The organism is Dactylosporangium sp. NPDC005572 (assembly GCF_040605515.1).
In the GTDB taxonomy this organism is placed as follows: Bacteria; Actinomycetota; Actinomycetes; order Mycobacteriales; family Micromonosporaceae; genus Dactylosporangium.
Window position 1 is genome coordinate 25,702 of the sequence record NZ_JBEXCY010000023.1, and the last position, 56,454, is coordinate 82,155.

General features: G+C 71.4%; 55 protein-coding genes and 2 pseudogenes (1 of these 57 only partly in view). 25 read left to right on the forward strand and 32 right to left on the reverse strand.

Annotation, left to right across the window (positions count from 1 at the left end; genetic code table 11):
- Positions 1-980: pseudogene (locus tag ABZS66_RS14520) on the reverse strand (hypothetical protein); the annotation flags it as partial.
- A 240-nt stretch (positions 981-1,220) separates the two neighbouring features.
- On the reverse strand, positions 1,221-4,577 hold the full coding sequence (locus tag ABZS66_RS14525) for a cyclic nucleotide-binding protein (protein ID WP_354757600.1): 3,357 nt from the start codon (positions 4,575-4,577) through the stop codon (positions 1,221-1,223).
- Between the two features lie 105 nt (positions 4,578-4,682).
- Between ABZS66_RS14525 and glpK the strand changes: the two genes are divergently transcribed.
- Both glpK and ABZS66_RS14535 read left to right on the forward strand, forming a co-directional pair.
- Complete coding sequence (gene glpK / locus ABZS66_RS14530) at positions 4,683-6,158, forward strand: glycerol kinase GlpK (protein WP_354757601.1); 1,476 nt, start codon at positions 4,683-4,685, stop codon at positions 6,156-6,158.
- A 55-nt stretch (positions 6,159-6,213) separates the two neighbouring features.
- Complete coding sequence (locus ABZS66_RS14535; RefSeq protein WP_354757602.1) at positions 6,214-7,320, forward strand: serine hydrolase domain-containing protein; 1,107 nt, start codon at positions 6,214-6,216, stop codon at positions 7,318-7,320.
- Positions 7,321-7,403: 83 nt separating this feature from the next.
- Here the strand turns inward: ABZS66_RS14535 and ABZS66_RS14540 are convergent.
- The 7 genes and pseudogenes from ABZS66_RS14540 to ABZS66_RS14570 all read right to left on the reverse strand — a co-directional run.
- Positions 7,404-7,991, reverse strand: a pseudogene (locus ABZS66_RS14540) (trypsin-like peptidase domain-containing protein); the annotation flags it as partial.
- 332 nt (positions 7,992-8,323) lie between these two features.
- Complete coding sequence (locus tag ABZS66_RS14545) at positions 8,324-9,796, reverse strand: HAMP domain-containing sensor histidine kinase (protein WP_354757603.1); 1,473 nt, start codon at positions 9,794-9,796, stop codon at positions 8,324-8,326.
- Positions 9,797-9,805: 9 nt separating this feature from the next.
- The gene (locus ABZS66_RS14550) at positions 9,806-10,495 is read right to left on the reverse strand and encodes a response regulator transcription factor (RefSeq protein WP_238016827.1); all 690 of its coding nucleotides are present in this window, start codon (positions 10,493-10,495) and stop codon (positions 9,806-9,808) included.
- A gap of 134 nt (positions 10,496-10,629) precedes the next feature.
- Complete coding sequence (locus ABZS66_RS14555; RefSeq protein ID WP_354757604.1) at positions 10,630-11,259, reverse strand: PadR family transcriptional regulator; 630 nt, start codon at positions 11,257-11,259, stop codon at positions 10,630-10,632.
- Positions 11,256-12,089, reverse strand: coding sequence for a DUF4097 family beta strand repeat-containing protein (locus tag ABZS66_RS14560; RefSeq protein WP_354757605.1), 834 nt, complete (start codon positions 12,087-12,089; stop codon positions 11,256-11,258). The genes ABZS66_RS14555 and ABZS66_RS14560 overlap by 4 nt, the downstream gene beginning before the upstream one ends.
- 727 nt (positions 12,090-12,816) lie before the next feature.
- Entirely contained in the window at positions 12,817-13,614 is a 798-nt protein-coding gene (locus tag ABZS66_RS14565) for a lysophospholipid acyltransferase family protein (protein WP_354757606.1), read from the reverse strand.
- Positions 13,615-13,627: 13 nt separating this feature from the next.
- Positions 13,628-14,392 carry a GNAT family N-acyltransferase gene (locus tag ABZS66_RS14570; RefSeq protein ID WP_354757607.1) on the reverse strand — a complete coding sequence of 255 codons (765 nt, stop codon included), beginning with the start codon at positions 14,390-14,392 and terminating at the stop codon, positions 13,628-13,630.
- Positions 14,393-14,484: 92 nt separating this feature from the next.
- On the opposite strand from ABZS66_RS14570, the gene ABZS66_RS14575 reads away from it, so the two are divergent.
- The 7 genes from ABZS66_RS14575 to ABZS66_RS14605 all read left to right on the forward strand — a co-directional run bounded on the left by ABZS66_RS14575 (position 14,485) and on the right by ABZS66_RS14605 (position 23,864).
- Positions 14,485-14,886 carry a DUF3052 domain-containing protein gene (locus ABZS66_RS14575; protein WP_354757608.1) on the forward strand — a complete coding sequence of 134 codons (402 nt, stop codon included), beginning with the start codon at positions 14,485-14,487 and terminating at the stop codon, positions 14,884-14,886.
- Between the two features lie 81 nt (positions 14,887-14,967).
- Positions 14,968-15,882, forward strand: a complete 915-nt coding sequence (locus ABZS66_RS14580) for an ABC transporter ATP-binding protein (protein WP_354757609.1) — start codon at positions 14,968-14,970, stop codon at positions 15,880-15,882.
- Positions 15,879-16,784: an ABC transporter permease subunit gene (locus tag ABZS66_RS14585; protein ID WP_354757610.1), complete on the forward strand. Its 906-nt coding sequence runs from the start codon at positions 15,879-15,881 to the stop codon at positions 16,782-16,784. The genes ABZS66_RS14580 and ABZS66_RS14585 overlap by 4 nt, the downstream gene beginning before the upstream one ends.
- 192 nt (positions 16,785-16,976) lie before the next feature.
- Complete coding sequence (locus tag ABZS66_RS14590) at positions 16,977-20,663, forward strand: multifunctional oxoglutarate decarboxylase/oxoglutarate dehydrogenase thiamine pyrophosphate-binding subunit/dihydrolipoyllysine-residue succinyltransferase subunit (RefSeq protein ID WP_354757611.1); 3,687 nt, start codon at positions 16,977-16,979, stop codon at positions 20,661-20,663.
- A 72-nt stretch (positions 20,664-20,735) separates the two neighbouring features.
- Positions 20,736-20,915 (forward strand): DUF6104 family protein, encoded by a 180-nt coding sequence (locus tag ABZS66_RS14595; protein ID WP_238016836.1) that lies wholly within the window; start codon positions 20,736-20,738, stop codon positions 20,913-20,915.
- Between the two features lie 262 nt (positions 20,916-21,177).
- The gene (locus tag ABZS66_RS14600; protein WP_354757612.1) at positions 21,178-22,191 is read left to right on the forward strand and encodes an alpha/beta hydrolase; all 1,014 of its coding nucleotides are present in this window, start codon (positions 21,178-21,180) and stop codon (positions 22,189-22,191) included.
- A gap of 134 nt (positions 22,192-22,325) precedes the next feature.
- On the forward strand, positions 22,326-23,864 hold the full coding sequence (locus tag ABZS66_RS14605) for an FAD-binding oxidoreductase (RefSeq protein ID WP_354757613.1): 1,539 nt from the start codon (positions 22,326-22,328) through the stop codon (positions 23,862-23,864).
- Here ABZS66_RS14605 and ABZS66_RS14610 read toward each other — a convergent pair.
- Positions 23,820-24,443 (reverse strand): Pr6Pr family membrane protein, encoded by a 624-nt coding sequence (locus ABZS66_RS14610; protein ID WP_354757614.1) that lies wholly within the window; start codon positions 24,441-24,443, stop codon positions 23,820-23,822. The genes ABZS66_RS14605 and ABZS66_RS14610 overlap by 45 nt on opposite strands.
- 72 nt (positions 24,444-24,515) lie before the next feature.
- Here ABZS66_RS14610 and ABZS66_RS14615 point away from each other — a divergent pair, with 72 nt between their 5' ends.
- A complete protein-coding gene (locus ABZS66_RS14615) occupies positions 24,516-25,409 on the forward strand; it encodes a chlorophyllase (RefSeq protein ID WP_354757615.1) in 894 nt (297 codons plus the stop codon).
- A gap of 6 nt (positions 25,410-25,415) precedes the next feature.
- Here the strand turns inward: ABZS66_RS14615 and ABZS66_RS14620 are convergent, their stop codons facing one another.
- From ABZS66_RS14620 to ABZS66_RS14630, 3 genes are all read right to left on the reverse strand, one after another.
- Positions 25,416-26,360 carry a zinc-binding dehydrogenase gene (locus ABZS66_RS14620; protein ID WP_354757616.1) on the reverse strand — a complete coding sequence of 315 codons (945 nt, stop codon included), beginning with the start codon at positions 26,358-26,360 and terminating at the stop codon, positions 25,416-25,418.
- Positions 26,361-26,370: 10 nt separating this feature from the next.
- Positions 26,371-27,546: an NADP-dependent malic enzyme gene (locus ABZS66_RS14625; protein WP_354757617.1), complete on the reverse strand. Its 1,176-nt coding sequence runs from the start codon at positions 27,544-27,546 to the stop codon at positions 26,371-26,373.
- A 111-nt stretch (positions 27,547-27,657) separates the two neighbouring features.
- On the reverse strand, positions 27,658-27,972 hold the full coding sequence (locus ABZS66_RS14630; RefSeq protein ID WP_354757700.1) for a S24 family peptidase: 315 nt from the start codon (positions 27,970-27,972) through the stop codon (positions 27,658-27,660).
- A gap of 69 nt (positions 27,973-28,041) precedes the next feature.
- On the opposite strand from ABZS66_RS14630, the gene sodN reads away from it, so the two are divergent.
- Genes sodN through ABZS66_RS14645 form a run of 3 tightly spaced genes read left to right on the forward strand, consistent with a single transcriptional unit; the run spans position 28,042 to position 29,468 of the window.
- Positions 28,042-28,446 (forward strand): superoxide dismutase, Ni, encoded by a 405-nt coding sequence (gene sodN, locus ABZS66_RS14635; RefSeq protein WP_354757618.1) that lies wholly within the window; start codon positions 28,042-28,044, stop codon positions 28,444-28,446.
- Positions 28,447-28,485: 39 nt separating this feature from the next.
- Positions 28,486-29,010: a GNAT family N-acetyltransferase gene (locus tag ABZS66_RS14640; RefSeq protein WP_354757619.1), complete on the forward strand. Its 525-nt coding sequence runs from the start codon at positions 28,486-28,488 to the stop codon at positions 29,008-29,010.
- A 38-nt stretch (positions 29,011-29,048) separates the two neighbouring features.
- Positions 29,049-29,468 (forward strand): ATP-binding protein, encoded by a 420-nt coding sequence (locus tag ABZS66_RS14645; protein WP_354757620.1) that lies wholly within the window; start codon positions 29,049-29,051, stop codon positions 29,466-29,468.
- On the opposite strand, the gene ABZS66_RS14650 is transcribed toward ABZS66_RS14645, so the two are convergent.
- Both ABZS66_RS14650 and ABZS66_RS14655 read right to left on the reverse strand, forming a co-directional pair.
- Positions 29,465-30,190: an FCD domain-containing protein gene (locus ABZS66_RS14650; RefSeq protein WP_354757621.1), complete on the reverse strand. Its 726-nt coding sequence runs from the start codon at positions 30,188-30,190 to the stop codon at positions 29,465-29,467. The genes ABZS66_RS14645 and ABZS66_RS14650 overlap by 4 nt on opposite strands.
- 37 nt (positions 30,191-30,227) lie before the next feature.
- Positions 30,228-30,611 carry a hypothetical protein gene (locus ABZS66_RS14655; RefSeq protein ID WP_354757622.1) on the reverse strand — a complete coding sequence of 128 codons (384 nt, stop codon included), beginning with the start codon at positions 30,609-30,611 and terminating at the stop codon, positions 30,228-30,230.
- Positions 30,612-30,686: 75 nt separating this feature from the next.
- On the opposite strand from ABZS66_RS14655, the gene ABZS66_RS14660 reads away from it, so the two are divergent.
- Positions 30,687-31,625 (forward strand): diacylglycerol kinase family protein, encoded by a 939-nt coding sequence (locus tag ABZS66_RS14660; protein WP_354757623.1) that lies wholly within the window; start codon positions 30,687-30,689, stop codon positions 31,623-31,625.
- A 382-nt stretch (positions 31,626-32,007) separates the two neighbouring features.
- Positions 32,008-32,265: a WhiB family transcriptional regulator gene (locus ABZS66_RS14665; RefSeq protein WP_190257048.1), complete on the forward strand. Its 258-nt coding sequence runs from the start codon at positions 32,008-32,010 to the stop codon at positions 32,263-32,265.
- Positions 32,266-32,804: 539 nt separating this feature from the next.
- On the opposite strand, the gene ABZS66_RS14670 is transcribed toward ABZS66_RS14665, so the two are convergent.
- From ABZS66_RS14670 to ABZS66_RS14695, 6 genes are all read right to left on the reverse strand, one after another.
- Positions 32,805-33,122 carry a zf-TFIIB domain-containing protein gene (locus ABZS66_RS14670; RefSeq protein ID WP_354757625.1) on the reverse strand — a complete coding sequence of 106 codons (318 nt, stop codon included), beginning with the start codon at positions 33,120-33,122 and terminating at the stop codon, positions 32,805-32,807.
- Between the two features lie 36 nt (positions 33,123-33,158).
- Positions 33,159-33,896: a CbiX/SirB N-terminal domain-containing protein gene (locus tag ABZS66_RS14675; protein ID WP_354757627.1), complete on the reverse strand. Its 738-nt coding sequence runs from the start codon at positions 33,894-33,896 to the stop codon at positions 33,159-33,161.
- The gene (locus ABZS66_RS14680; protein WP_354757629.1) at positions 33,893-34,612 is read right to left on the reverse strand and encodes a phosphoadenylyl-sulfate reductase; all 720 of its coding nucleotides are present in this window, start codon (positions 34,610-34,612) and stop codon (positions 33,893-33,895) included. Before ABZS66_RS14680 ends, ABZS66_RS14675 begins: the two co-directional genes overlap by 4 nt.
- Positions 34,609-34,770 carry a hypothetical protein gene (locus ABZS66_RS14685; protein WP_354757631.1) on the reverse strand — a complete coding sequence of 54 codons (162 nt, stop codon included), beginning with the start codon at positions 34,768-34,770 and terminating at the stop codon, positions 34,609-34,611. The genes ABZS66_RS14680 and ABZS66_RS14685 overlap by 4 nt, the downstream gene beginning before the upstream one ends.
- Positions 34,767-36,494, reverse strand: coding sequence for a nitrite/sulfite reductase (locus ABZS66_RS14690; protein WP_354757633.1), 1,728 nt, complete (start codon positions 36,492-36,494; stop codon positions 34,767-34,769). Before ABZS66_RS14690 ends, ABZS66_RS14685 begins: the two co-directional genes overlap by 4 nt.
- Positions 36,495-36,885: 391 nt before the next feature.
- The gene (locus ABZS66_RS14695; RefSeq protein WP_354757635.1) at positions 36,886-38,382 is read right to left on the reverse strand and encodes a histidine kinase N-terminal domain-containing protein; all 1,497 of its coding nucleotides are present in this window, start codon (positions 38,380-38,382) and stop codon (positions 36,886-36,888) included.
- Positions 38,383-38,405: 23 nt separating this feature from the next.
- Here ABZS66_RS14695 and ABZS66_RS14700 point away from each other — a divergent pair, with 23 nt between their 5' ends.
- A complete protein-coding gene (locus ABZS66_RS14700; protein ID WP_354757637.1) occupies positions 38,406-38,837 on the forward strand; it encodes a hypothetical protein in 432 nt (143 codons plus the stop codon).
- Here the strand turns inward: ABZS66_RS14700 and ABZS66_RS14705 are convergent.
- Entirely contained in the window at positions 38,821-39,855 is a 1,035-nt protein-coding gene (locus tag ABZS66_RS14705) for an SIS domain-containing protein (protein WP_354757702.1), read from the reverse strand. The two genes, ABZS66_RS14700 and ABZS66_RS14705, sit on opposite strands and share 17 nt — an antisense overlap.
- Before the next feature lie 128 nt (positions 39,856-39,983).
- Positions 39,984-41,507: an MDR family MFS transporter gene (locus ABZS66_RS14710; protein WP_354757639.1), complete on the reverse strand. Its 1,524-nt coding sequence runs from the start codon at positions 41,505-41,507 to the stop codon at positions 39,984-39,986.
- A gap of 91 nt (positions 41,508-41,598) precedes the next feature.
- Here ABZS66_RS14710 and ABZS66_RS14715 point away from each other — a divergent pair, with 91 nt between their 5' ends.
- Positions 41,599-42,300, forward strand: a complete 702-nt coding sequence (locus ABZS66_RS14715; RefSeq protein ID WP_354757641.1) for a helix-turn-helix domain-containing protein — start codon at positions 41,599-41,601, stop codon at positions 42,298-42,300.
- On the opposite strand, the gene ABZS66_RS14720 is transcribed toward ABZS66_RS14715, so the two are convergent.
- From ABZS66_RS14720 to ABZS66_RS14750, 7 genes are all read right to left on the reverse strand, one after another.
- The gene (locus tag ABZS66_RS14720) at positions 42,238-42,759 is read right to left on the reverse strand and encodes a GNAT family N-acetyltransferase (RefSeq protein ID WP_354757643.1); all 522 of its coding nucleotides are present in this window, start codon (positions 42,757-42,759) and stop codon (positions 42,238-42,240) included. The genes ABZS66_RS14715 and ABZS66_RS14720 overlap by 63 nt on opposite strands.
- Positions 42,756-42,977 (reverse strand): biotin/lipoyl-binding carrier protein, encoded by a 222-nt coding sequence (locus ABZS66_RS14725; protein ID WP_354757704.1) that lies wholly within the window; start codon positions 42,975-42,977, stop codon positions 42,756-42,758. The genes ABZS66_RS14720 and ABZS66_RS14725 overlap by 4 nt, the downstream gene beginning before the upstream one ends.
- A 53-nt stretch (positions 42,978-43,030) precedes the next feature.
- Positions 43,031-43,315 carry a mycothiol system anti-sigma-R factor gene (rsrA, locus tag ABZS66_RS14730; protein ID WP_354757645.1) on the reverse strand — a complete coding sequence of 95 codons (285 nt, stop codon included), beginning with the start codon at positions 43,313-43,315 and terminating at the stop codon, positions 43,031-43,033.
- 4 nt (positions 43,316-43,319) lie between these two features.
- Positions 43,320-44,081, reverse strand: a complete 762-nt coding sequence (locus tag ABZS66_RS14735; RefSeq protein ID WP_354757706.1) for a sigma-70 family RNA polymerase sigma factor — start codon at positions 44,079-44,081, stop codon at positions 43,320-43,322.
- 192 nt (positions 44,082-44,273) lie between these two features.
- Complete coding sequence (locus ABZS66_RS14740; RefSeq protein WP_354757708.1) at positions 44,274-44,906, reverse strand: alpha/beta family hydrolase; 633 nt, start codon at positions 44,904-44,906, stop codon at positions 44,274-44,276.
- A gap of 119 nt (positions 44,907-45,025) precedes the next feature.
- On the reverse strand, positions 45,026-45,451 hold the full coding sequence (locus ABZS66_RS14745; RefSeq protein WP_354757647.1) for a WhiB family transcriptional regulator: 426 nt from the start codon (positions 45,449-45,451) through the stop codon (positions 45,026-45,028).
- 168 nt (positions 45,452-45,619) lie between these two features.
- Entirely contained in the window at positions 45,620-46,336 is a 717-nt protein-coding gene (locus tag ABZS66_RS14750) for an SOS response-associated peptidase (RefSeq protein WP_354757649.1), read from the reverse strand.
- Between the two features lie 99 nt (positions 46,337-46,435).
- On the opposite strand from ABZS66_RS14750, the gene aroA reads away from it, so the two are divergent.
- Both aroA and rsgA read left to right on the forward strand, forming a co-directional pair.
- Complete coding sequence (gene aroA / locus ABZS66_RS14755; RefSeq protein ID WP_354757651.1) at positions 46,436-47,731, forward strand: 3-phosphoshikimate 1-carboxyvinyltransferase; 1,296 nt, start codon at positions 46,436-46,438, stop codon at positions 47,729-47,731.
- Entirely contained in the window at positions 47,680-48,750 is a 1,071-nt protein-coding gene (rsgA, locus tag ABZS66_RS14760) for a ribosome small subunit-dependent GTPase A (RefSeq protein WP_354757653.1), read from the forward strand. Before aroA ends, rsgA begins: the two co-directional genes overlap by 52 nt.
- On the opposite strand, the gene ABZS66_RS14765 is transcribed toward rsgA, so the two are convergent.
- Entirely contained in the window at positions 48,727-49,269 is a 543-nt protein-coding gene (locus ABZS66_RS14765) for a DUF2087 domain-containing protein (RefSeq protein ID WP_354757655.1), read from the reverse strand. The genes rsgA and ABZS66_RS14765 overlap by 24 nt on opposite strands.
- 52 nt (positions 49,270-49,321) lie before the next feature.
- Between ABZS66_RS14765 and hisN the strand changes: the two genes are divergently transcribed.
- The 6 genes from hisN (at position 49,322) to fabG (ending at position 54,472) form a co-directional block, all read left to right on the forward strand.
- Positions 49,322-50,140 (forward strand): histidinol-phosphatase, encoded by an 819-nt coding sequence (gene hisN / locus ABZS66_RS14770; RefSeq protein WP_354757657.1) that lies wholly within the window; start codon positions 49,322-49,324, stop codon positions 50,138-50,140.
- A gap of 82 nt (positions 50,141-50,222) precedes the next feature.
- Complete coding sequence (locus ABZS66_RS14775) at positions 50,223-51,101, forward strand: hypothetical protein (protein ID WP_354757710.1); 879 nt, start codon at positions 50,223-50,225, stop codon at positions 51,099-51,101.
- A gap of 156 nt (positions 51,102-51,257) precedes the next feature.
- Positions 51,258-51,437 (forward strand): hypothetical protein, encoded by a 180-nt coding sequence (locus ABZS66_RS14780; protein ID WP_354757659.1) that lies wholly within the window; start codon positions 51,258-51,260, stop codon positions 51,435-51,437.
- Positions 51,434-51,817 carry a nuclear transport factor 2 family protein gene (locus ABZS66_RS14785; RefSeq protein ID WP_354757661.1) on the forward strand — a complete coding sequence of 128 codons (384 nt, stop codon included), beginning with the start codon at positions 51,434-51,436 and terminating at the stop codon, positions 51,815-51,817. The genes ABZS66_RS14780 and ABZS66_RS14785 overlap by 4 nt, the downstream gene beginning before the upstream one ends.
- Before the next feature lie 751 nt (positions 51,818-52,568).
- The gene (locus ABZS66_RS14790) at positions 52,569-53,735 is read left to right on the forward strand and encodes a thiolase family protein (protein ID WP_354757663.1); all 1,167 of its coding nucleotides are present in this window, start codon (positions 52,569-52,571) and stop codon (positions 53,733-53,735) included.
- A gap of 5 nt (positions 53,736-53,740) precedes the next feature.
- Positions 53,741-54,472, forward strand: a complete 732-nt coding sequence (gene fabG / locus ABZS66_RS14795; RefSeq protein ID WP_354757665.1) for a 3-oxoacyl-ACP reductase FabG — start codon at positions 53,741-53,743, stop codon at positions 54,470-54,472.
- Positions 54,473-54,495: 23 nt separating this feature from the next.
- Here the strand turns inward: fabG and ABZS66_RS14800 are convergent, their stop codons facing one another.
- Positions 54,496-56,454 carry the 3' portion of an Hsp70 family protein gene (locus ABZS66_RS14800; RefSeq protein ID WP_354757666.1) on the reverse strand. The gene runs 519 nt beyond the window's last position, so only the last 1,959 of its 2,478 coding nucleotides appear in the window; the start codon falls outside the window, past its right edge; the stop codon is at positions 54,496-54,498.

Sequence of the window (56,454 nt, forward strand, 5' to 3'; positions counted from 1 at the left end):
CCCGCACCGCCGCCGTAATACGACGGCCCACGCTCGGCCCCGGACGCCTCGGCGAGCCCGGCGGAGCCGTAGCCCTGCCCATGACCGGCCTCGGCGAACCCAGCATTGCCGTAGTCACCCCCGCCACCGCCGTAATACGACGGGCCGCGCTCCCCGCCGGATGCCTCGGCGAGCCCGGCCGACCCGTGCTCCGGCTGGCCGTACTGGTCATACTGCCCGCCCGACTGCCCGTAGCCGGCCTCGGCGAGACCCGCCGATCCGTACCCGGGATCGCCGCCGGCCGCCGCGTATCCACTGCCCGCGGCCGCATAGCCGTCGCCCGAGGAGGCATAGGCGCCGCCCGGACCGGCCTGGGCATACCCACCAGGCCCGCCCTCGACATAAGCACCGCCCGGGCCCGCCTGGGCGTAGCCGCCGGAGCCGAACTCGACGTGGGCGCCCCCTGGGCCGGCCTGGGCATACCCGCCACCGGGGCCACCATCGGCATAAGCACCACCCGGACCCGCCTGGGCATACCCGCCGCCGGGGCCGCCATCGACGTAGGCGCCGCCCGGGCCGGCCTGGGCGCGCACGTCGAAGTCGTCCACCGAGTGGCGGCCGCCGGCCGGGTCGCCGAGTGCGCCGAGGTGCCGGCCGAGCCCCGTCGAGGACCCGCCGTCGTCGTACGATGGCGCCGCGTGACGACCGCCGGCCGAGCCGATCGCGTCACCGAGGCCGTGACCGCTGCCGTGGGCGCCGGAGACCGCGTCGCCGATGCCCGAGCCCAGCTCCGAGAACAGGCCGAACATGCCGGCCTTGTTGGTGCGCTGCTCCACCCGCGACTCGCCACCCAGGTCGGCGCCGACCTGGACGCGCAGCACCTCCAGCTCGTCGGCGCTCAGGCGATACCCCGCCAGGGCCGACGCCGGGTCCGCCGCCAGCCGGGCCTTGAAGCCCGGATCGCTCAGCAGTCGCTCCAGCACCTCGTCGAAGTCGGACATGGCAAACCCCCGGAATCAGTCGAGCTCTGGCATCGGCACCGGTTGGGGCCGCGGCCGGCAGGTCCCGCACTGCACCGCGTCCTCCACGACGAGCCCCTCGGCCCGCCCGCGACGCTGCGAGCGGTGCACCTCCAGCAGGTAGGGGCCGAACCGTGCGTGGTCCTCACACAGCCCGCGGCCGCAGAACCGGCACGACCCCCGCGCCGCCTTGGCGCAGAACCAACAGAGCACAGTCTCCCCCTAGCCGATGATGTAGCAAGAATTCAAGAAGACCGATGTTGCAGCCGGTAGCGACGCGTTACCCGCCGCATCCACGACGACGACGGTCACCGATATGGAGACCTCCGGGCCCTGCCCCTCGAACGGGCCGACGGTGGCGGTCCACTTGCCGTTGCCGCCCGAGTAGCGCAGCGTCTGGGCCGCCCCGTCGCCGATCTTGTAGGTCAGCGACCGGATCGTGGAGCCGGCCATCGTCCCGTTCGGATCCGCCCCGCCGATCGAGATCGTCGACGAACTGCGCGGGTTGGCGGGCGGCGAGACGTTCCAGCAGATCTCGTTGCCCCAGGTGCGGAAGATGCTGGTCGGCGACGCGCCGATCGTGGCCCGCGGCGGCGTGGTGTCCGGGGGCGGGGGCGGCGACGTGGAGGTCGAGGGCGACGGCGAGCGGGTCGCCGACGGCGAGGCCGATGGGGACCGGGTCCGGCTCGGGGAGGCCGAGGTCGACGGGGACGGCGACAGCGAGTCGGACGGCGACTGCGAGGCCGACGGGGTGTCCGTGGCGGACGGGACCACCGACGGCGTGCCGCCAGGCTTCGGCAGTACGACGCCGTCGCCGCAGGTCAGGTCCGCCTGCGGGTCGACGTCGAGGGTCGAGCCGCCGGCGCGCACGACGCCCTTGCCGACCTCGGCCGCATCGTTGCCGGCGCTCAGCGCGAACCGGGCCGCCCCCTCGTTGGCGATGTCGCCGAGGGTCAGCCGCAGCGGCTTGAAGGCCGTCGTGGTCGACGTCGTGTCGACCAGGAGCCGGCCCGAGCGCAGCGTGAGCGCGCCGTTCGGCTGGATCGGGGGCGTGGGGTCGCTCAGCAGCTCGCCGACGTCCAGGCGGGAGCCCGCACAGAGGACCGTGACGCTGCCGCCGCGGAACGTCAGGGTCGCCGTCGACCGGTCGGGGATCGCGACCGAGTCGCCCTGCTCGACGTACAACTTGGAGTTCCGCGTCAACGTGCGCGGATGACCGTCGATCTCGACCTGCGCCGTGCCCCGCGTGACGCTGACCAGGGCGCGGTCGGTCGGCATCTCCGCCCACACGGGGCCGGAGAACAGGTTACTGCCGGTGAGGAACAGCGCGAACAACAGCAGCAGGACGAGCAGCCACCACAGCTTCTTCTCGAAGCGCCGGTCGACCGAGTTGTCGGCGGGTGGCGGAGGGCCGGGCGGCGCGGCCAGCGGCGGGTAGTTGGCGGGCGGGTGCGCGCCGGACGCCGGGCGGCGCCCGCCGGCGGCCGCGGCCATCTCCGCCTGGCGACCGAGCAGCAGCGGCAGGCCGCCGACGGCCGGCAGCAGCCAGGCCCGGACGGGGGTGCGGGCGGAGGCGACCTGGCCCGGCGAGCCGTCGCCGTACGGCCCGATCATCGACCCGCGCTGGAGCTGGATGCCCTCGGGCAGCATGAGCGCGCCGGAGGCGACGACCAGCGCGTCGTTGCCGCCGCGCAGCACCACCGGCTCACCGGGGCCGAAGTGTACCGGCCGGGCGCGGGTCAGCAGCCCGAGCCGGTCCTCGCTGCCGAGCGAGGCCAGCGCCGGGGTCTCGGCCATGAGCGTCTCGAGTTCGGCCCACTCGGCCGGCGGCGGCCCGGGCAGCTGGCCGATCGCGGCGGCGACCGTCGAGGGCGGGACGGCCAGCAGCGTGGTGCCGGCGGTCAGCCAGCCGAGCGCCGCGGGCGCGCCGGTCAGCGCGTTCGCGAGCCCGACGACGCCGCCGCGCCCGACCCGCTCGCGGACCGTTCCGCTCGGGTCGCCCGGGCGGCGGCCCTCCAGGGCGCCGTCGACGACCACGTACACCGACTGCTGCGCCGCCCCGGCGAAGACCAGCTGCTCGCCGGTGCGCGGGTGCACCCAGCGGGCCTGTTCGGCGATCTTGGCCAGTGCCGTGGGCGGCAGGTCGCTCAGGCTCGACGCGCTGAGGGCGGCCAGCCGGCGCGGCTCGTCGCGCAGCAGCTTGCGCTCGCCGAGCCGGTCGCGCAGCCTCCTCAGACGGCGCTTCAGCCAGGCGAAGAGCAGGTACACGACCGGGGCGAGCAGGCCGGCCACGATCAGCGCGAGCAGGCCGCGGGCCAGCCAGCCGGCGTTCCACAGGCCGGTGGCGACGCCGGCGATGCGATCGGTGTAGATGCGGTACATCAGGTTGGCGGCGATCGCGAGCCAGATCACGGCGAGCATGCCGTACAGGGCGACCAGGCGCCCCTCGCGGTCGAGGTCCCCGAAGCGCGGCGGGCGGCGGCGCAGCCGGGCGACGACCCAGGCCAGGCCGCGGGCCCGCAGGTTGGGCACCTCGAGCCAGTCCATGAGCAGGTAGTACCCGTCGAGCGCGAGGAACGGGTTGAGGTTGAACAGGGCGTTGAGGTACCACGCGAAGGCCAGCTTGAAGGTCCACGGCTGGAGCTCGGGGAAGAACAACCCGGCGAGCTGGCAGGCGCCGGCCAGGACCAGCCCGGTGGCCGGGCCGGCGAGGGTCGTCACGATGCGGGCGCGCCGGCCGGCCATCCAGACGTCGGTGGTGTCGACGAAGACCGAGGGGATCCCGAAGTACACCAGGAATCCCGCGACCGGCACCCGCCTCCCCGCATGCTTGGCCCCCAGGGCGTGCCCCAGCTCGTGGCACCCGAGCGCGAAGACGTTGAGGCCGAGCAGCACCAGGGCGCCGGTGAAGTACGAGTCGTCGGTCAGGAACACCGACTGGTCGGCCCGGAACCAGTTCCACACGAAGACACCGAGGCCGGCCAGGGCGACCAGCCCGGCGAGCACCGCGACGAACCGGGTGAAGAAGAGCCGCCCGCCGGCCTTGTAGAGGAACGTCACCACGGGGTCGATCCGGGCCAGCACGACCCGCTGGCCGCGGGCGGTGGCCAGCAGCGCCTTGCCGAGCCGGATCGGCCACGGCCGGCGGTGCACCCGCTGGAGCCGGTGGAAGGCGTCGACCGGCAGCTCGCCGAGCATCCGGTTGCCGGCGAGGTCGGCGACGATCCGGGTGACCTGCTCGGGGGCGAGCCGGCCGGAGATGCGGGCGAACTCGGCGACCAGCCGGGCCACCGTGCGGCTGCCGTCCATGAGCTGGGCGAGCCGCCACTCGTCGGGCGCCAGCCGCAGGTAGCAGGACTCCCCCGCGTCGGGCGAGCGGACCATGACGTAGTCGACGCCGCGCGCCGAGGTCAGGGTGACCGCCTCGATCCCCTCGCGGAGCACCGGCCGGGCCCGGGCCGGGTTGAGCCGGTCGGCCACGGCGTGCCACAGGCCGACGTCCGCAGCGCCGAGCGGCACTCCCGGGGCGCGCCCGGCGAGCGCCTCCCAGACACTGATCCGCGTCTCTACGACGGCCACGGTCACTCCTGTCGGCACGGTTCCGGCCAACGGACTTTAAGTGCGCATTTTCGTCACGGGTAGGTTCCGTCCCGAACGTGACAGCGATTCGGCGAAGATGGCACTGTGTACATCCTCGCCATCGATCAGGGGACCACCTCCTCCCGCGCGATCGTGTTCGACTCGGACGGCGCCATCGTGGCGCTCGACCAGCGCGAGCACCACCAGAGCTTCCCCCGCCCCGGCTGGGTCGAGCACGACCCGGTCGAGATCTGGCACAACGTCCAGGCGGTGTCGACCCGCGCCCTGGACCAGGCGGGACTGTCCCGAGCCGATGTGTCCGCCATCGGCATCACCAACCAGCGCGAGACGACGATCCTGTGGGACGCGGCGACCGGCGAGCCCGTCCACCCGGCGATCGTCTGGCAGGACACCCGCACCGACGGGCTGATCCGCACGCTCGCCGGCGACGCGGGCGCTGACCGCTTCCGCTCCCTCTGCGGCCTGCCGCTCGCCACCTACTTCGCCGGCCCGAAGATCGTCTGGCTCCTCGAGAACGTCCCCGGCCTGCGCGAACGGGCCGAGGCGGGTGAGATCCGGTTCGGCACGGTCGACACCTGGCTCATCGAGAAGCTGACCGGCCGGCACGTCACCGACGTGACCAACGCCAGCCGGACCATGCTCATGAACATCGAGACCCTGGACTGGGACGACGAGTTGCTCGCCGCGTTCGGCATCCCGCGGGTGATGCTCCCCGAGATCGGCTCGTCGTCGTACGTCTACGGCGAGGCCCGCACGATGCTGCACGGTGTGCCGGTCGCGAGCGCCCTCGGCGACCAGCAGGCCGCCCTGTTCGGCCAGGCCTGCTTCGCCCCGGGCGAGGCGAAGTGCACCTACGGCACCGGCTCGTTCCTGCTGCTCAACACCGGCGAGCGCCCGGTGGCCAGCGAGCGTGGCCTGCTGACCACGGTCGGCTACCGGATCGGGGACGCGCCGCCGGTGTACGCACTGGAGGGCTCGATCGCGATCACGGGCTCGCTGGTGCAGTGGCTGCGGGACAACCTGGGCCTGATCCGCTCGGCGCCGGAGATCAACGACCTGGCCGCCACCGTCTCCGACAACGGCGGCTGCTACATCGTGCCGGCGTTCTCCGGCCTGTTCGCCCCGCACTGGCGCCCCGACGCGCGCGGTGTGATCACCGGCCTGACCGGCTACGTCACCAAGGGCCACCTGGCCCGCGCCGCCCTGGAGGCGACGGCGTGGCAGGTCAAGGACGTGGTCGACGCCATGATGGCGGAGTCTGCGGTACCACTGGAGACGCTGAAGGTCGACGGTGGCATGACGGCGAGTGATCTGCTGATGGCGTTCCAGGCCGACGTCCTGGACGTCCCCGTCGTGCGCCCGACGGTGGCCGAGACGACGGCGCTGGGCGCGGCCTACGCGGCCGGCCTGGCGGTCGGCTTCTGGCCGGACACGGACGCGCTGCGCGCGAAGTGGGACGTCGACCGCCGCTGGGAACCGTCGATGGACGCGGCGACCCGGGACCGCGGGCACGCCCTCTGGCTGCGGGCGGTCGAGCGCTCGTTCGGCTGGGCCGACTAATCCGGGCCGACTAATTCGGTACGGCCACGCCGCCGGACCCCATACATTCGGCGGCGTGGTCGACGGGTTTGCTGGAGATCGATACGAACCGCTCCGGGCGGCGTTCGTGGAGAACCTGGCCGGCGGGGTCGACGTGGGCGCGGCCCTGTGCGTGACGGTCGACGGCGAGACGGTCGTCGACCTGTGGGGCGGCTTCGCCGACGCGGCGGCCGTCCGCCCGTGGCAGCGGGACACGATCGTCAACGTCTACTCCACCACCAAGACCGTGACCGCGCTGGTCGTCCTGCTGCTCGCCGACCGCGGCGAGCTGGACCTCGACGCGCCGGTGGCCCGCTACTGGCCCGAGTTCGCGGCCAACGGCAAGCAGGGCGTCAAGGTCAGCCACGTCATGAGCCACTCGGCCGGCCTGCCCGCCTGGCGCGAGCCGATGCGCACCGAGGATCTCTACGACTGGGAGAAGGCCACCGCGCTGCTGGCCGCGCAGGCCCCCGACTGGGAGCCCGGCACCGCGTGCGGGTACCACGGGCTGACCCAGGGGTACCTGATCGGTGAGGTGGTCCGCCGCATCACCGGCCGCACGCTGGGCACCGTGCTCCGCGACGAGCTCACCGGCCCGCTGGAAGCCGACTTCCACATCGGCCTGCCGGCGTCCGAGGAGTCGCGGGTCGCCGAGCTGATCGCCCCGCCGGACGGGCCGCCGCCCGAGCTCGCCGTGACCGACCTCCAGGTGCGGGTGGCCACGAACCCGGGGCCGGAGGTGTCGCAGGTCAACTCCCGCGCCTGGCGGGCCGCGGAGATCCCGGCCGCCGGCGGGACCGGCAGCGCCCGAGCGGTCGCCCGGCTGCACGCCGTCCTCGCCAACGGCGGCGTCGCCGGCGGGCGGCGGTTCATGTCCGAGGCGGGCTGCCAGCGCGCCCTCGACCCGCAGATCGCGGGGCGGGACCTGGTCCTCGGCGTGCCGCTGCGGTTCGGGATGGGCTTCGCGCTCGGCGACCAGCTAATGGCCAGCCCCGGCACCCTGTACTGGGGCGGATACGGCGGCTCGCTGACCGTCGTCGACCTCGACGCCCGCACCACGTTCTGCTACGTCATGAACAAGATGTCCGGCGCGGTCGCCGACCTGCGGGGCTTCGGCCTCGCCATGGCCGCGGGGCTGGTGTAGCAGCCAGAAAGGCGGCGCACCCCGCCAGGTGCGCCGCCTCTCTTTCTGGGAGGGGAACCAGACTCTGCGTCGCGTCAGCTGAGCAGCTGCTGCGCGACCGTCTTCGCGGTGTTGCTGGCGATCGCGAAACCGACGCCGATGTTGCCGGCCGTCTCGCCCGAGGTGGCGATCGCGGTGTTGATGCCGATGAGCTGGCCCGCGGTGTTGACCAGGGCGCCGCCCGAGTTGCCCGGGTTGATGGCGGCGTCGGTCTGGATGGCGCCCGTGATCTTGGTGCTGGCCGAGCGGCTGTTCTCCTGGCCCTCGTCGATCGTGCGGTTCAGCGCGCTCACGATGCCCGAGGTGACCGAGCTGTCCAGGCCGAGCGGGCTGCCGACGGCCAGGACCGTGTCGCCCACGTGCACCTGGTCGCTGTCGGCGAAGGCCAGCGGCGTGTACGTGCCGCCGGTCTGGAGCTTGATCACGGCCAGGTCGCTGCTCGCGTCGGTGCCGACGACCGTGGCGGTCGCGGTCTTGCCGTCCGAGAACGTCACCTGGACCGTGGTGCCGCGGGCGGTCGCGACGACGTGGTTGTTCGTCAGGATGGCGCCGTCGGCGGTGATGATGACGCCCGAGCCGACGGCCGATCCGGTGTTGATGGAGACCACGCTCGGCAGCACGCGGGCGGCCACGTCGGCGAGCGAGGTGGCCGACGGGTTCGACTGGGCCGAGTTCTGGGCGCTCACGACCGTGTCGGTGCTCTGCGGGCGCAGCTCCAGTGCCGCGTACCCACCGCCGACCGCGGAGACGGCCGACAGGCCGATCGCGGCGACGACGGCGGCGACGCGCAGGCCGACGCGGCGGCGGGGCGCAGGGGTCAGCGCCGGGGCCGTCACGTACGGTGACGGAGGGTACCACTGGGGAGGGCGTTGCATGTGTGGCACGTGCGGCGGCACCGGAGCCGCCGGCGGCACGTGCCGGTGGTGCTGATCGTCCGGCGACGTGCCCCATCCCTGCTGTTCGCTCATGATTTGAGCTTGGCGGCGGGAGCTTGCGGAGTACTGACCGCGCCCTGGGAACCGCCTGTGAGGGGCAGCCGAACCTGGAAGGTAGCTCCGCCACCCGGCGTGACGAAGACCGACACCGTGCCGTTGTGCACGGCGACCAGTGCGGTGACGATCGCCAGGCCCAGCCCGCTGCCGCTGTGCGCGCCGCCGGCCTGCCGCCGGGTGCGTGCCTTGTCGACCCGGTAGAACCGCTCGAAGACCCGCGCCGCCTGCTCGTCGGTGAGTCCCGGTCCGTGGTCCACGACCTCGATGAGGGCGTCGGTACCGTCCCGGCGCAGCCGCATCTCGACCGGCGACCCGGCCGGCGTATGGGTCAGCGCGTTCGTCACCAGGTTGCCGACCACCTGGCGCAGGCGGGCCTCGTCGCCGTTGACCTCGATGGGCTCGTCGCGCTCGATCTCCAGCGCGATCTCCCGGTCGGGCGCCACCGCCCGGGCCGCGGCGACGGCGTCGCTCGCGATGACGCGCAGGTCCATGTCGGCCAGGCTGAGCGGGCGCTCCTCGTCGAGCCGGGCCAGCATGAGGAGGTCCTCCACCAGCAGGCCCATCCGGGACGCCTCGTCCTCGATCCGGCGCAGCAGCGCACCCGTCTCGTCCGGCTGTCGTGCCGCGCCCTGGCGGTACAACTCGGCGAAACCCCTGATCGTCGTCAAGGGGGTGCGTAACTCGTGGGAGGCGTCCGCGATGAACTGCCGCATCCGTTCCTCGGACGCCTGGCGTATCTTGAACGCCCCCTCGATCTGGGCGAGCATCGTATTCAGTGCTGCGGCCAGATGGCCCATCTCCGTCTCGGGTGGGCTCTCCGGCACGCGTTTCGTCAGGTCGCCGGCGGCGATGGCGGCCGCGGTGCGCTCGATCTCGCGCAGCGGCTGCAGCGAGGTGCGCACGATCGTGACGCCGACCGCGGCCAGCACCACGAGCACGCCCGCGCCCACGAACAGCTCCGCGGCGACCAACTCGTCGACCGCGTTGTCGACCATCGACAGGCTCTCGCAGATCACCAGCAGCGTCGAGCCGCGCTGGGTGATGAGCACCCGCCAGCGCTCGTGGGTCGCCTTGGTGGTCACCGTGTAGGGCTCGCCGATGCGCGACACCAGCTCGTCGGCCGAGGCGGGCGGCGGCGGCTGGGCGGCCGGGTCGCGCGTGCCCACGTAGCCGTACGACACCTGGTTGGTCGGCAGGATCGTCGCCCACAGAATGAAGTAGTTGCTCGGCAGCACCGACTCGGAGTCGGTGCTCTGCCGCTGGAGCCGGCTGATCTCCACCGTGTCGGCCAGCGTGCGCAGCTGCTGGTCGACCTTGTCGATCATCGAGCTGCGCATGACGAGCGCGCTGGCGACGCCGATCACGAGCAGCGCCATGGTGACGAGCGTGAGCACCGCCGCGATCAGCTTGACTCGCAGCGGGACATCAGCGATGAACCGCAACATGCGGCGGGCTCAGACAGGAAGGCGCAGGACGTAGCCGACGCCGCGCAGGGTGTGGATCAGGCGCGGCTCGGCGATGTCGACCTTGCGCCGCAGGTAGGAGATATACGACTCGACGATGCTGTCGTCGCCGCGGAAGTCGTAGTTCCACACGAAGTCGAGGATCTGCGCCTTGGACAGGACCCGGCCGGCGTTCAGCATGAGGTATCGCAGCAGCTTGAACTCGGTCGGAGACAGCGCGATCGTCTGCCCGGCCCGGCTCACCTCGTGGGTCTCCTCGTCCAGCTCCAGGTCGTGGAAGACCAGCCGGTTGGGGCCCGGGTCGCCGTTGGTGCGCCGGAGCACGGCCCGGATGCGGGCGGTGAGCTCCTCCAGGCTGAACGGCTTGGTGACGTAGTCGTCGCCGCCGAGCGTCAGGCCGCGGACCTTGTCCTCGGTGCCGTCGCGGGCGGTGAGGAAGACGACCGGGAGCCGGATGCCGCCCTCGCGGAGCCGCCGGATCACCTCGAAGCCGTCGAGGTCGGGCAGCATCACGTCGAGCACGACGAGATCGGGCTTCGCCTCGCGGGCCGCGGTGACCGCCTCGGAACCGGTGGTCACCGCGTCAACCGCAAAACCGGCGAAACGCAGGCTGGCCGAGAGGAGCTCGCGGATGTTCGGATCGTCCTCGACCACGAGCAGTCTCGCCTCAGCCTGCGCCACGCCTGGCGACGATGCACCCCCGGATTGTGCGACGCCGCCTCGTACCCCCATGTGCATATCTTGCCGCCCTCCGCTGGTGTAGGGCTGGTGGTTACCTGGGAAGAACCTGAACGCCCGTTTCCCCTGTATCCACGCTATCGCAGCAAACGCCGTACCTGGTCGATCGCGCCGTCCAGCACCACCAGCGTCGCCCGCATCGTCTCCTGGCTCGCCCGGCCGGTGCGGGCCAGCCGGCGTACCTCGGCGAGCAGCTGAGCGGCCTTCTCCTCCAGCTCGGTGACCACGTCGGCCGGCGGGGTGCTCGGCCTGGCCGCGCCGGGGCGCGGCGGGTAGCCCCAGCCGAAGCCGCTCGGGCCGGGCGGCGCGCTGCGCGCCTGGCGGGTGGCCTCCCGGAGCTCCTTCTTGAGGTCGCGCACCGAGCCGCGCACGCCCTGCTCGACCTCGTCGGCCAGGGTCGAGAGGTCGGCGAGCGAGGCGTTGATGTCGGCCTCCAACGACACCAGCTCGGCCTGGCGCTGGTCGAGCTCGGCCCGGCCGGCGTCGGTGATCTCGTACACCTTCCGGCCGCCCGACGCGGTGTGCGTGATGAGGCCGTCGGCCTCCATGCGCTGGAGCCGCGGGTAGATCGTGCCGGCGGACGGCGCGTAGAGCCCGTGGAACCTGTTCTCCAGCAACCGGATCAGCTCGTAGCCGTGGCGGGGGCCCTCGGCGAGGAGCTTCAGCAGGTACAGCCGGAGCCGCCCGTGGCTGAAGACCGCAGTCATTCGCTTGCTTCCTCTTCGCTTGCTTCCTCGTCATCGACCGGCCTGCGTAACAACGAGATCGTGCCAGATGTCGCGTTGACCGCGAGCCGCCCTCCGGTGCCCGAGCCCAGCCGCCCGGTGACGCTGCTCAGCCCGATCTGGTCCAGCTCCGGGAAGGCGTTGACCACGTGCCCCGAGAGGGCGTGGACGCTCACCCGCAGGTCGCTGTCCTCGCGCACCCGCACGATGATCTCCCCCGACACCGTGTCCAGCTCGACGTTGGTGTTGTCGGGCGGGTTGTCGAGGTCGCAGGTGACGGAGCCGGAGATCGTGCGGGCCGCGACCCGGTGCGCGGTCGAGTCGGCGACGACGATCTCGCCCGACACCGTCTCCAGGTCCACCTCGCCGCCGAGCGTCAGGGCCTCGATCGAGCCGGAGATGACCTTGCCGCGCACCCCGCCGTCGATGCCGAGCAGCGTGATGCGCCCGCTGGTGACCTCCACGCTGGCCCCGTTGCGCAGCGAGGACGCGATGACGACGCCGGAGACGACCATGAGCTCGACGACCGCGCCGACCGGGACGACGATCGAGCAGTCGACCTTGTACTTCGAGCCGAACAGCCACCACAGCAGGCCCGACCAGCGCTTGGGAAACTCGTGCGCGACCGTGAGCGTGCCGTCGGCGACGGTGACGTCGACCGGGCGCTCGCCGATGCTGGTGATCTCGACCCGCGCCGGGCCCGCGTCGGCGCCGACGACGTTGAGCCGCCCGGCCACCAGACTGACGGCCAGGTGCTTGACCGGCTCCTCCAGGGTGAGCCGCTCAACCCCGGTGATCTTCCACGCCCTCATGCTGGAAAAGCGTAGCGCAAGACGCGATACATCGCGACTGTAAGTCGCGTCTTCAACCGATACCTACACGCCAGAACACGCAGTCTCAGCCTGCACGCGACGCATCCCCCGTCCGACGTCGATGCAAAACGGCTAGTTGTCGACAGGAAAAGCCAACTGGACCCGGTCGCCCATGATCAAGGGAAACGGTTGGCTGTCATAGCGACCAGAAGTTTCCCTTGATCATGGGCAGGGCGCGCCGGCCGACGTTGCGAGCCAGATCGACGGCGCCTGGAACTGCGGATCAACCGGGCAGCGGCGCCGCGGCCACGCATCAGCCTTGATGCATCAGTCCTGATGCATCAAGAATGCTGCATCGGGAGGCCCGGGCGAGCAACCCGACGACACGGCCGCGACCCACGACACGGCCGCGACCCCACGACACGGCCGCGACCCGGCCGGCGGACTCGGCGAGCGACCCGACGGCAGCCCAAGCAGCGCGGTGGGCAGGCCGGCGAGCGAGCCAGTGCAGCCAGCCGAGCACACGAGCCGAGCAACGCATCAGTCTTGATGCATCAAAACTGATGCATCAAGACTGCTGCAACGAAGAGGACCGGGCGAGCGGCAGCGCGGCGGCAGAGCTCCAGTGGGGCGGCGGCGGGCACGAAGCGGAGGGCGTCATGATCGATGGTGACTTCTGGTCGCTATGACAGCCGGATCCCGCCATCGATCATGACCGCCGAGACAGCTACGCGGCGACCATCGCAGTCGCGGCGCGGGCCAGGACGCGGCGCGGGTGGGTGCGGGAGTCGCACGGCGCCGGGTGGAGCTTCGGGTGTGCCCGCAGGCTCACCGACAGGTCCCGGGCCGCGACCACGCGCTTCAGCGACTGCAGCAGCGTCTCGTCGCCGATGAACGCGGCCACCGTCGACACCGTGCCAGCCTGGGCGAACGTCAGGCGCACCGGGACCACCGGGACGCCGGCGTCGACCGCGGCCTGGAACATCGCCGGGCGGAACGCGCCGCCCATCTTCCCGCACCACGTCGTGCCCTCGGGGAACACCGCCACGACGCCGCCGGAGGCGATGTTCGCGCGGACCTGGGCGACCGTCGCCGGCAGGCTCTTGGGCTTCGAGCGGTCGACGAAGACGGTACCGAGGGTGGCGGCCAGGCGGCCGATCAGCGGCCAGGCCCGCACCTCGCGCTTGGCCAGCAGGCGGGCCGGCGTGTGCGCGAGGATCACCACGACGTCGAGCCATGAGACGTGGTTGGCGACCAGCAGGGCGCCCCCCTGCGGGATGCGGCCGGAGGCCGAGTGGCGGATGCCCAGGCCGGCCAGGATGGCGCGGGCCAGGCCGCGCTGCGCGGCGACCAGGCCCCGCTGCGGCAGCAGGGCCAGGACGGGCACGCAGAGCGCGGCGAAGAGCAGGACCGAACCGGTGGCGACGATGCGCTTCACCATGATCGCGCGGGGGACGGTGCCGGCCGGGCGGTCGGCCAGGCAGTCCGCCCCGCACGTCGAACGGGGCAGCCAGAGGCTGTCCATGACAGCCATCGCGTTACCCCTGCCCGAGGAAGTGGCGCAGGTACCGCGGGTTCACCCGGTCCAGCGAGAGCAGCACGTAGAAGTCGGCGCAGTCGAAGTCCGGGTCGTGCGCGGGCGCGCCGCCCACCCACGAGCCGAGCCGCAGGTACCCCTTGAGCAGCGGCGGGACGTCGACCTTGGCCGGCACCTCCACGCCCTCGAAGGACCACGGGTTGCGGGGGCGCACCCGCCAGGCCGGCGGCACCAGGTGCTTGCGCTCGGCCAGGTCCCAGACCCCGGCCGCGGTGGCGCCACCGTCGAACAGCGGGACCGAGGCGCAGCCGCCCAGCCAGCGGTGGCCGTGCAGGTGCATGTACCGCGCGATGCCGGCCCACATCAGGTTGATGACCGCGCCGGAGCGGTGGTCGGGGTGCACGCAGGAGCGGCCCGTCTCGACCAGGTCGCCGCGCAGCGGGGCGAGGCCGGAGAGGTCGAACTCGGTCTCCGCATAGAGCCCGCCGGCCGCGGCGGCGCGGGCAGGTGGCAGCATGCGGTAGGTCCCGACGACCTGCCCGGTCAGTTCCTCGCGGATGATCAGGTGGTCGCAGAACTCGTCGAAGGCGTCGACGTCCAGCCCCGGTGCGGGGCTGTGCAGTGCGGCGCCGAGTTCACCGGCGAAGACGTCGTAGCGGAGCCGTTGTGCGGCCTCCACCTGGGCGCCGTCGGTGGCCACCAGCAGGGTGTACCGAGAAGTGTCGCCCAGCTCTTGCGGGCCGGCGGCGACGGCGAGAATCGTCATGCGTTCGGTGTAGAGGTCGACCCCTGCGGATGGCTGACGATGACTGGTTGCCTGCATGGCTGGCGGGTGAACTGTGGTTACCGTGATCAGCCATGGCGGGATACTCAGGCACACCGTTGCCCAAAAAGCTCGGCGTCAACGCCGGCCACCGGGTGCTCCTCGACGGCGCACCGGCGAGTTTCGAGCTGACCGAACTGCCGGCCGACGTGGTGCTGCACCGGCGCAGCAGCCCCGGCCTCTACGACGTCATCGTGTGCTTCTGCCCTGATCAGGCCCGGCTGCGCCGGCGCTGGGCGACACTGCACCGGCTCACGCCGCCGGCCGGCGCGCTCTGGATCGCCTGGCCGAAGCGTTCGTCCGGCCTGGCAACCGACCTGGACGAGAATGTCGTGCGAGAGTATGCCCTGGCCAACGGCCGGGTGGACGTCAAGGTGTGCGCGATCGACGACACGTGGTCGGGCCTGAAGCACGTCATCCGGGTGGCCGATCGATAAGTGCCAACCCAGGGCGGGGTCATCAGCGTTGCCTAGGCATGCCATATTGACGGCCTACTTCGAAGGGGAGGGAGCGGCACGTTGTCCAACAACGGGCAGATCGTCGTCTCCGGCCTGACCAAGCAGTACAAAAACGTCAGAGCCGTCGACAATTTGTCGTTCGTGGTCGAACCGGGTCGCGTCACGGGGTTCCTCGGTCCGAACGGCGCCGGCAAGACCACCACACTGCGCATGGTGCTCAACCTGGTCACGCCGACCGCCGGCACGGCCACGATCAGCGGCCACCGCTACTCGGACGTGTCCGAGCCGCTGCAGCTGGTCGGCGCGATCCTGGAGGCCTCGGCCGCGCACAAGGGCCGGACCGCGCGCAACCACCTGCGGTGCGTGGCGGCGGCGGCCGGTCTCCCGACCGCGCGCGTCGACGAGGTGCTGGAGCTGGTCGGGCTCACGCCGGCGGCCAAGCGGAAGTTCCGCGGCTACTCGCTGGGCATGAAGCAGCGGCTGGGCATCGCGCAGGCGCTGCTCGGCGACCCGCAGGTGCTGATCCTGGACGAGCCGGCCAACGGCCTCGACCCGGAGGGCATCCGCTGGATGCGCGGGCTGCTGCAGGGCCTGGCCAAGCAGGGCCGCACCGTGCTGGTGTCGAGCCATCTGCTGTCCGAGATGGAGATCCTGGCCGACGACATCGTCATCATCGCGGCCGGCAAGCTGGTCACGCAGGGCCCGGTCGAGCAGATCATCGGCGCGACGACCACCGGCCCGCAGGTCCGCGTCCGCACGCCCAACATCCAGGAACTGGTGACGGCCGTGCGCGGCGCCGGCGGGACGATCAACCCCAACGGCGGCGACGCGCACCTGATCACCGGCCTCGACGCACCGGCGGTCGGCCGGCTGGCCCTGCAGTCCGGCGTGGAGCTGCACGAGCTGGTCGCCGAGCGGCCCGACCTGGAGCACGTGTTCCTCGAGCTGACGCAGGGAAGGGCGGCCATCCGATGAGGCTCATCCGCGCCGAGCTGATCAAGCTCCGCACCACCAACATGTGGTGGATCTTCCTGCTCTGCTCGGTGGCGTTCACGGGCCTCGCGCTGTGGATCAACGCACTCCAGGCCAACTCGCAACTCGACGACTCCTACGTCTCGCAGGAGCCGCCGCCCGGCATGAGCGACGCGGACCGCGCGCAGTTCGAGGAGTACCAGCGGCAAGAGCAGGAGCGCATCGCCGCGGCCCACTCCGGGGCCGGCCTGGCCAAGATCGCCGCCAACGTCTACACGTCGGGGCAGTTCTTCGGCCTCATGCTGGTCATGCTCATGGCGATCCTGCTGATCACCAACGAGTTCTACCACCAGACGGCCACCGCCACCTTCCTCGCGACACCGAAGCGCACCAAGGTCATCGTGGCCAAGCTGGTCACCGCCGCGATCATGGGCTTCGCCTTCTGGCTGCTGACCACGGCCATCTCGGTGGCCGTCGGTGTGGCGTACTTCAGCGGCGAGGGCGTCGGCAACAGCCTCGGCCACTGGACGGCACAACAGGCGATCCTGCTCAACCTGCTCGTCTACGTGCTGTGGGCGATCTTCGGCATCGGCATCGGCGTACTCATCCGCAGCCAGCTGGGCGCCACGATCACGGCCACCGCCCTGTACACCATCGGCACCTACGCGGCGCTGATCGTGCTAGCGCTGATCCGCCAGTTCGTCATCAAGGAGGACTGGGTCTTCGAGAGCGCGGTGTACATCCCGCCACTCGCGTCCCAGCATGTGGTCGGCTCGCTGGCGTCCCAGCTCGGCGACGACACCGACCTGCCGCCGCGGTGGGCCGGCGCCGTCGTGCTCATCGCCTGGGCGGTCATTCTCGGTACCATCGGCACGCTGATCACCCGCAAGCGAGACGTGGCCTAGCAAGTTTTCCGCAAGATCTAGGACAGTTGTGGCCGCCATATGGCGGCCACAGTTGTATGGGAAGACACCGGGACTTCGTCTACATGGTCACTCCGGCGGCGTCGGCGACGAACGAACGTTAGGCAGCGCGTAGCCTTGACCCGGACATCGGAAACCCCTAGAACTCGCGTTTGGAAGAGGCGATCAAGAGCCGTGTCGACCCAAGCGACCAACTCGCAGGAGAACCCGCTGGCGGGTTTTGGCCCGAACGAGTGGATCGTCGAGGACATGTACCAGAAGTACCTCGCCGACCCGGCCAGCGTGGACTCCGCGTGGCACGACTTCTTCGCCGACTACAAGCCCAGCCCGGACGCCGCCCCCGAGGCGGCGCCCGTCGCCGCGGCTAAGCCGGCGCCCACGCAGCCCGCACCCGCCAAGGCGGAGGTCAAGGCGGAGGTCAAGGCGGAGGTCAAGACCGAGGTCAGGCCGAAGCCCGCCGCCAAGCCGGCGCCGACGAAGGTGACCCCCGCCCCCGTCGGCGGCGCCAGGACCACCCCGCTGCGCGGCGTCGCGGCTCGCATCGTGCAGAACATGGACGCCTCGCTCGAGGTCCCGACCGCGACGAGCGTGCGGGCGGTCCCGGCGAAGCTGCTGTCCGACAACCGCATCGTCATCAACAACCACCTGGCCCGCGGCCGGGGCGGCAAGGTCAGCTTCACCCACCTGATCGGCTACGCCCTGGTCCGCGCCCTCGCCGAGCACCCCGAGATGAACAACTCGTTCGCCGAGGTCGAGGGCAAGCCCAACCTGGTCCAGCCCGAGCACGTCAACCTCGGCATCGCGATCGACCTGGCCAAGCCCGACGGCACCCGCACCCTGGTCGTGCCGAGCATCAAGGCCGCCGACACCATGGACTTCCGCCAGTTCTGGTCGGCCTACGAGGACGTCGTCCGCCGCGCCCGGCGCAACGAGCTGACCATGGACGACTACGCCGGCACCACGGTCTCGCTGACCAACCCGGGCGGCATCGGCACCGTGCACTCGATGCCGCGGCTCATGACCGGGCAGGGCACGATCATCGGCGTCGGCGCCATGGAGTACCCCGCCCCGTATGCCGGCATGTCCGACGAGACGCTGGCCGACCTGGGCATTTCCAAGATCATCACGCTGACCAGCACGTACGACCACCGGATCATCCAGGGCGCGCAGTCCGGCGAGTTCCTGAAGGTCATGCACGAGCTGCTGCTCGGCGAGCACGGGTTCTACGACCAGATCTTCACCGCGCTGCGCATCCCCTACGAGCCGGTGCGCTGGGTCCGCGACGTGGCCCGCACCTCCGAGGGCCAGATCGACAAGGCGGCCCGCGTCGTCGAGCTCATCCACGCGTACCGCGTGCGCGGCCACCTGATGGCCGACACCGACCCGCTGGAGTTCCGCATCCGCCGCCACCCCGACCTCGACGTGCTCGAGCACGGGCTCACGCTGTGGGACCTCGACCGTGTCTTCCCGGTCGGCGGGTTCGCGGGCAAGCAGAAGATGAAGCTGCGCGCCGTGCTGGGCGTCCTGCGTGACTCGTACTGCCGCCGGGTCGGCGTCGAGTACATGCACATCATGGACCCCGAGGAGCGGCGCTGGATCGCCGAGCGGGTCGAGAAGCCGTACGAGAAGCCCGACACCGACGAGCAGAAGCACATCCTGAACCGGCTCAACGCCGCCGAGGCCTTCGAGACCTTCCTCCAGACCAAGTACGTCGGGCAGCGGCGCTTCTCGCTGGAGGGCGCCGAGGCGCTGATCCCGCTGCTGGACGAGATCCTGCAGGACTCGGCGGTCGGCGGCCTCGACGAGGTCGTCATCGGCATGGCCCACCGCGGCCGGCTCAACGTGCTCGCCAACATCGTCGGCAAGCCCTACGAGAAGATCTTCTCCGAGTTCGAGGGCCACCTCGACCTCAAGTCGGCGCACGGCTCCGGCGACGTCAAGTACCACCTGGGCATGACCGGGAAGTTCACCACCCCCGACGGCGAGCACGCCACGACGGTCTCCGTGGTGGCCAACCCGTCGCACCTGGAGGCGGTCAACCCGGTGCTCGAAGGCATCGTGCGGGCCAAGCAGGACAAGATCGACCTCAAGCTCGAGGGCTACACGGTCCTGCCGCTGCTCGTGCACGGCGACGCGGCCTTCGCCGGCCAGGGTGTCGTGGCGGAGACGCTGAACCTGTCACAGCTGCGCGGCTACCGCACCGGCGGCACGGTCCACGTCGTCGTCAACAACCAGGTCGGCTTCACCACCGCGCCGGAGTACTCGCGCTCGTCGCTGTACTCGACCGACGTCGCCCGGATGATCCAGGCGCCGATCTTCCACGTCAACGGCGACGACCCCGAGGCCGTCGTGCGGGTGGCGCGGCTCGCGTTCGAGTACCGCCAGGCGTTCAACAAGGACGTCGTCATCGACCTGGTCTGCTACCGCCGCCGGGGCCACAACGAGGGCGACGACCCGTCGATGACCAACCCGCTGATGTACGCGATCATCGACCAGAAGCGCTCGGTCCGGAAGATCTACACCGAGGAGCTCATCGGCCGCGGCGACATCCCGATCACCGAGGCCGAGGCGCTGCTCAAGGACTACCACGAGCAGCTGGAGACGGTCTTCAAGGCGACCCGCGACGCCTCGTCCAGCCCCGCCGCCCGGCTCACCCGGCTGCGCGAGCCGGAGCCGGAGCCGCAGATCCAGACGGCGATCGACGAGTCGGTCCTGCGGGCGATCGGCGAGGCCCACGTGAAGCTGCCCGACGGCTTCACCCCGCACAAGCGCGTCCAGCAGCTGCTCGACCGGCGGGCCAAGATGGCCGTCGAGGGCGACATCGACTGGGGCTTCAGCGAGATCATCGCGTTCGGCTCGCTGGTCGCGGAGGGCGTCACCGTGCGCCTGTCCGGCCAGGACTCCCGCCGCGGCACCTTCGTCCAGCGCCACGCCGGCATCGTCGACGCCGAGACGGGCAGCGACTACATGCCGATGTCGGCTCTGGTCGACAACGGCGGCAAGCTGTTCGTCTACGACTCGCTGCTGTCGGAGTTCGCGGCGATGGGCTTCGAGTACGGCTACTCCGTCGAGAACCCCGACGCGCTGGTCATGTGGGAGGCGCAGTTCGGCGACTTCGTCAACGGCGCCCAGTCGATCGTCGACGAGTTCATCTCCTCCGGCGAGGTCAAGTGGGGCCAGCGCAACGCCGTGACGCTGCTCCTGCCGCACTCGCACGAGGGCCAGGGCCCGGACCACACGTCCGGTCGCCTGGAGCGGTACCTGCAGCTGTGCGCCGAGGACAACATGCGGGTCGCGGTGCCGACCACCCCGGCGAACCACTTCCACCTGCTGCGCCGCCAGGCGCTGTCGACGAAGAAGAAGCCGCTGGTCGTCTTCACGCCGAAGTCGCTGCTGCGGCACCGGCTCTGCGTGTCGCCGGTGCTGGACTTCACCACCGGTACCTTCCAGGAGGTGCTCGGCGACCCGGGCATCAAGGGCACCGCGCTCGACCCGAACGCCGTGAAGCGCGTCCTGCTCTGCTCGGGCAAGGTGTTCTACGACCTGCTTCAGGCCCGCACCGACCGCGAGATCACCGACACCGCGATCATCCGGGTCGAGCAGCTGTACCCCATGCCGGTCGACGAGCTGCGCGCGGCGCTCGAGCAGTACCCGAACGCCGAGGACTTCGCCTGGGTCCAGGAGGAGCCGGCCAACCAGGGTGCCTGGAGCTTCATCGCGCTCAACCTGCTGGAGCACCTCCAGGGCGTCGGCCTGCGCCGCATCTCCCGTCCGGCCGCGGCCGCCCCGGCCGTCGGCTCGACCAAGCTCCACGACGCGGAGCAGCAGGCCCTGATCGAGGCCGCGCTGCCGAAGCGCTGACCTCAGGTTCCATCTCGAGCGGGAGGGCACGGCCGGAGCCGTGCCCTCCCCCGTTTGTTCCGGAGATGAATCGTGTACTTCACCGACCGCGGCATCGAAGAACTGGCCACCCGCCGGGGCGAGGAGGAGGTCACCATCGAGTGGCTGGCCGAGCGCCTCCGCGACTTCGTGGACCAGAACCCGGAGTTCGAGACCCCGATCGAGCGCCTGGCGGTCTACCTGGCCCGCCTGGACGACGAGGACGACGAGTGACGACGCTTCCATGATCGATGGCGCGATCCGGCCGCCATGACAGCCGGACGGCGCCATCGATCATGAAGACTGAACGACAATTTCGGATATGTCGGATATCAGCGCAGCGCTCCCTCATTCGTGTCGGCCAAATGGGTCATTCGAGCGTGAGTGCGATGTAGCCCATGAAGGCAATCGAATGTCACCACACGGGCGATAACGGAATACCGCAGGTCGCACCTACATTCCTTACGTGCCCCCGCGTCGCAACCGAACTGCAACCGTGTCGCTCCTGACCGCCGCCCTGCTCGTCGCGGGCGGCGTCTTCGTCGGGTCCGGCGCCGCGTCCAAGGCGCCCGCGACGACGGCCGTGGGGGCGGCGCAGATGGCCGCCGCGCCCGGCACGTACCCGGTCGGCCTGCGCAAGTTCAACTTCGCGCGGGGCAAGGAGCGCCCGCTGCCCACCATGGTCTGGTACCCGGCCAAGGGCCGCCGGAGCAAGGGCAAGGCCCAGAGCGACGCCACCCCGGCCGCCGGCACGTTCCCGCTGCTGCTGTGGAGCCACGGCTTCTACAGCAACCCGCAGATGCAGGAGTCGGTGACCCGCTTCCTCGCCGAGTCCGGCTACGTGGTCGTGGCGCCGGCCTACCCGTTCACCAAGAAGGACGGGCCGAAGTTCAACAAGCTCGACGTCCCCAACCAGGCCACCGACGCCTCGTACGTGATCAGCCAGATGATCGAGCCGGGCAACCCGCTGGCCGCGAGCATCGACGCCGACCGCATGGGCGCGATCGGGCACTCGGGCGGCGCCACCACCACCAACTGGCTGTTCACCGGCAAGCGCGACCCGCGGCTCAAGGTAGGCGTGATGCTGGCGGGCCGGCCCACCTCGACGTACCAGGGCGAGCCGGTGCCGCTGCTGTTCGTGCACGGCGACAAGGACCCGGTGGTCGCCTACAGCCAGGGCCGGGAGTCGTACGGCAAGGATCCGTGGCCGAAGGCGTTCCTGACCATCAGGGGCGGGGAGCACGGCGCCGGCACGGGCGACGCCGAGCTGGGCCACACCCAGGCGATGGCGACGATCCTGGACTTCCTGCTGTGGGGCCTCAACGGCGACGACGCGGCCCGGCTGCGGCTGCAGAAGGACGCCACCCTCGCGGGAGTGACGCAGTTCGAGCAGGTCGGCGTCTACAGCACGAACACGACGACGAGCACCACGACCAGCAGCGCCGCGGCGGCGGCGACGGCGAGCGCGACCGGTAAGGCCTTGGAGCGGGCGGGCTCTGCCGCCGGTTGATTGTCGACCCACGCCTGGAAGGCCTGGGTGTTCTGACTCGGATCGACGCGGTCATCAGACATGGCCGACAGAATACCGAGGTCGCGACTGCCGACTGTGGCCGAACAGTGTCGGATTGTGGCACAGTCCCCCACGTGAGCCGCTGGCGCGAGAGGTCGTGGTGGGGCTGGGGCTGGGCCGACGAGGCGCTCGACGACGCGGCCTGCCGCAAGCTGGCGGAGCAGGCATTACGACCCTGGATGCCGATCGACGGCTCGGTCCTGCCGATCCCCTTCGACCCGTTGCTCGGCCCGCCGCGGCTGGTGCCGCCGTCCATGATGGAGGAGGCGTTCGCCGCCGACTCGATGGCGCGGGCCGCCCACGCCTACGGCAAGGCCTTCCGCGACGTCGTCCGCGCCCTGCACGGCGAGCTGGAGCACGCGCCCGACCTGGTCTGCTATCCCCGGACCGCGCACGACGTCGTCGCCGTCCTCGACTGGGCGGAGGCGGTCGGCGCGGCGGTGGTGCCGTACGGCGGGGGCACGTCGGTGGTCGGCGGCGTGGAGTACCGCGGCGCGGACCCGTGGATCTCCCTCGATCTCAGCCGGCTCAACCGCATCGCCGAGGTCGACGAGGTCAACCACGCGGTGCGGGTGCAGGCCGGCGTCTTCGGCCCGGCGCTGGAGGACGCCCTGCGCCCGCACGGGCTGACGCTGCGGCACTTCCCGCAGAGCTTCGAGTTCTCCACGGTCGGCGGCTGGCTGGCGACGCGCGCCGGCGGGCACTACGCGACCGGTCCGACCCGCATCGACGACTTCGTCGAGGCGCTGCGGGTGATCACCCCGCAGGGGTCGGTCGAGTCCCCGCGCGTGCCCTCCAGCGGCGCCGGCCCCGCCGCCACCGGCCTGTTCCTCGGCTCCGAGGGTGCGCTGGGCGTGATCGTGGAGGCGTGGTTGCGGGTCACCCGGCGACCGGAGCGGAAGCTCTCCGCGAGCCTGGGATTTCCGGTGTACCTCGAAGCCGTGGCCGCCGTGAAGGAGCTCGTGCAGGCCGGCCTGCGCCCCAGCAACTGCCGCCTGCTGGACCCCGCCGAGGCGATGCTGAACGCCGGCGCGCGCGACGGCGGGGCCCGCCTGCTGCTGGGCTTCGAGGGCCCGGCCGCCGCCCTGCTGCCCGACGCGCTGGAGATCTGCCGGGCCCACGGCGGCACCGAGCGCGAGCACGACCCGGCCGGCGACACGTTCCGGGCCTCGTTCCTGCGGGCGCCGTACACCCGCGACGCCCTGATCCGCCTCGGCCTGGTCGTCGAGACCGTGGAGACGGCGTGCACCTGGAGCCGGTTCGAGCAGCTGCACGCGGCGGTCCTCGCCGCCGTCCAGGCCGCCGCCCCGACCCGGGTCGCCGTGGTCACCTGCCGGTTCACCCACGTCTACCCGGACGGGCCGGCGCCCTACTTCACCGTCATCACCCCGGCCCGCCGCGGCGCCGAGGTCGCGATCTGGGACGAGATCAAGGCGGCGGTGAGCGAGGCGATCGCGGCGAACGGCGGCACGATCACGCACCATCACGCGGTCGGGCGCGACCATCGGCCGTGGTACGACGACGAGCGCTCGCCGCTGTTCGCCGGCGCGCTGCGCGCCGCGAAGCGGTCACTGGACCCCCGCGGGATCCTCAATCCGGGCGTGCTGGTGTGAAGCGGGCAGCAGTCGCCGGACAGCCGCGCCGAGGACGATGAGCAGCAGGCCGAGCAGGAAGAACGCGACCGTGAAGCCGAGCGACGTGATCGCTACGCCGTTGTAGCCGAGCTCGTTGACGTCGAGGAACGGGTACGGGTACTCGTCCACGAACACGCCCCGGACCAGCGCGAACCCGAGGTACACGAGCGGATAACCCAGCCACACCGCGGCGAACCACCAGCGCACGGGCGCGCGGTCGAGCAGCAGCCAGGTGACCGCGGCCAGCAGCGGGGTGACCGTGTGGAGGAGCAGGTTGTGCACCGTGTTCCGGCCGTTGTCCTCCATGAAGAACGGGCTCGACGGGTTGGCCAGGAGGGTGTGGTAGACGCTGCCGGTGATGCAGCTGAAGAGCGTCGCCCCGCCGCGCACCCAGGCGGCGACCGGCCGGACCGTCGCCAGCGCCGAGACGACGGCGATGATCACGCTGCTCTGCACGGTGAAGTACACGAACACGGTGCCGTCATGGGTGTACAGCAGCAGGGCGACGATCCCGGCCACGGCGCTCAGGGCGGTGAGCGCGCGGAAGACGACTGTCATGGCGGGAACGTAGCGGGATTTCCCCCCGTGGGAAAGACGGTGATCGCCGCGGCTGCTCGTACCGTTGTTGCCATGCGCCTAGTCGCGGCACTGCTGGCGGTCTCCCTCCTGGCCGGCTGCTCCGGCGACCCGTCCTCACACTGGGTCGCGCCCTCCTCCCCCACACCCTCCGCCGGCACCACCCAGCAGCCGAAGCTCGCGGCCGTCGAGCTGCCGGCGCCGCTGGCCGCGCCGACGGGCAGCGTCTCCGTGTCGCAGCAGGAGGTGACGTACTCCAGGGACGGCCGGACGCTGCGCACGGTGATCTGGCTGCCGGACCGGCCGGCGAAGGCCCCCGCGGTGGTCTTCAGCCACGGCCTCAACGGCGCGCCGGAGCACTTCGCGACCCTGCTGCGGCAGTGGGCGTCGGCCGGCTTCGTGGTCATCGCGCCCGCGTACCCGAACACGACGCGCGGCGCCAAGCTCGACGTGTACGACGTGCTGAACCAGCCGGCCGACGCGAGCTACGTGCTCGGGCAGGTGCTCGCGGGCCCGCTCGGCCGGCGCATCGACGCGGACCGGCTGGCCGCGGCCGGTCACTCGGCCGGGGCGATCACGACGGTCGGCCTGTTCGCGGGCGATCGCGACAAGCGGCTGCGCGCCGGGATCGTCATGGCCGGCAGCGGGCTGGGCGTGGGGCTGGCCTTCAGCGGTACACCCGCGGCAATGCTCTTCGTCCACGGCACCGCCGACCCGCTGGTGTCGTATGCCTCCGGCAAGGCGGCCTACGATGCGGTGCCCTGGTCCAAGGCGATGCTGACCATCCCCGGCGGCAACCACAACGATCCGTACCTCAGCCCCGGCTCGGCGTCGTTCCAGACGGTCGCGACGGCGACCCTGGCGTTCCTGCGCCTGGAGCTCTACGGCGACGAGGCCGCCCGCCGGTCCCTGGAACCGACGAGCGACCTCGACTCACAACTGAGTTAGATCGGGTCAGGCGGTGTGGTCGATGACGACCTTGCCGAAGATGTCACCCGAGTGCAGGTGCTCGAACGCCTTGCGCACGTCGCTGAACGGCACCACCGAGTCGATGATCGGCCGCACCCCGGTGCGCGCCATGAGCGCCATGAGGTCGGCCAGCTCCTCGGGCGTGCCCATGCTCGTGCCGAGGATCTCCAGCTGGAGCGCGAACACCCGGCGCAGGTTGACCTTCGGCAGGTGCCCGCTCGTCGCGCCGGAGACGACGATCCGGCCGCCCAGCTTGGCCGCCTTCATCGAGTGCTCGAAGGTGGCCTCGCCGACCGTCTCGATCACCACGTCCACCCGCTCGGGGAGCCGCGCGCCGGCCTCCAGTGCGGTGGCGCCCAGCGCCGCGATCTTCTCGCGCTTTGCTGCGTCGCGGCTGGTGGCGTACACCCGCGCGCCGAGCGCCTTCGCGATGAGCACCGCCGCCGTGGCGACGCCGCCGCCCGCGCCCTGCACGAGCACCGCTCCGTCGGCCTCCAGGCGGCCGCGGGTGGTCAGCATGCGGTACGCCGTGAGCCAGGCCGTGGGCAGGCAGGCCGCCTCCGCGAAGGACAGCTCGGCCGGCTTCGGCACCAGGTTGTACGCGGGCACGGTGACCCGCTCGGCGACCGTGCCCTGGTAGAACTCGGACAGGATCGAGAAGTCGCCCTTCTCGGTGTAGACGACCGGGTACACCACGACGTCGCTGCCGTCGGGGCCGACGCCGGCGGCGTCGCACCCCAGGATCATGGGCAGCTGCTCCTCCCGGAGCCCGACGCCGCGCAGCGACCACAGGTCGTGGTGGTTGAGGGCGCTCGCGCGCACCTCGACCACGGCCCAGCCGTCGAGCGGCGTCGGTTCGGGAGCGTCGCCGATGGTGAGCACGGCGAGCGGGTCGGCATCGTCGAAGCCGGACGCGAAGGCGGCACGCATGCCCGCGACCCTAACGCAGGACGCCGTCGCGCAAAGCGGCATCCGCCACAGCTGCGGCGACGGCCGGCGCCACCCGCGGGTCGAGCGCGCTCGGCACGATGGTGTCGGCCGCCAGCTCACCGGGCGCGAGCACCTCGGCGATCGCGGTCGCCGCGGCCACCTTCATGCCGTCGCTGATCCGGGTCGCCCCGGCGTCGAGCGCGCCGCGGAAAATGCCGGGGAACGCCAGCACGTTGTTGATCTGGTTGGGGAAGTCGCTGCGGCCGGTCGCGACCACGGTCGCGTAGCGCGCGGCGATGTCCGGGTGCACCTCGGGCGTCGGGTTGGCGAGCGCGAAGATCGCCCCGCCCGGCGCCATGCCGGCCAGCGCCTCCTCGGGGATCGTGCCGCCGGAGACGCCGATGAGCACGTCGGCGCCGCGCAGCGCGGCCGCGATGTCGCCGCTCACCCCGTGGGCGTTGGTGTCGGCGGCCAGCGCCGCCTTGGCCGCGTTCCCGTGGAGGTCGGTCCGTCCACTGTGGATGCAGCCGCGCGAGTCGAGCACGATGATGTCGCCGGCCGTCACGCCGCCGCTGATCAGCATCCGGGTCACCGCCACGCCGGCGGCGCCCGCGCCGCTCACCACGACCCGCAGGTCGCCGAGCTTGCGGTCGAGCACCTTGACCGCGTTGCGCAGCGCGGCGAGCACCACGATCGCGGTGCCGTGCTGGTCGTCGTGGAAGACCGGGATCGGCAGCGTCTCCTCCAGCCGCCGCTCGATCTCGAAGCAGCGCGGCGCGGAGATGTCCTCCAGGTTGATCCCGCCGAACGACGGCGCCAGCGCGGTCACGATCCGCACGATCTCGTCCGGGTCCTGCGTGTCGAGGCAGATCGGCACGGCGTCGACCCCGCCGAACTGCTTGAACAGCACGGCCTTGCCCTCCATGACCGGCATCGCGGCGCGGGGGCCGATGTTGCCCAGGCCGAGGACCGCGGAGCCGTCGGTCACCACCGCGACCGCCTTGCCCACCCAGGTGAGCCGGTGGACGAGCGACTCGTCGGCGGCGATCGCCTCACAGACCCGGGCCACGCCCGGTGTGTAGGCCAGGGAAAGGTCCTCGCGCGTGGCCAGCGGGACGGTCGACTGGACGGCCAATTTGCCGCCGTGATGCAGATCGAAGACAGGATCGGACACGGAAGTAGGCACGGGGGCTCCTTTGCCACGGTTGCCAGGCTGGCTGTGCAGAGATGACGCGCGGCGCGGGTGAAAAGCGCGGGAAGCGAAGATGCGGCGGGGGTCTCCCGTATCCGCAACACTTTACGCCCGGGCCCGCCGGAAGCGCACGGGTTGTGGCCACCAGCGAAATGTCACACGTCCGATGATGTCCGCGCGACCGTACCGCTCGGAATCGTCACTGGCGAACGGGTTGTCTCCCACGACCCACCACCCGTCACCATCCGCACGCAGCACACGCTTCACCACCAGCAGGTCGGGCCGGCTGCGGAACCTCGCCACCACGACGTCACCCGGGCGAGCGTGCGCGGTCCGCACGATAAAGATGCGGTCGCCGTGGCGCAATGCCGGGGCCATGGAGGGGCCGCTCACCAGTGCCGCAAACCACGGCAGCCGCATGAAATCCCCGAACTTGGATAGGAGTAGGGTCAGCACTGAGGATCATCGCAAATCACCCTGGAGGGTTCGATGCGACTGTCGCGGATTTTCGCGCCGCGCACCGTGGTCAGCGCCCACTGCGACCTGCCGTGTGGCGTCTACGACCCGGCGCAGGCCCGGATCGAGGCCGAGTCCGTCAAGGCCATTGCCGAGAAATACCAGGCCAACAGTGACCCCGAGTTCCGCACCCGGGCACTGGTCATCAAGGAGCAGCGGGCCGAGCTGGTCAAGCACCACCTGTGGGTGCTGTGGACCGACTACTTCAAGCCGCCGCACTTCGAGAAGTACCCGCAGCTGCACGCGCTCTTCAACGAGGCCACGAAGCTGGCCGGGGCCTCCGGCGCCAAGGGCTCCGTCGACCCGGCCGTTGCCGAGCAGCTGCTGGCGAAGATCGACGAGATCGCGAAGATCTTCTGGGAGACCAAGCAGGCCTGAGCCTGTCCGCACCAGCATCCCCCATCCGGCGCCCGCCGGATGGGGGCTTTCTTTACTGTCGTTTGGAGTTCCGAGTTGATCCGCCCAGCAGTCCCCGCCGACGTCCCCGCCCTCGTCGGGATGGTGTACGAGCTCGCCGAGTTCGAGCGCGAGCTCGACAAGTGCCACCTCACCGAGGAGCAGCTGACCGCCGCGCTGTTCGGCGCCGACCCCCGCGTCTTCTGCCACGTCGCCGTGTCATCCGATGACCTTCCGGTCGGGATGGCGCTGTGGTTCCTCACGTACTCGACGTGGGAGGGGACGCACGGCGTGTACCTGGAGGACCTGTACGTGCGGCCGGCCGCCCGCGGTACCGGCGCCGGCAAGGCCCTGGTCGCGACGCTGGCCCAGGTCTGCGTGGAGCGCGGCTACCCGCGGCTGGAGTGGGCCGTCCTGGACTGGAACCCGGCCCGGACCTTCTACGACGCGCTGGGGGCCGGCCCGAAGTCGGACTGGGTCCCCTATCGGCTGTCGGGTGCCCCGCTGGCCGCACTCGCCGCCGCACAAGGTGCGGCGACGTCGTAGAGTCGCGTGCGAGGGGGTTCATCGCGTTGACTCAGGTTGTGTCGAAGAGGTCCGGCTCCGACGGCGACGACGTCGTCCTGCTCGCCGTGCCGGCGTCGCCCGCGTATCTCGGCGTGCTGCGCACGGCCACCGCGGGCCTGGCCGCGCGGCTCCAGTTCACGCTGGACGAGATCGAAGACCTGCGGATCGCGGTGGACGAGGCCTGCGCGATGCTGCTCGCGGTCGCGAGCGACACCCCCCAGCTGGGTGACACGGTCGAGCTGTCCTGCCGCTTCACGGTCACCCCCGACGCGCTCACGGTGGAGACGACGGTGCCCCTGGGCTCACCCGACGAGCGCCTGCCGGGCGGCGAGTCCTTCGCCTGGCAGGTGCTGAGCGCGCTCGCCGACGAGGTCTCGGCCACGGTCGACGGGCACCAGGCGAGCATCCGCCTGACCAAGCGCCGCCCGACGCCCTAGAGGTTGTCCACCCCCGGGACCGGCTCGTTGCGGTGCTCGGTGGGGAGCTCCTCCGGCCGGACGTGGTCGATGTGCTCCCGGGCGATCAACATGGCCCGGTCCACGTCCCCGTCCCGGATGGCCGCCAGCAGGGCGCGGTGGTCGCGGTCGATCTCGCGCCACATCGGCAGCGGGGCCGCGGCCTCCACCGTCCGCCGGTCGGCGACCGTGTAGAGCGGCCGCACCACCAGCCCCAGCAGCGCGTTGCCGGACGCCGCCGCCACCGCCAGGTGGAACGCGGCGTGCGCCTCGATGCGGCGGTCCAGATCGTCGCGGTCCGGGTCGATCATCGCCCGCTCGATCTCGGCCAGGTGGTGCGGCTGGCGCCGGGCGGCGGCCAGGCCGGCCGCCGGCACCTCCAGCATCCGGCGTACCTCCAGGAACTCGTCTCCCCGCACGGCCCCGCTGGCGAGCAGCAGGCCGACGCCGTCGGACAGCGAGTCGCCGAGCGCCAGCGCGTCGGGCTCGGCGACGAAGCTGCCGCCGTTGACCCCGCGCGTGGTGACGATGAGGTGCTGGCTGCTGAGCAGGCGGAGGGCCTCGCGCACCGTCGAGCGGCTCAGGCCCGACCGCTCGCACAGCTGCGGCTCGGTGGGCAGGCGCTGGCCGGGGCGCAGCTGGCCGGACATGATCTCGTCGCGGATGCGGTCGGCGAGAAGCTGATATGCGGGAGCGACCGTCACGACCACCGAGCGTAGAACACGCGGCGATTCCGCGGGCTCATCTGACGCCCAGGGCGACCCGAGTCGACGGCGCGAAGAGCAGGATGGCCCCGGCCAGGCCGAGAACGAACAGCGGGGCGCCGACAAGCGGCTGACCGTGGGTGAGCATGGTCCAGCCGATCGGCATCTGGAGCATCTGTACGACGATGCCCGGCCCGCGCGCCCACCGCTTGCGGCGGTGCAGCGCGATGCCCACGCCGATGAAGATTGCGGCCATGAGCGCGACGTAGCCCGTCGAGGACAGCGCCATCTCGATCGCGGCGAATTCGGCGGTCACGTCCCAGTACACGAACAGGAGCGTCAGCGCGGCGAGCCCGGCGCCCTCCAGAAGGAGCAGCCGGACCGCCCACCGCAGGGTCGCCGGGGTCTGCTCGTCGTTCACTGAGGCAATCCTTCCTGGTGGAGGTCCGTGTTACCCCCGACCTTATCGCGCGCCGAAAGGGGTACAGTGCGGCCCATGCGCGCGCTGCTGGTGGTCAACCCCAATGCGACGACCACCACCGAACGCGGCCGGGACATCCTCGTTCGGGCCCTGCGGAGTCAGGTCAAGCTCGACGTCGCGTACACGCAGCGCCGGGGCCACGCTGCCGACCTGGCGCGGGAGGCCGCCCGCGACGGCATGGACCTCGTGGTGACCCTGGGCGGCGACGGTACCGTGAACGAGGCCGTCAACGGCCTGATGACCTTCGACTCGGGACCGGCGGCGCAGCGCGCGCAGGAGCGCCCGGCACTCGCCGTGGTGCCCGGCGGCTCCACCAACGTCTTCGCCCGCGCCCTGGGGCTGCCGAGCGACTGGGCGGAGGGCACCGGCGCGATCCTGGAGGCGCTGCGCGACCGCCGCGAACGGATCATCGGCCTCGGCCGGGCGGACGACCGCTACTTCACCTTCTGCGCGGGTCTGGGGATCGACGCGGAAGTGGTACGGCGGGTGGACCGGGCCCGCCGCAAGGGTTCGACGTCGACGCCGTGGCTGTACTTCCGGGCGACCATGGCGCAGTTCGCCGCCACGAATCGCCGTGTTCCGCTGCTGACCCTCGAGCTTCCCGGCGAACCGGCGCAGACCGGGCTAACGTGGATGCTGGTGCAGAACACCGCACCGTGGACATACATCGGCGAACGGCCGGTGGATCCGAATCCGCGCGCCTCGTTCGACACGGGGCTGGATGTGCTGGGCCTTCGGGAACTTCAGGTTGCGAGCACCACACGCACTGTGGCGCAAATCCTGTCGAACCGCTACGAACCGAAGGGAAAGCAGGTCCTGCGGCTGCACGATCTGCCCGGCTTCACGCTGACGGCAGCCAGGCCGATCGCTTTCCAGGTCGACGGAGAGTACATCGGAGAGTGCGACAAGTTGGATTTCGCGTCCGTCGCGGGGGCGTTACGCGTAGTGTGTTGAGTCACCCCCCGGCGCCCGACCACCGAAGGGGGAGAAAGTTGCAGAGAGTCGCGAGAGAGACACCGCGACCGCATCTCCGAAAGCCCTTCGGTCGTTGACCGAGCAGTACTACATTGGTCACTGACTGTTGCGATCCAGGGTTACCAGTCGCCATAAAATCGGACAAACAGTGCGTGAGCTTGCTCACCGACTTGGATTTTTTTGGTTTGGACCCCTTGACATCGCGGTAGTTCGTGAAAGCATTCACAAGCGAAACGACCACTGAGCGTTGCCCGCACACGTGTAACGGATCTTCAGGCTCCGCCTAGCCGAACCGTCACACGAGATGCATATAGGGAATCACCAACAACGATCCGCGAAAAAAACAAGGAGTGTTGCCGCCATGTCGGACTGGCGCCACCATGCCCTCTGCCGCGACGAGGACCCGGAGCTGTTCTTCCCCATTGGGACTTCCGGCCCCGCGTTGCTGCAGGTTGAGCAGGCGAAGGCAGTCTGCCAGCGCTGCTCCGTGACCAGCGAGTGCCTCCAGTGGGCCCTCGACTCCGGTCAGGATGCAGGCGTCTGGGGCGGAATGAGCGAGGACGAGCGCCGCTTGATGAAGCGTCGCGGTGGCCTCCGGGTCCGCGCTCACTCCGCATAAGACCCTTCTAGACGAACCGCCCCGGCCGGGAACACCCGGCCGGGGCGTTTTGCGTCCGCGGGTTACCGACGCACCGCGCGGCGCCATGATCGTGGGAAGTATCTGGCTGCCAGAACAGCCGAATGTTTCCCACGATCATGGAAGTGCCGACTCGTGTTCGGACGCATTGCATTCGGCCGCCCACACTGAGCCAAACCCAACCCGCTCCCACGCACGACAATGCGCGCGACCACGCACGCCGCTCCACAGCATTGCGTCACCACGCATACCGCCGTTGTGCATATTTGCCATCCCACTCCCCGCACAAAACCACACCGCGTCACCACGCAATGTCGCTCCGCCGCATCGCACCACCACACATACCGCCGTGGCGGGGTGCGGAGCAGCGGGCAGCGCGACAGCTCTGCGGAGAGCAGCGCGCGGCCGGCGGGCGCGGCGCGAGTAGGTGGAACCGCCGTCCAGGGTGCGTGACCGGGGGTGCGGGAAGGGAGCGCCGCCAGGGCGGGTGCCGTTGCCGGCGCCCGCCCCGGAGCTGGGCGTCAGTCGAAGAGTTCGCCGAAGAAGCTGTCGCGGTGGTGGCGCTTGTGGCGCTTGTGGTGGCCGTAGTGGCCGTAGCCGTGGGAGCTGTAACCGTGGGAACCGTGTGAAGGCTGGTGCGTGTAGGGCTGCTGCGGATACGCCGGCGGGGGCGTCGCCGCCTGGCGGTTGGCGTTCCAGGCCTGCTCGGCGTTCATCAGGCGCTCCAGCTCGCCCCGGTCGAGGAAGATGCCCCGGCACTCCAGGCACTGGTCGACCGTGACGCCACTCCGCTCGTACTGTCGCATCTCGCCACGGCACTTCGGGCATGTCATCTGCATGTTTATACGGTAACCGTCACGCACCACGTGCGGGTGTCAGGCCGCCGTGCGCATTTGGGCCGCGTAGCCGATCCGGGAGGCCACCAGGCGGGCCAGGTCCAGGTTGTCGCCCAGGGTCGGGGACGCCGGGGACAGCGCGCCCGCTGACAGCGCCGACGCCACAGCGTGCTCGTGCAGGCGGCCCGGGGCCAGGAAGTACGACGAGATCGCGATCCGGGCGCAGCCGGCCGACCGCAGCGCGGAGACCGCGACGGCGGGCGTCACCGGGGAGCCGGACGCGAAACCCGCGCGGCACGGTACACCCAGCAGCGCGCCCAGCGCCGACGCCGCCACGTCCACCGAGTGGCGGGCCAGGTCGTCGCGGGTGCCCGCCGCCACCAGGACGACGCCGTCGTGGCCCACCGCGGGCAGGTTGCGGCGCAGGGCCGACAGGAGCAGCGGCGGGACGTGGCCGCCCGTCGGGCCGAGCACGTCCGTGACGGACAGGTCCATGCGCAGGCCGTCGGCGCGGGCCTCGTCGAGGACGGCCGGCAGGTCGACGCGGCCGTGGTACGCGGAAGTCAGCAGCAGCGGCACGACGACGGCCGAGCGGTGGCCGAGCCGCTCGAACTCGACCAGCACGCGGCCCGGGCGCGGGCCGGCGTGGTCGAGGAAGGAGCTGCGGACGTCAAGGCCGGGCCGCTGGGCGGCGACGGCGCGGGCCAGGGCCCGCGTGGTCGACGCCGCCCGCGGATCGGACGAGCCGTGCGCGACGAGCAGAACAGCGGACGTCATCCGGCGTGGAGACCGCACTCGGTCTTGTCGAACATCGGCCAGCGCCCGCCGCGCGGGTCGCCGCCCGGAGGGGTCCGCCGGGTGCACGGCCAGCAGCCGACCGACGCGTAGCCCTGGCGCATCAGCGCGTTCACCGGGACGTTGTAGCGGGAGATGTACGCGTCGACGTCGGCCTGGCTCCACTGGGCCAGCGGCGACACCTTGATCTTGCCGCGGGCCTGCTCGAAGCTCACGATCGGCGTGTTGGCGCGGCTCGGCGACTCGTCGCGGCGCAGGCCGGCGGCCCAGGCGTCGTAGTCGTCCAGCGCCCGCTCCAGCGGCTCGATCTTGCGCAGGAAGCAGCACTCGTCGGGGTCGCGGGCGTACAGCCGCGGGCCGAACTCGGCGTCCTGCTCGGCGACGGTCTGCCGCGGGCGGATCGAGCGCACGGTCACCGGCAGCGTCCGCTGGACGACCTCGCGGACGCGCAGCGTCTCGGCGAAGTGCAGGCCCGTGTCGAGGAAGATCACCGGCACGCCGGGCACGACCTTCGACACCACGTGGGCGAGCACCGCGTCGGCGAACGAGCTGGTCACACAGAAGCGGTCACCGAACTCGCCGGCGGCCCACTCGACGATCTTCTCCGCGGGCTGGTTCTCCAGACGCGCCGACGCGTCCTTGGCCAGCGCCATCATCTCGTCTCGGGAACGGGTACTACTGGCTGTGGCTGTGCTCATCGCTTGGCCTCCAACGCCGATGCCGCCAATCCCAGGTACTTCAAGCTGAAGACGCGCGCGCAGCTGCGGCACTCCCACGCGCCGTGAACGTCCTCGTGTGGCCGGAGGTCCTCGTCGCCGCAGTACGGGCAGTGCAGCGGCGCCATACGCTCGCTCATCGGAGCTCCTCCTCCGGCGCGCGCATCACCCAGCGGGCGAAGGACTCGCCGGCCTCGCGACCGGCCAGGTAGTGCTGAGCGACCCGCTCGACGTAGGCGGGCAGGTCGGCGGCGGTGGTCTTGAGACCGCGCAGCTTCCGGCCGAAGCCGGCCGTCTGCCCGGCCGCCATGCCGAGGCCGCCGCCCAGGTGGATCTGGAAGCCCTCGACCATCTCGCCGGTGGCGTCGTCGCGGACCAGCATCCCCTTGAGGCCGATGTCCGCGACCTGCGTGCGGGCGCAGGCGTTGGGGCAGCCGTTGAGGTGGATCGAGATGTCCGCATCGAGCTCGGAGACCTTGCGCTCCAGGTGCTCCACCAGCTCGGCGGCGCGGGCCTTGGTCTCGACGATCGCGAGCTTGCAGAACTCGATGCCGGTGCACGCCATGGTGCTGCGGCGCCAGGCGGACGGGCGGGGCTCGAGCCCGATCGACTGAAGCCCCTTGACCAGGGATTCGGTCCGGTCCTCGCTGACGTCGAGGACGAGGATCTTCTGGTACGGCGTGAGCCGCACGCGCCCGGACCCGTGCTCCTCCGCCAGGTCGGCGACCCGGGCGAGCTGCGTGCCGGAGCTGCGCCCGGCGAGCGGGGCGGCACCGACGAAGTACTTGCCGTCCCACTGCTTGTGGACGCCGACGTGGTCGATCGGCTTCTCCGGCAGGTCAGGCGCGGGTCCGTCGATCAGCGGGCGCTTGAGGTACTCCGTCTCCAGGACCTCGCGGAACTTGGCGGCGCCCCAGTCGGCGACCAGGAACTTCAGCCGGGCGCGGGCGCGCAGCCGGCGGTAGCCGTAGTCGCGGAAGATCTGGATGACGCCGTGCCAGACCTCGGGCACCTCGTGCAGCGGGATCCAGGCGCCGAGCCGCTGGGCGAGCATCGGGTTGGTCGAGAGGCCGCCGCCGACCCAGACGTCGAAGCCGGGGCCGTGCTCGGGGTGGATCACGCCGACGAACGAGATGTCGTTGGCCTCGTAGGGCGTGTCGGCCAGCCACGAGATCGACGACTTGAACTTGCGGGGCAGGTTCGACAGCGACGGGTCGCCGACGAACCGCTGGGTGATCTCGGTGATCGCCTCGGTCGGGTCGAGCACCTCGCTCTCGGCGACGCCGGCGATCGGGCTGCCCAGCACCACGCGCGGGGTGTCGCCGCAGGCCTCGGTGGTCGACAGGCCGACGGCCTCCAGCTCCCGCCAGATCTGCGGGACGTTCTCGATCTCGATCCAGTGCAGCTGGATGTTCTGCCGGTCGGTGACGTCGGCGGTGTCGCGGGCGAAGCGCTGCGCGATCGACGCGATCGTGCGCAGCTGGGCGAGGTCGAGCTGGCCGCCGTCGCTGCGGATGCGCAGCATGAAGTAGCGGTCGTCGAGCTCCTCCGGCTCCAGGATCGCGGTGCGGCCGCCGTCGATGCCGGGGCGGCGCTGCGTGTACAGCCCGTACCAGCGGAACCGCCCGCGCAGGTCGGCGGGGTCGATCGAGTCGAAGCCCCGGTGCGCGTAGATGTTCTCGATGCGGGCGCGGACGTTGAGCGGGTTGTCGTCCTTCTTGCTGCGCTCGTTCGGGTTGAGCGGCTCGCGGTGACCGAGGGCCCACTGGCCTTCACCACGAGGGCGCCCACCAGCGGCACCACGTCCACGGGCGGGACGGGGAGCGGGAGTGGCGTTGTCTGCCGGGACGGTGTCCACCGTCATGGCGGCGTCCTCTCAGGTTCGAGAGCACGCGACGGAGCGCCGGCCGATCTTCGGCTGAGCCGAGATGGATGACGTCGATGTCATAAAGAATTCCGGCGCGAAGTCGCGCACCCGGGAAAAAAGGTCGGGCGGCGTTCAGCAAGCCGGACAGATGGCGCTGCGCACGCGACCGTAGTCAACGTGTCGGCGGCAGACGAGCCGCAGAGAAGCAGCGTGCATGACGTGCAGTCTTCCACGCCGACCGGTCCTTACGCCACGTCGGCGTGAGGGTTCTAACAGCACGAGTTCATCGCGAGGTAACAAACAACCGACTCACTCGATAGGAATTGCGGCCCGAATTCCCCCGTTCGGACGCGGTACGACCGGGCATCGTCTCACAGTGCGGTAGGTTTCACCGTTTCGTCATCGGAACGACCATGACGGCCTCCGTCCCGCCGTCGGCCCGCCTCCGCAGCTCGATCGTGCCCCGCAGCTCGCCGGTGGCGAGGGTCCGGACGATCTGCAGCCCGAGCCGCTCGCTGGAGTCCAGGTCGAAGTCGTCGGGCAGCCCGACCCCGTTGTCGGCGACGGTCACGTGCAGCTGCTTGCGGAACCGGTGGACCGACAGGACCACCTCGGGCGGGTCCGATGGCGCGGGGTCGAACGCGTGCTCGACCGCGTTCTGCAGCAGCTCGTTGAGGACCATGACCAGCGGGGTGGCGATCTCGGCCGGCAGCACCCCGAAGTCGCCCTCGCGGCGCAGGTTGACCTTGAAGCTGGTCGCGCCGACCTCGACGGCGGCCGCGGCGACCCGGTCGACGATGCCGTCGAACTCGACCGCCTCGTCGGAGGAGTCGGACGACATCGACAGGGTCTCGTGGACCAGGGCGATGGACGCCACCCGCCGCACCGACTCCTCCAGCGCGTGCCGGGCGGCCGGCACCCCGACCCGCCGGGCCTGGAGGCGCAGCAGCGCGGCGACGGTCTGGAGGTTGTTCTTGACGCGGTGGTGGATCTCGCGGATCGTCGCGTCCTTGGTCATCAGCTGCCGGTCCCGCCGCCGTACCTCGGTGATGTCCCGCACGAGCACGAGCGCCCCGATCGGCACCCCGGCCGGGATCAGCGGCAGCGCCCGCATGAGCACGGTCGCCCCGCGCGCCTCCAGCTCCTTGCGGGCCGGCGCGTCGCCCCGCAGCGCCGAGTGCACCCGCTCGGTCGCGTCGGCGCCCTCCAGCGGGTCGTCGACCAGCCGGCCGGTCAGCTCGGCCAGGCTCTCGCCGACCAGGTGGGCGGCGAGCCCCAGCCGCCGGTACGCCGACTGAGCGTTCGGGCTGGCGTAGGTGACCTTGCCGGACGCGTCGAGGCGGACCAGCCCGTCGCCGATCCGCGGCGCGCTGGTGGTCTCGCCCGGGTGGCGCGGTGGCGGCCAGCTGCCGTCGGCGATCATCTGGGCCAGGTCGTCGGCGGTGGTCAGGTAGTTCAGCTCCAGCTGGGCGGGCGTCCGCGCGGTGCTGAGGTTGGTGTCGCGCCCGATGACGGCGATGACCTTCGCCTGGCCGCGCCGGCGCACGGGGATGGCCTCGTGGCGGGCGGGCATGTCGCCGTACCAGACCGGGTCACCCTCCCGCCAGATGCGCCCCTGGGCCCGCACGATCGCCAGGTGGGCGACCTCGGGGCCGCCGGCCCGCCGGCCGACCTGGTCGTCCTGGTAGGCCGTCGGCGCGGTCGTGGGGCGCACCTGGGCGACGCAGAGGAACTCCCCCCGGTCGCCGGTCGGCACCCACATCAGCAGGTCGGCGAAGGACAGGTCGGCCACGATCTGCCAGTCGCCGGCGAGGCGGTGCAGGTGCTCGATGTCCTCCGGGGCGAGGGAGGTGTGCTCTTCGACAAGGTCACGCAGGGTCGACACGGGAACAAGACTAAGGTTGCCGCGTGCGGCGTCTCCTGCTTCCCCTCGTATTGACGGTCTCGCTCGGTGGATGTGGCTGGGCCGGGCGGCACGACGAGACGCGCAAGCCCGACAACTTCCAGCTCCAGGGGTACGTGAGCGTCACCGGCGCGGCGAGCGGCATTCCCGCCACGCCGTGCCTGGCGCCCGCCTCCGTGCCGGACATCGTGGCCGGCGCCACCGTGCGCGCCGCCGACACCGACGGCAAGGTCCTGGCGGTCACCGCCCTGGATGGTGGCGTGCTGGCCCAGGCGTCCGACGGGTTCCGCTGCAACTTCGCGTTCCGGGTGAAGAACCTGTCCGGCAGCCGGCCGGCCTACCAGATCCTGGTGACCGACCGGCCGGCGCAGACGTTCCAGACCCGGGAGCTGACCGAGGGTAAGCCCGCGGTCATCACGGTCACAGCGTCGTCGTGACCTTCTTCAGGCCGCGCGGCGCGTCCGGGTTCTCCCCGCGGTGCAGCGCGAGGGCCAGCGCCAGGCGCTGGAGCGGCAGGATGTCGAGCAGCGGCGCGTAGCGCTCGTCGACGGCCGGCGTCGGGATGTGCGCCGCGGCGCCCGCGACGGCCTCCGGGCCCACGACGACGACGTCGGCGCGGCGCTCGCTGAGCCGCCCCACGACGTCGCGCATCGAGGTGCCGGCGGGGCCGCTGCCGACGACCGCGAGCACCGGCACGTCGGGCTGGGTCATTGCGAGCGGCCCGTGGAGCAGGTCGGCGCCGGAGAACGCCAGGCCGGCCACGTAGGAGGTCTCCATGAGCTTGAGCGCCGTCTCGCGGGCCGTCGGGTACGCGTAGCCGCGGCCGGTGGTGACCAGGCGGTCGGCGAAGCGGTACCGCGCGGCGAGGTCGGTCGCGGTGTTGTCGGCCAGCAGCTCGGCGGCCAGCCCGGGGAGCCGGCGCAGCTCGGCGGCCTCCTCGGCGGGCAGCGCGCCGCCACCCCGCACGCTCTCCACCAGCAGCAGCAGCGCGAGCAGCTCGGCCGTGTAGGTCTTGGTGGCGGCGACGGCGATCTCGTGGCCGGCGGCGACGTCCACGTGCAGCTCGGCGACGCCGGCCAGCGGCGAGTCCGGGTTGTTGGTCACCGCCAGGGTGTGCGCGCCCTGCTCCTTGGCGACCCGCAGCACCTCGTGCAGGTCGGGCGAGCCGCCGCTCTGGCTGACCCCGACGACCAGCGTGTCGCGCAGGTCGGGGCGGGCGCCGTAGACGGTCATCGCCGACGGCGAGGCGAGACCGGCGGGGATGCCGAGGCGGATCTCGGTGAGGTAGGCCGCGTAGAGGGCGGCGTGGTCCGAGGTGCCGCGGGCGGTGAAGACGACGTTGCGCGGCCGCCACTCGGCGATCTTCGCGGCGACGCCGGCGATCTGTGCGACCCGCTCGCCATCGTCGAGCAGGTGAGCGAAGACCTCGGGCTGGTCGGCGATGTCGGCCTTCATCCCGGCCCCGGGCTGCTCGGTCACGGCGGAACTCCATTTCGTCTGGTGCGCGATCCTGCGCATAGTCTCGCAGTTTCGCGCACCAGACGCCAGTTTCGGAGCCAATTTCGCGCAGACTGTGCGCGAAACTACCCTTCCTGCGCAACCAGCGTGCGCTCGGGCTCCTCCGAGCCGCGCAGCGCGACGTCCCGGACGAACAGCGCGAGGACCGGGATCAGCACGGCCGCCGCGATCGACCACAGGAACACGTTCGACACGCCGCTGGAGATCGCGTCGACGACCGCCGAGCGCACCGGCGCCGGCAGCTGTGCGAGCGTCGACGGGTCGATCGTCGCGCCGCCGCTGCCGCTGGCCAGCTGGTCGGCCGCCTGGCTGCCGAGGCGCTCGCCGAGCACGTCGTGCAGCCGGTGGTTGAAGACCGCGCCGAAGGCCGCCACGCCGAACGCACCGCCGATGGACCGGGCGAAGGTGGCGGTACTGCTGGCCACCCCGAGGTCCTTGAGCTCCACGCTGTTCTGGGCGATGAGCATCGACGTCTGCATGAGGCAGCCCATGCCCAGGCCGAGGACGGTCATGTAGACGCCCGACATGACCTTGGAGGTGTCCGAGTCGAGCTGGGCGAGCAGCACCATGGCGGCCACCATCACCACACCGCCGATGATCGGGAACGCGCGGTACCGCCCGGTCTTGGTGATGATCCGCCCGACCACCAGCGACGTGACCAGCAGGCCCGCCATCATCGGCAGCAGGAGCAGGCCGGAGTTGGTGGCCGAGGCGCCCTGGACGATCTGCTGGTACAGCGGGAGGAACGTGATCGCGCCGAACATGGCGAACCCGACGAGGAACCCGATGCCGGCGATCATCGTGAAGTTGCGGTTGGCGAAGATCGACAGCGGCAGGATCGGCTCCGGGTGGCGCCGCTCCACCACCAGGAACGCGCCCAGCGTCGCGACGGCCAGCGCGGCCAGCCCGAAGATCTGGACCGAGGCCCAGGGGTACTGGTTGCCGCCCCAGGTGGTGATCAGCACCAGCGACGTCACGCCCACGGACAGCAGCGACGCGCCGACCCAGTCGATGCGGTGCTCGGTGCGCCGCTTCGGCAGGTCGAGCCGCAGCGCGAGCAGGGCCAGCGCCGCGCCGCCCAGCGGCAGGTTCACGAAGAACGCCCAGCGCCAGTTGGCGTGGTCGGTGATGAACCCGCCCACGAGCGGGCCGCCGACCATCGCCACCGCCATGACGGCGGCGAACTGCCCCTGGTACTTGCCACGCTCGCGGGGCGGCACCAGGTCGCCGAGCACCGACATCGCGCCGACGATCAGGCCACCCGCGCCGAGGCCCTGGAACGCCCGGAACCCGATCAGCTCCGGCATGTTCTGCGCGACACCACACAGCGCCGAGCCGGCCAGGAACAGCACGATCGAGGTGAGGAACACCGTCTTGCGGCCGTAGAGGTCGCCGAGCTTGCCCCAGATCGGGGTGGAGACGGTCGTGCCCAGCACGTAGGCGGTCACCACCCAGGAGAGGTGGTCCACGCCGCCGAGCTCACCCACGATGCGCGGCATCGCCGTGCCCACGATCACGTTGTCGAGCATCGCGAGCAGCATCGCCATGAGCAGGCCGGGCAGCACGACGCGGATGGTCTTGTCGGACATCGTTCCCCGCTTACTTGTCGACCGGTTAGTTGACTTACTAGCCGTACGGTAAGCTGGCTCCTAACCGGCCGTCAAGTAGAATTGAGCGCCGATGGACGACAACGTGCGCGTGGTGCGCGGCCGCAACCGGATCCGCGTCGGTGACGAGAACACCGACGGGCCGGACGTGCGCGCCCACATCCAGCAGGTCGCCCTGGACCTGTTCATCGAGGAGGGCTACGACAAGACGTCGCTGCGGGAGATCGCCGAGAAGCTGGGCGTGACCAAGGCGGCCCTCTATTACCACTTCCCGACCAAGGAAGACATCGTCCGCAGCCTCATCGACCAGCGCATGGACGCCGTCGACGAGCTGCTGGCCTGGGCGGAGACACAGCAGCGCGACGAGCAGATGCGGCTGGAGTTCATCCGGCGCTACGCGCTGCTGCACGAGCGGCTGCCCAACGAGAACGTGGTCCGCTTCTTCGAACGCAACCAGACGCTCATCAACACGATGAACGCCGGCAAGCAGATGCGCGAGCAGATGATGCGCGTCTTCGAGTTCCTCGTCGACCCGGACGAGCCGCTCGCGCAGCAGCTGCGCCGGGCGATGGCGCTGTTCGCGATCCACGCGAGCTGGTTCATCCTGCGCGACCGGCCCGGCACCGAGCGGGAGCGGCGCGAGGCCGCCCTGGAGGTCGCGGTCGAGCTGATGAGCGGCGCCTCGTCGGTCGCGCCCGGCCTGGTGGACGTCCTAGTGCGTGAGCACCTGGAGTGGCAGCCGGAGGCCGAGCAGGCGGACGCCGGGCACGGGTGACCAGTCGAGGCTCGGGTCGCGCGCGAAGCCGAAGGTGTCGTAGAGCGCGAACGCGGCCCGGTTGATGTCGCGGGTGGAGATCACCACGGACGAGCAGCCGAGCGCGGCCGCGCGGTCGATGCACGCCCGCACGAGCCGGCGGGCGACGCCGCGCCGCTGGGCCAGCGGGTCGACGGCGAGCATCCGGAACTCGGCCTCGCCGGCGCGCGACACCTCGGCGTAGGGCGTGCCGGGCAGCACGAACGTCACGGAGCCGAGCAGCCCTTGACCGCCGGCTGCGGTGTCGGCGGCGACCAGGATCTCGGCCGCCGCCGCCCGGGCGGCCACGTCGGCGAGCACCGCCGCATAGCCGCCGGTGTCGTCGTCGAGCTGACCGTCGGCCCGGTAGGCCTCGACGGTCAGCCGCGAAACCTCCGCGAAGTCGGAGGGCTCGACGGGGCGGATCGCGATCGGCGTCACCCGATCACGGCGATCAGGTCGCCCTCCTGCACCACGTCGCCCTCGTGCACCGCGATCTGGCTGACCGTGCCCTCGGACTCGGCCACGACCGGGATCTCCATCTTCATCGACTCGAGGATCACGAGCGTGTCACCCTCGTTGACCTCGGCGCCGACCTGCGTCGTGATCTTCCAGACGTTGGCCACCATCTCGGCGCGGACTTCGTCGGCCATCCCGATCTCCTTCGTGGCGGTAGCTTGCGCCCTGCGCCCGAAGCATATCGGCACCGTTGTTAGTCCGGACGAAGCTCGCGGGCCTCGGCGTTGACGACGAGTTCGCTCAGCTTCATGCGCAGGCGCTGCTTGAGCTCGACCGGGGCCAGCTCCGAGCCGCAGCAGCGGGCCACCAGCGCCTTGACCTCCTGCTCGATACCGAACTCGCGCAGGCAGGGCGAGCACTCGTCGAGGTGCTCGCGAATCACCGCCCGGCGGTCGTCGGCGCACTCCAGGTCGAGATACAGGTACACCTCGGCGAGCACGTCACTGCAGTCGGTTTCGTGCGGGTCTCCACAGCTCATCGGTTCAGACCTCGCTCGGCTCAGCGGACGGGGTGCGGGTGAATCCCCGGTCGGCAGCATAAGCCTCGAGCGACCGGCGCAGGTTGCGCCGCCCGCGGTGCAGCCGCGACATCACGGTGCCGATGGGCGTGTTCATGATGTCGGCGATCTCCTTGTACGAGAAGCCCTCGACGTCGGCCAGGTAGACGGCCAGCCGGAACTCCTCGGGCAGCGACTGCAGCGCATCCTTCACGTCGGAGTCGGGCAGCCGGTCGAGCGCCTCGGTCTCGGCCGACCGCAGGCCACTGGACGTGTGGCTCTCGGCCTCGGCGAGCTGCCAGTCGGTGATCTCCTCGGTGGGCGCCTGCACGGGCTGCCGCTGCCGCCGCCGGTAGGAGTTGATGTAGGTGTTCGTCAGGATGCGATACAGCCAGGCCTTGAGGTTGGTGCCCGTCTCGAACTGGTGGAACGCCGCGAACGCCTTGAGGAACGTCTCCTGGACGAGATCCTCGGCGTCCGACGGGTTGCGTGTCATCCGCAGCGCGGCCGCGTACAACTGGTCGATGAACGGCAACGCGTCGCGCTCGAACCGGACGCGCTGCTGCTCCGTGCTCTCGCTGCTGACCACTCGCGCGACTCCCACCCTCGACCGTCCCGCCGAGGATACGCCGAGTTGCTGTGCGAGTTCTGTGTTTGTGGCGCCCGTCAACCGCTCCCGGGTGATGGGCTGCCAGTCCGGATCCGGCTCGGCATCGGTGACCGCCGGCCAGGCCGGGCTGAAGAGCAGCTCCCGGGTTCGCCGGTCCGAACGCTCAAGTGTCGCCACGCTGTTCGTCTTCCCTCCACCGTTCGGCGCCTTCGGCGGGCGCCGCACCCCCCTTGCAACAACGGGGACCCGGCCGTAATTCCGGTTACCGGGGCGACGATGTGGGGGCCAGCCCACCCCATTCGAGCGAGGGTGACGGGTGGGGGTGAACCGTCAGGTGAGCACGAACGGCGTGGCCAGGGCCGCCACCGCGGCGGTCCGCTTGGACAGCCCGTGGGTCTCGCCGGCCAGCACCTCGACGATCACGGTCGGGCTCCCGTCGGGCACGCCGAACGGGTCCCGGTCGCCGTTGATCACCAGCGTGGGCAGGCCGGTGCCCAGCTCCTCGGCGCGCGACTTCTCCGGCTTCCCCGGCGGGTGCAGCGGAAAGGCCAGGGCGAGGATCCGGTCGGCGCCGCCCTCCCGCGCGGTGCGGCAGGCGACCCGGGCCCCGCTCGACCGCCCGCCGACGACGAGCGTGCGCACCGGCACCCGCTCCCGCAGCGCCGCGAGCACGGCGAGCCAGGCCGCGTCGAGCTGCCCGGCGGGCGCGGGCGCGCGCCGACCGGCCACCCGGTACGGCTGGGTGACCAGCGCCACCGCTCCCCCGGCGCCCAGCACCCCGTCGCGCACGGCGACGAGGTCCTTCGCGTCGACGTCCCCGCCCGCCCCGTGCCCGAGCACCAGCAGCGTGCCGTCGAACCCGCGCGGGACGTCCAGGTCGTACCGGGCCGTCCCGAACGGCGTCTCGACCGCTTCCCGGCTGACGCTGAGCCCCCGGGCGCGCGCAAAGGCCGCCTTGGACACCCTGACGGGCCGCGCGGCCGACACACCGCCGGCGCCCGACTTCGACGCCCGCACAGGCCCCGCGGGTGACGCCCCGGCCGGAGCCGGAAGCGGGGTGTTGCGTGCGGTCGCCGCGGGCGTCAGCCGCTCGCGGCGCCCACCGGGTCGGGCTGCTCGGCCATCCCGCGGCGGGGCCGCGGGATCGGCAGGAACGGCAGGCTCGCCACCGTGCCGGGCAGGACCTGCCCCGGAACCTCGCTGCGCCATGCCACGAGCATCGCACGGCGCTCGCGAGGAGTTGTGGCTCCCCACACACCGTGGCAGTCCCCGACTTCCAGCGCCCAGGCCAGGCAGGCGCCCTGGACGTCGCAGGTCCGGCACAGAGCGACCGCCGCGTCCGCGGGCTCGCTCGGGGCCGGGAAGAAGGTCTCCGGGTCGACGGTCTGGCAGGCGCCCCTTGTGCGCCAGGCCCCGTCGCCCTGCTGTTCCTTAACGGCTCGCAACAGTCGCGGGTCTCGTCGAGCAGCCGCAACTTCATGCGGGCGTGGCATCCGCGCCCGGGTCATTACACCCACCTCCCCCGTGGGTCAAACAACAGCGGGGCGGGTGTACGTCGGGATGCCCCCATCCGACATAGACCCACCGGCGCTGTGTTGTATCGCACAAACGACCGTAAATACAAGAGTTTTCACGCCGATCGGCAAAACCTGCCGGATCGTATACGGACAACTTTCCTAAAAAAGGGTCAGATCGATCGGCTGCACCTCACCCGGGCGCAGCGGCGAGGCGGGCACGCGGTCGAGCAGGTCGGGGCCGTCGTTGCGCACGTCGCCGACCCGCGCGCCTACGGGCCGTAACTCCAGTCTCGCCACGTGCGAGGACGGCGTCGGGGCGAGCAGCTCCTCACCCGCCGGGGCGGACAGCCAGGCGTCCCAGCGGTCCGGCGGGAGCAGCAGGGGCATCCGGTCGTGGACGAGCGCGAGGTCGTCGACGGCCGGCGCCGTCACGATGCTGCAGGTGAGCAGGCGGCCGTCGCCCTGGCCCCACACGGTCCAGATCCCGGCGAACACGCACGGCTCGGCGTCGCCGAGCGTCATGAAATACGCCTGCTTGGTCTTGCCGTCGCGCACCCACTCGAACCAGCCGTCGGCCGGCACCAGGCAGCGCCGGCGGGCGAAGGACTGGGCGAACGCGCTGGACGTGGTGACCGTCTCGGCGCGGGCGTTGATCATGCGCGCGCCCACCTTCGGGTCCTTGGCCCAGGACGGCACCAGGCCCCAGCGGGCCGAGCCCAGCACCCGCCCGCCGGCGGACGACGAGATCCGCACCACCGGCACCGGGTCGGTCGGGGCCACGTTGTAGTCGGGCTCCAGCCCGTCGGTCTCGTCGGCCGCCTCGAACAGCGCGCTCAGGTCGACGCTGCTGCGGCTGGTCGCATACCTCCCACACATGCCGCCACCGTACCGAGGACCACCGACAAAAATGGGGGGTGTGACACAGGGCGAACGGCCGAGTCGCTCCCTGTAAGGATCGAGCCGCACACTGTACGCGTGCCATACGCGAGCGCCTATATTCCCTGGACCGCGCCCACCGCGGCCGGGCCGATCCGGGCCGTCGTCAGGCTGCCCGGATCGAAGTCCATGACGGCGCGGGCGCTCGTGCTCGCCGCCATTTCCCTCGGGGCCAGCACCCTGCGCTCGCCGCTGCGGGCGCGCGACACCGAGCTCATGGCGACCGGACTGCGGGCCATGGGCAGCCACGTCTCCACGGTCGATGACAACCTCTGGGTCGTCCGGCCGCGTCCACTCAACGGGCCGGCACGGGTGAACGTCGGCCTCGCCGGCACAGTGATGCGATTTCTGCCCCCGATCGCGGCGCTGGCCGACGGCACCGTGCGCTTCGACGGCGAGCCGCGGGCCCGCAGGAAGGCGCTCGCGCCCCTCGTGAACGCCCTGCGGACACTCGGCGTGCACATCGACGCCGAGCACGACCGGCTGCCGCTGAGCGTGCACGGGATCGGGCGGGTCGCCGGCGGGCACGTGACGATCGACGCCTCGGCGTCGAGCCAGCTGGTCTCCGGGCTGCTGCTCGTGGCGGCCGAGTTCGACCGCGGGGTGGTGGTGCGGCACGTCGGGCCGCCGGTCCGCAAGCCACACCTGGACCTGACCGTGCACATGCTGCGGGCCGCGGGCGCCGGCGTCGACGACAGCCGCCGGGACGTCTGGGCCGTCGAGCCGGGGCGGCTCAACGGGCGGGCCTGGGACATCGAGCCGGACCTGTCGGGTGCGGCGCCGTTCCTGGCCGCGGCCCTGGTCACCGGCGGGGCGGTGACCATCGAGGGCTGGCCCGCGGCGACGCGGCAGCCGGGCGGGCACCTGCTGCACCTGTTCGAACAGATGGGCGGTGCGTCCGCCCTCACCACTGGCGGGCTGATCATGCGCGGCTCGGGCGCCGTGCACGGGCTCGTCGCCGACGTCTCCCGGGTGACGGAGGCCACGCCGGTGCTGGCGGCGCTGGCGACCGTGGCCGACTCCCCCTCGCACCTGTACGGCCTGCGGGGCAGCCCGGAGCGGACCGCCGCCCTGGCCGAGGCGCTGGGCGAACTGGGCGCCGACGTCACCACCGAGGCCGACGGCCTGCGGATCCGTCCGCGGCCCCTGCGGGGGGCCACCTTCCGGACGAACGACGACCACCGCCTCGCCCACGCCGGCGCGGTCATCGGGCTCGCCGTCAGCGACGTGCGGCTCGACGACGTGGCATGCACCGCGAAGACGCTGCCGGACTTTCCCCGGCTATGGTCGACCATGGTGCACGGCGGCAACGGTGGCAGTGGAGGGGCGGACTGACGCGCAAACGCGAGTACGACGAGGACGACGTCCGGGTACGCCCTGGCCGCTCCTCGCGTCCGCGCACGCGCCAGCGGCCCAAGCACAGCGACGCCGTCGAGGGGTTCGTGGTGGCGGTCGACCGCGGGCGGTACACCTGCCACATCGAGAGCACGGGTGCCGTCGTCACCGCCATGCGGGCGCGCGAGCTGGGCCGGCACGGCGTGGTGGTCGGCGACCGGGTGCAGATCGTCGGAGACGTGTCCGGCCGGCCCGACACCCTCGCGCGCATCGTCCGCATCGACGAGCGGACATCGGTGCTCATGCGCACCGCCGACGACGAGGAGGGCGGCACCGAGGGCCGCTTCGAGCGGGTCGTGGTCGCCAACGCCGACCAGTTGGTCATCGTCAACTCGCTGCAGGACCCGCCGCCGCGGACGGGGTTCATCGATCGCTGCCTCGTCGCCGCGTACGACGCGGAGATCGACCCACTGCTGTGCCTCACCAAGGGCGACCTGGCCGGCCCGGAGGCGATCCTCGACTACTACGCCGAGCTCGACCTGCCCTATGTGCTGTGCCGGCCGGACCAGCCGCTCGACGCGCTCGTCGCCGAGCTGAGCGGCAAGGTGTCGGTGATGATCGGGCACTCCGGCGTGGGCAAGTCGACGCTGGTGAACCGGCTGGTGCCGGGCACCGACCGGGCGGTCGGGCGGGTCAGCGCCGTCGGCAAGGGCCGGCACACCTCGACCAGCGCGCTGGCCCTGCGACTGCCGGACGACCGGGGGTGGATCATCGACACGCCCGGCATCCGGTCGTTCGGGCTGGCCCACGTGTCGGCCGACAGCCTGCTGCACGGCTTCCCCGACCTGGTCGAGGCCTCGACCCGCTGCCCCCCGAACTGCGACCACACCGGGGCCGGCGGCGACTGCGGGCTGGACAAGCTGGTCGCCGAGGGCGGCGCCGACCCGCGCCGGCTGGAGTCGTTCCGGCGGCTGCTGGCCTCGAAGGAGGGCGTCCTAGACGTCGACGGGGCCGCCTGAGCGCCAGTAGACGCTGTCGGCCCGGGTCAGGAAGCCGGTGTCGACGAGGTAGCGGCGCAGGGCGGCGTGGTCGTCGTGCCAGGCCCGCAGGATCGCGTTGACCTCCCGCTCCGGATAGTGCACGCCGGGCTCGAACGCCGACGAGATGTGCTCCAGCACCACCAGCCGCTTGCCCTGCGCCGCCGGGATCTGGGTCAGGCGCCCGTCGACGATGAACGTGCGGAGCACCTGGTCGCGCTGCCGGTCCGGATCCAGCGGCTCGGCCGGGGCCTCAGCCTGAGCTGTGGACCGTACCGAATCCTTGAAAGCCTCGACGAGCGGCACGAGCTCGCCGTCCGCGACGGCCAGCAGGCCACCCTGCTGCAGGCGGCGGATCGCGCCCTCCACCGACCGCGCCGGCAGCCCGGACGCGGCGACGACCGCGGTGGGTGTGGACGCTCCGAGCACGACGGCGGCGAAGACGCGCAGGCGGTCCGGTTCGGCCAGGAGACCGCACAGAGCGGCGGGGGGCGGGATCACAAACGGCGACAGTACTGCCAAGAGGTGGCGATCGTCGGCTAAGTTTCCGCGCATGGCGCGCTACGCGGACGATCTGGCCCTCGCTCATCTCCTCGCCGACACCGCGGACGCGATCTCCGTCCCCCGCTTCCGGGCACAGGATCTGCGCGTCTCCAGCAAGCCCGACCTGAGCCCGGTCACCGACGCCGACACCGCGGTCGAGAAGGCGCTGCGGGCCACGCTCGGCCGCGCCCGCCCGCGCGACGGCGTACTCGGCGAGGAGTACGGCGCAACCGAGGCCGCCGCGGGGCCGGGCAGCCGGCAGTGGGTCATCGACCCGATCGACGGCACGAAGAACTTCGTCCGGGGCGTGCCGATCTGGGCCACGCTCATCGCGCTCATGGAGGGCGACCAGCCGGTCGTCGGCCTGGTGTCGGCACCGGCCCTGGGGCGGCGCTGGTGGGGCGCGCTCGGCCACGGGGCGTACGCGGGCCGGCACACCGCGGCGGCCACCCCGATCCGCACAAGCGGCGTCAAGCGGCTGGCCGACGCGTCGTTCTGCTACTCGTCGCTGCACGGCTGGGAGGAGGCCGGGCGGCTCAACGGCATGCTCGACCTCATGCGGCGCACGTGGCGCCAGCGGGCGTACGGCGACTTCTACGGCTACATGCTGCTCGCCGAGGGCGCGGTGGACATCATGGTCGAGCCGGAGCTGTCGCTGTGGGACCTGGCGGCGCTGGTGCCCATCGTCGCCGAGGCCGGCGGCACCTTCACCGACCTGCAGGGGAACCCCGGGCCGGGTGGCGGCAGCGCGATCGCCACCAACGGCCACCTGCACGAAGACGTGCTCACCCGGCTGGGAAGCAGCCGATTGTCCGGCTTGTCCGGGTAAGCCGAAGCGTCCGCATGCCCGGGCACCCGGCGGGGTCTATCCTCCACGGGTGGCATCTTGGAGTTGGCTGTTCCTCGGCGCGATGATCGCCGCATATGGCGTGGCCAACCTGCTCCAATCCGTCGCCGCCGCGCGGACGGACCTGCATCAGGGGTTCCACCCGTTGCTGTTGCTGCGCCTCGGCCGCCACAAGTCGTACCTCGTGGGCGTCGGCTGTCAGTTCGCCGGTTTCGCGCTCGCCTTCTTCGCCCGGCGTGACCTCCCGCTGTTCCTCGTGCAGTCGGCGATGGCCGCCGGGCTGGGCGTGACCACGGTCCTGGGCGTGCTCATCCTGAAGTGGAAGCTGCCGCGCACCGAGATCCTGCTGCTCCTGATGCTCACCGTCGGCATCGCCGCGCTCGTGCTGGCCGCCAAGCCGTCGCCGTCCCGGCAGCTCGGCACCGAGGGCGTGGTCGGGCTGGCGCTCGTGCTGGTCGCGATCGGCTTCGTGGGCTTCTTCGCGGGCCGCCTGCACGGCGCGCCGGGATCCGTCGTCCTCGGCTCGCTCTCCGGCGTCGCGTTCGGGGCGGCGGCGGTGGCGTCCCGCCCGCTCGCCTCCGCGCATTCGCTCGCCGAGTTCGTCACCGATCCCCTGTCGTACCTCCTGATCGCCCACTCCCTGGTCGGCCAGCTCCTGCTGGGCCTGGCGATGCAGCGCGGCTCGACGACCGCCGCGGTCGCGGCCATGGACGCGGCCGGCGCCGTCCCGGCCGCCCTCATCGGCCTGCTGGTGCTCGGCGACAGCGTCTGGCCCGGCCGCGAGTGGCTGGTGGCTCTGGGCTTCGTGGTGACGCTGGGCAGCGTGATCGGGCTCAGCTTCTACGCCGAGCCGCAGCACCATCACCAGATCAAGCCCGAGCTGGCGCACCGCCCCTACACGCCGAAGCACCTCGAGATCGTGCCGCTCAGTCACCGACGGTAGCTTCAGTGGGGCGGACGGTCAGCGGCCCACCGAGGTTCTCCTCCCCTTGGTAGTGATTCCACGGCACCGCCGGTGATCTAGGGTTGATGCTGGCGAGCGGCGGCATCGCCGCGGCCCTGCCTCACGTGGACGCTCGCGACGCCGGCGGAGCGTCCGGTGCCGGAGGAGCTGATGGGCCGGGTGAGCTCAGTCGACTGGTTCATTTCAATCGCATTGGTACCGCCGTCGTACGCGCAGGCCGCCCCGGTGGCCACAGCTCTTGGCGCCTTGGGCGCCGCGGTCAACCTTTCCCTGCTCGGGATGCGCGCCCCACGCGGCGCGACGGCACCGGCATGAGCGACCCGGTGGAGATGGTCGACCGCCTGGGCGCCGCGTTCCTGGCCCAGGACGTGGAGGCCGTGCTGGCGTGTTTCGTCCCTGACGACGACATCACCTACGTGGGTGCGGAGGCGGGCGAGTCGGCCACGGGCCGCGACGGCGTCCGCACTTTGCTGACGAAGCTGTTCGACCGCCCGGAGGCATACTCGTGGCAGGCGACGGCGGCAACGATCCACGCCCTGCCGGGCGCGGCGTTCGTGATCGCCGAGGCGGACGGCAGTGCGCACGCTCCGGACGGCACTGTCGAACGCTTCCCGTACTGGGTAACGGGCCTGCTGTCCCGCCGCTCCTCGGGCGCCTGGCTCTGGCGCGCCGTCCAGTGCGCCGAGCCAACGTAGCCCACTCCGGCGCCGCCTCATGATCGTGGGAAACATCTGGCTGCCATGACGACCAGACGCTTCCCACGATCATGAACCAACCCAGCATGATCACCGTTCGGGGACGGCCGCAACCCGATCGCCCGACCCGACCGCCGCCCGCCACCCCACCCGCCCTCGATCCACACGCGCGCCGACCCGAGCACCTCTCCATCACGCTTGATACATCAGAAGTGATGCATCAGATCTGATGCATCAAGAACGATGCAGTGGCGAGCCCGCAAGAGCGCCGGGCCGCTGGGACGCCGGGACATCGGGCCACTGAGCCGCCGGGACGCCCGGGCCGCAGGGACGCCGGGCGCCGAGTCGACCCCGCCACCCGCCAGCGCGCCACCCGCCAGCCCGTCACCCTCGGGTCACACGCGCACCGACGCTCACACACCTCTACATCACTCTTGATGCATCAGATCTGATACATCGGATCTGATGCATCAAGAGCGATGCGGTGGCGCGTGCCTGGGCGCCGGAGCAGTCCAGTGCCGAGCGGACCCCGCCAGCGCCACCGGCCGCGAGCCCGCCACGTTCGGGCCTCACGCGCGCCGACGCTCGCGTTCCAGCCCATCGCTCTTGATGCATCAGGAACGATGCATCAGATCTGATGCATCAAGGACGATGTGGTGGCGGGCGCGACCGGGCGGCGGTGCAGCGAGCGCCGGGTCGGCGTGGGGAAGTGCACTGACGTCCGGCCAACTAACAGTGTTAGTTTCTAGGCATGCGAAGCGTGTACTTTGTGGCCGCTCGGCGCACCCCCATCGGGAAGTTGCGCGGGGCGCTGTCGCACGTGCGGCCCGACGATCTCGCGGCCGCCGTGGTGCGGGACCTTGTCGCGACCGCCGGCATCGAACCCGGCCAGGTCGACGAGGTGTACTGGGGTGCGGCCAACCAGGCCGGCGAGGACAACCGGAACGTCGCGCGCATGGCCGTGCTGCTCGCGGGGCTACCCGAGTCGGTGCCCGGCGCCACCGTCAACCGGCTCTGCGCGTCCGGCATGGAGGCCGTCACCGTCGCCGCGCGGACGATCGCCTCGGGCGAGGCCGAGATCGTCGTCGCGGGTGGGTCGGAGTCGATGAGCCGGGCGCCGTTCGTGCTGCCGCGGCCCGACGACGGGCTTCCCAACGCCATGAGTATCGCCGACACCCGGCTCGGATGGCGGCTCGTCAACGCGCGGATGCGCGAGCTGCACGGGCTGCTGAGCATGGGCGAGACGGCCGAGGAGGTGGCACAGCGGTACAAGGTCGGGCGGGAGCGGCAGGACGAGTTCGCGCTGCGCAGCCATCAGAACGCGGCCGCCGCGCGGGACGCCGGGCACTTCGCCGGCGAGATCGTCGAGATCGACGGCGTCACCAGCGACGAGGGGATCCGGGCGGACACCAGCCTGGAGAAGCTCGCGAAGCTCAAGACCGTCTTCAAGGCGGACGGCACGGTGACCGCCGGGAACTCGTCGCCGCTCAACGACGGTGCCGCCGGGCTGGTGCTGATGAGCGAGGACGCGCTCAAGAGGAGCAATCTCGAGCCGCTCGGGCGGTACGTGGCCGGGGCGTCGGCGGGCGTGCACCCCGACGTCATGGGCATCGGGCCCGTCCCCGCCACGCAGAAGGTGCTCGACCGGGTCGGCTGGAAGATCGGCGATCTCCAGCAGGCCGAGCTCAACGAGGCGTTCGCCGCGCAGGCGCTCGCCGTGGTCGACCAGCTGGGCATCGACCCCGCGATCGTCAACCCGTCCGGCGGGGCGATCGCGATCGGGCACCCGCTCGGCTGCTCCGGCGCCCGCATCCTCACGACGCTGCTGCACCGCATGCGGCGCACCGGGGACACGCGCGGGCTCGCGACGATGTGTGTCGGTGTCGGTCAGGGTTCTGCGGTACTGGTGGAAAGGTGAACGAGATGCGATTCGCAGGCCGGACGGCCGTCGTGACCGGCGGCGCGCAGGGCATCGGGGCGGCCACGGCGCGGCTGCTGGCCGCGCAGGGCGCCGCGGTGGTCGTGCTCGACCTCGACGCGGCCAAGGCGCAGAAGGTCGCCGACGAGCTTCCGAACGGCGTCGCGTTCGGCTGCGACGTGACCGACAAGGACCAGGTCGACGCCGTGTTCGCCGAGATCGGCACGGTGGACGTGCTGGTCAACAACGCCGGCATCACCCGGGACAACCTGCTGTTCAAGATGCCGTTCGACGAGTGGAACGCGGTCCTCAACACCAACCTGACCAGCATGTTCCTGTGCACGCAGGCGGCTCAGAAAAGCATGGTGCAGCAGCGGTACGGGCGGATCGTCAACCTCAGCAGCCGCTCCGCGCTCGGGGCGCGCGGCCAGGTCAACTACGCCGCGGCGAAGGCCGGCGTGCAGGGGCTCACCGCGACGCTGGCGATCGAGCTGGGGCCGTTCAACATCACCGTCAACGCGGTCGCCCCCGGCTACATCGCCACCGCGATGACCGCCGCCACGGCCGAGCGGGTCGACAGCACCCCGGAGGACCACCAGGCGCAGGTCGCGGAGCGCACGCCGCTGCGCCGGGTCGGCCAGCCGGAGGAGGTCGCCGCCGTCATCGCGTTCCTGGCCAGCGACGAGGCCTCCTACGTCTCCGGCCAGACCCTGTACGTCAACGGCGGCGCCCGCTAACAAATCAGCTAGGTAGCCCGCTCCTACTTGATGACCAGGTCGACCTCGGCCACGTCGGCCGGGGTCCTGGTCTTGTCGTGCACGTCGACGAGGCGCAGCTTGTACGTGCCGGGGGCGTCCTGCTTGATCTGGAAGCCCAGATCGGTGCCGGGCGCAACCTTGCTGGAGTACAGCGCCTCGTTCGGCGCGACCGTCGGGCCGAGCTCGGTGCCGTCGGGCTGGCCGAGCCGGAAGTTGTCGCTGCCGACGTAGTGGCTGCTGCCGCCGGTGTACTGGATGTCGACCTTGCAGGTGACCGTTCGGTAGCCCTTCTTCGCCTGGCCGTTGTAGTCGAAGAACCCACCGCGGATGTCGCAGCTCGTGAACGTGACAGTGATGTCGCGAACGGTGACCTTCTTGTCCTTGAGGACGTTCACCGGCTCGTACGCGACCACGGTGCCGGTGCCCGACAGCGGGATCTTCGCCTGGGCCTCGTCGCCGTCGCCGATGATCAGCTCGCCCGACGCGACGGTGCCCTTGAGCTTGTCGTAGATCGAGAAGTCGACGGTGTAGTCGCTCTTCTGGCCGGCGGCGACCGTGGTGTTCTCCCGGAACGAGCCGTCGAACTGCTGGCCGCCGACGCTGAGCACGATGTTGATGTAGGGCGTCTGGTCCTTCTCGCCGAGATTCTCCACCCGCACGTCGGTGAAGAGCTTGTGGTCCTCGTCGCCGAAGTTGTAGTTCACCTTGCCGAAGGTCAGCTTGTACGGCCCGTACCAGACCGTCTTGTTCACGTCGACCGTCTGCTTGTCGGCGCCCGGCTGCGCGTTCTTGGTGTTCGTCGGGGCGGCCCCGGTACCCCCGGTGCCACCGGTGTCGCCACCCGTGTTGCCGCGGTTGCCGGTGGCGCTGTTGTTGCCGGCCTTGTCCGAGTCGTCGCTGCTCACGGCGCGCCAGGCGGCCACGCCGCCGACGCCGAGCAGCAGCACCAGCACCACGACCGCGCCGAGCACCAGGGCGAGCTTGCCGCCCGACCCCCCGCCGGTCGGCCGCGGGGTCACGACCCCCGGCGGCGGCATCGGGGCACCGGGCGCACCGAACGCGGCCGTACCGGGCGGCGGCCCGCCAACCGGCGGCCGGCCGACCGGCGGCGCCGCGCCGAACGCGGCCGTCGCGGGAGCCGGGAACATGGCCGGGCCACCGCCGGAAACGGGCGGCGCCGACACCGGCGGGGCCGACGACGGACCGGCGGCCGGCGAGACGGGCAGCGGGCCGCCGATCGGCGCGGAGATCGGCGCCGGCGGCCCGGAGACCGGTCCGCCCACGCCCGAGACGGGCACCGGCGGCGCCATCCCGGAGACGGGCGCGACGATCGGGGCGCCGAAGCCCGGCGGCCGCGGCAGCATGGGCGCCGGCGGGCCGGGCGGGAACGGCGGGCGGGGCGGCATGGCGGCCAGGACGCTGCCCAGCGCCACCACCAGCTCCGGCTGCTCGATCAGCGTCGGGGCGATCCCGAGCCGCTGGTGCAGCAGCGTGCTGACCATCGGGATCCGGCTGGAGCCGCCGACCAGGAACAGCCCGCCGATCTGGTCCGGCCGCACGCCGGCCCGCTGGAGGGTGCCGACGGTGAGGTCGACGGTCCGCTCCAGGTACGACCGGGAGAGCTGCTCGAACTCCGACCGCGTGAGGTGCACGTCGATGTCGAAGACCGGCACGTGGATGCCGGCCGACGAGGTGCGCGACAGCTGCTCCTTGGCCTGCCGCACGTCCTCGCGCAGCAGCAGACTGCGCCGCCGCCCGACCTCGTCGCCCGGCTCCATGAGCTGCCGCCACTTGTCGCCGTCGGTGAGCGTCAGCGACTGCCCGACGTGGCCGACGATCGCCGCGTCGAGGTCGACGCCGCCGACGTCGGGCAGGCCGTCGCTGGCCAGCACGTCCCAGCCGCCGTCGGGCCGGCGGCGCAGCACGGTCGTGTCGAACGTGCCGCCGCCGAAGTCGTAGAC

Bases quoted from the DNA above. Each gene is read 5' to 3' on its own strand.
- ABZS66_RS14620 (WP_354757616.1), bottom strand. From the start codon at position 26,360: ATGCGTGCCGCCTTCGCGTCCGGCTTCGACGATGCCGACCCGCTCGCC.
- ABZS66_RS14685 (WP_354757631.1), bottom strand. From the start codon at position 34,770: ATGAGCGAGCGTATGGCGCCGCTGCACTGCCCGTACTGCGGCGACGAG.
- ABZS66_RS14570 (WP_354757607.1), bottom strand. From the start codon at position 14,392: ATGACGATTCTCGCCGTCGCCGCCGGCCCGCAAGAGCTGGGCGACACT.
- ABZS66_RS14710 (WP_354757639.1), bottom strand. From the start codon at position 41,507: ATGTCCGACAAGACCATCCGCGTCGTGCTGCCCGGCCTGCTCATGGCG.
- fabG (WP_354757665.1), top strand. From the start codon at position 53,741: ATGCGATTCGCAGGCCGGACGGCCGTCGTGACCGGCGGCGCGCAGGGC.
- ABZS66_RS14560 (WP_354757605.1), bottom strand. From the start codon at position 12,089: ATGAGGGCGTGGAAGATCACCGGGGTTGAGCGGCTCACCCTGGAGGAG.
- ABZS66_RS14575 (WP_354757608.1), top strand. From the start codon at position 14,485: ATGGCGGGATACTCAGGCACACCGTTGCCCAAAAAGCTCGGCGTCAAC.
- ABZS66_RS14680 (WP_354757629.1), bottom strand. From the start codon at position 34,612: ATGAGCACAGCCACAGCCAGTAGTACCCGTTCCCGAGACGAGATGATG.
- ABZS66_RS14610 (WP_354757614.1), bottom strand. From the start codon at position 24,443: ATGACAGTCGTCTTCCGCGCGCTCACCGCCCTGAGCGCCGTGGCCGGG.
- hisN (WP_354757657.1), top strand. From the start codon at position 49,322: ATGGCGCGCTACGCGGACGATCTGGCCCTCGCTCATCTCCTCGCCGAC.
- ABZS66_RS14665 (WP_190257048.1), top strand. From the start codon at position 32,008: ATGTCGGACTGGCGCCACCATGCCCTCTGCCGCGACGAGGACCCGGAG.
- ABZS66_RS14555 (WP_354757604.1), bottom strand. From the start codon at position 11,259: ATGACTGCGGTCTTCAGCCACGGGCGGCTCCGGCTGTACCTGCTGAAG.
- ABZS66_RS14640 (WP_354757619.1), top strand. From the start codon at position 28,486: ATGGGGGCTTTCTTTACTGTCGTTTGGAGTTCCGAGTTGATCCGCCCA.
- ABZS66_RS14750 (WP_354757649.1), bottom strand. From the start codon at position 46,336: ATGTGTGGGAGGTATGCGACCAGCCGCAGCAGCGTCGACCTGAGCGCG.
- ABZS66_RS14545 (WP_354757603.1), bottom strand. From the start codon at position 9,796: ATGTTGCGGTTCATCGCTGATGTCCCGCTGCGAGTCAAGCTGATCGCG.
- ABZS66_RS14785 (WP_354757661.1), top strand. From the start codon at position 51,434: ATGAGCGACCCGGTGGAGATGGTCGACCGCCTGGGCGCCGCGTTCCTG.
- ABZS66_RS14565 (WP_354757606.1), bottom strand. From the start codon at position 13,614: ATGGACAGCCTCTGGCTGCCCCGTTCGACGTGCGGGGCGGACTGCCTG.
- ABZS66_RS14630 (WP_354757700.1), bottom strand. From the start codon at position 27,972: ATGCGGCTGCCGTGGTTTGCGGCACTGGTGAGCGGCCCCTCCATGGCC.
- ABZS66_RS14615 (WP_354757615.1), top strand. From the start codon at position 24,516: ATGCGCCTAGTCGCGGCACTGCTGGCGGTCTCCCTCCTGGCCGGCTGC.
- rsgA (WP_354757653.1), top strand. From the start codon at position 47,680: ATGGTCGACCATGGTGCACGGCGGCAACGGTGGCAGTGGAGGGGCGGA.
- ABZS66_RS14585 (WP_354757610.1), top strand. From the start codon at position 15,879: ATGAGGCTCATCCGCGCCGAGCTGATCAAGCTCCGCACCACCAACATG.
- ABZS66_RS14675 (WP_354757627.1), bottom strand. From the start codon at position 33,896: ATGACGTCCGCTGTTCTGCTCGTCGCGCACGGCTCGTCCGATCCGCGG.
- ABZS66_RS14690 (WP_354757633.1), bottom strand. From the start codon at position 36,494: ATGACGGTGGACACCGTCCCGGCAGACAACGCCACTCCCGCTCCCCGT.
- rsrA (WP_354757645.1), bottom strand. From the start codon at position 43,315: ATGAGCTGTGGAGACCCGCACGAAACCGACTGCAGTGACGTGCTCGCC.
- ABZS66_RS14775 (WP_354757710.1), top strand. From the start codon at position 50,223: ATGATCGCCGCATATGGCGTGGCCAACCTGCTCCAATCCGTCGCCGCC.
- ABZS66_RS14660 (WP_354757623.1), top strand. From the start codon at position 30,687: ATGCGCGCGCTGCTGGTGGTCAACCCCAATGCGACGACCACCACCGAA.
- ABZS66_RS14745 (WP_354757647.1), bottom strand. From the start codon at position 45,451: ATGACCCGGGCGCGGATGCCACGCCCGCATGAAGTTGCGGCTGCTCGA.
- ABZS66_RS14670 (WP_354757625.1), bottom strand. From the start codon at position 33,122: ATGCAGATGACATGCCCGAAGTGCCGTGGCGAGATGCGACAGTACGAG.
- ABZS66_RS14705 (WP_354757702.1), bottom strand. From the start codon at position 39,855: ATGAAGGCCGACATCGCCGACCAGCCCGAGGTCTTCGCTCACCTGCTC.
- ABZS66_RS14715 (WP_354757641.1), top strand. From the start codon at position 41,599: ATGGACGACAACGTGCGCGTGGTGCGCGGCCGCAACCGGATCCGCGTC.
- sodN (WP_354757618.1), top strand. From the start codon at position 28,042: ATGCGACTGTCGCGGATTTTCGCGCCGCGCACCGTGGTCAGCGCCCAC.
- ABZS66_RS14790 (WP_354757663.1), top strand. From the start codon at position 52,569: ATGCGAAGCGTGTACTTTGTGGCCGCTCGGCGCACCCCCATCGGGAAG.